General features: G+C 52.8%; 62 protein-coding genes, 3 tRNA genes, 1 rRNA gene, 2 pseudogenes and 2 riboswitches (1 of these 70 cut by a window edge). Of the genes and pseudogenes, 60 read left to right on the forward strand and 8 right to left on the reverse strand.

The window, feature by feature from the left end; translation table 11 throughout:
* Positions 1-44: 44 nt before the first annotated feature.
* The 14 genes and pseudogenes from rrf (at position 45) to JMF85_RS04715 (ending at position 10799) form a co-directional block, all read left to right on the forward strand.
* A 5S ribosomal RNA gene (rrf, locus tag JMF85_RS04650) occupies positions 45-161 on the forward strand.
* A 171-nt stretch (positions 162-332) separates the two neighbouring features.
* Positions 333-1790 carry an IMP dehydrogenase gene (gene guaB, locus JMF85_RS04655; RefSeq protein ID WP_054800301.1) on the forward strand — a complete coding sequence of 486 codons (1458 nt, stop codon included), beginning with the start codon at positions 333-335 and terminating at the stop codon, positions 1788-1790.
* Between the two features lie 147 nt (positions 1791-1937).
* A complete protein-coding gene (locus tag JMF85_RS04660; protein ID WP_127609139.1) occupies positions 1938-3233 on the forward strand; it encodes a D-alanyl-D-alanine carboxypeptidase family protein in 1296 nt (431 codons plus the stop codon).
* 117 nt (positions 3234-3350) lie between these two features.
* Positions 3351-4232, forward strand: coding sequence for a pyridoxal 5'-phosphate synthase lyase subunit PdxS (gene pdxS / locus JMF85_RS04665; RefSeq protein ID WP_141336655.1), 882 nt, complete (start codon positions 3351-3353; stop codon positions 4230-4232).
* 39 nt (positions 4233-4271) lie between these two features.
* A complete protein-coding gene (pdxT, locus tag JMF85_RS04670) occupies positions 4272-4844 on the forward strand; it encodes a pyridoxal 5'-phosphate synthase glutaminase subunit PdxT (RefSeq protein ID WP_141336654.1) in 573 nt (190 codons plus the stop codon).
* 11 nt (positions 4845-4855) lie between these two features.
* On the forward strand, positions 4856-6136 hold the full coding sequence (serS, locus tag JMF85_RS04675; RefSeq protein ID WP_201317833.1) for a serine--tRNA ligase: 1281 nt from the start codon (positions 4856-4858) through the stop codon (positions 6134-6136).
* A gap of 46 nt (positions 6137-6182) precedes the next feature.
* Positions 6183-6272 (forward strand) — tRNA-Ser (locus JMF85_RS04680).
* Positions 6273-6404: 132 nt separating this feature from the next.
* Positions 6405-6683 carry a hypothetical protein gene (locus JMF85_RS04685; RefSeq protein WP_201317834.1) on the forward strand — a complete coding sequence of 93 codons (279 nt, stop codon included), beginning with the start codon at positions 6405-6407 and terminating at the stop codon, positions 6681-6683.
* A gap of 184 nt (positions 6684-6867) precedes the next feature.
* Positions 6868-7128: pseudogene (locus JMF85_RS28560) on the forward strand (recombinase family protein); the annotation flags it as partial.
* Positions 7129-7295: 167 nt separating this feature from the next.
* The gene (locus JMF85_RS04695; protein WP_201317835.1) at positions 7296-8276 is read left to right on the forward strand and encodes an NERD domain-containing protein; all 981 of its coding nucleotides are present in this window, start codon (positions 7296-7298) and stop codon (positions 8274-8276) included.
* Positions 8277-8379: 103 nt separating this feature from the next.
* Positions 8380-9453: a type I restriction endonuclease gene (locus tag JMF85_RS04700; RefSeq protein WP_201317836.1), complete on the forward strand. Its 1074-nt coding sequence runs from the start codon at positions 8380-8382 to the stop codon at positions 9451-9453.
* 629 nt (positions 9454-10082) lie between these two features.
* Entirely contained in the window at positions 10083-10430 is a 348-nt protein-coding gene (locus JMF85_RS04705) for a hypothetical protein (RefSeq protein ID WP_054798165.1), read from the forward strand.
* A 17-nt stretch (positions 10431-10447) separates the two neighbouring features.
* The gene (locus JMF85_RS04710; RefSeq protein WP_127609126.1) at positions 10448-10633 is read left to right on the forward strand and encodes a hypothetical protein; all 186 of its coding nucleotides are present in this window, start codon (positions 10448-10450) and stop codon (positions 10631-10633) included.
* Between the two features lie 22 nt (positions 10634-10655).
* On the forward strand, positions 10656-10799 hold the full coding sequence (locus JMF85_RS04715) for a small acid-soluble spore protein P (RefSeq protein ID WP_201317837.1): 144 nt from the start codon (positions 10656-10658) through the stop codon (positions 10797-10799).
* 120 nt (positions 10800-10919) lie between these two features.
* On the opposite strand, the gene JMF85_RS04720 is transcribed toward JMF85_RS04715, so the two are convergent.
* On the reverse strand, positions 10920-11099 hold the full coding sequence (locus tag JMF85_RS04720) for a hypothetical protein (RefSeq protein WP_127609125.1): 180 nt from the start codon (positions 11097-11099) through the stop codon (positions 10920-10922).
* Between the two features lie 198 nt (positions 11100-11297).
* Here JMF85_RS04720 and map point away from each other — a divergent pair, with 198 nt between their 5' ends.
* Complete coding sequence (gene map, locus JMF85_RS04725; RefSeq protein ID WP_054798166.1) at positions 11298-12041, forward strand: type I methionyl aminopeptidase; 744 nt, start codon at positions 11298-11300, stop codon at positions 12039-12041.
* Between the two features lie 76 nt (positions 12042-12117).
* Here the strand turns inward: map and JMF85_RS04730 are convergent, their stop codons facing one another.
* Both JMF85_RS04730 and JMF85_RS04735 read right to left on the reverse strand, forming a co-directional pair.
* Positions 12118-12288, reverse strand: coding sequence for a hypothetical protein (locus JMF85_RS04730; protein ID WP_155615177.1), 171 nt, complete (start codon positions 12286-12288; stop codon positions 12118-12120).
* Between the two features lie 67 nt (positions 12289-12355).
* A tRNA-Arg gene (locus JMF85_RS04735) sits at positions 12356-12428 on the reverse strand.
* A gap of 174 nt (positions 12429-12602) precedes the next feature.
* Between JMF85_RS04735 and JMF85_RS04740 the strand changes: the two genes are divergently transcribed.
* Genes JMF85_RS04740 through JMF85_RS04755 form a run of 4 tightly spaced genes read left to right on the forward strand, consistent with a single transcriptional unit; the run spans position 12603 to position 15507 of the window.
* Entirely contained in the window at positions 12603-13127 is a 525-nt protein-coding gene (locus tag JMF85_RS04740) for an RNA polymerase sigma factor (protein ID WP_127609124.1), read from the forward strand.
* The gene (locus JMF85_RS04745) at positions 13124-13636 is read left to right on the forward strand and encodes a zf-HC2 domain-containing protein (RefSeq protein ID WP_164751916.1); all 513 of its coding nucleotides are present in this window, start codon (positions 13124-13126) and stop codon (positions 13634-13636) included. The genes JMF85_RS04740 and JMF85_RS04745 overlap by 4 nt, the downstream gene beginning before the upstream one ends.
* Complete coding sequence (locus JMF85_RS04750; protein ID WP_127609122.1) at positions 13629-14843, forward strand: hypothetical protein; 1215 nt, start codon at positions 13629-13631, stop codon at positions 14841-14843. The genes JMF85_RS04745 and JMF85_RS04750 overlap by 8 nt, the downstream gene beginning before the upstream one ends.
* Position 14844: 1 nt before the next feature.
* A complete protein-coding gene (locus JMF85_RS04755) occupies positions 14845-15507 on the forward strand; it encodes a LiaI-LiaF-like domain-containing protein (protein WP_127609121.1) in 663 nt (220 codons plus the stop codon).
* 85 nt (positions 15508-15592) lie between these two features.
* Here the strand turns inward: JMF85_RS04755 and JMF85_RS04760 are convergent.
* From JMF85_RS04760 to tadA, 3 genes and pseudogenes are all read right to left on the reverse strand, one after another.
* Positions 15593-15766, reverse strand: a pseudogene (locus tag JMF85_RS04760) (amidase family protein); the annotation flags it as partial.
* A 110-nt stretch (positions 15767-15876) separates the two neighbouring features.
* A tRNA-Pro gene (locus JMF85_RS04765) sits at positions 15877-15953 on the reverse strand.
* A 58-nt stretch (positions 15954-16011) separates the two neighbouring features.
* Positions 16012-16479 carry a tRNA adenosine(34) deaminase TadA gene (tadA, locus tag JMF85_RS04770; RefSeq protein ID WP_269058707.1) on the reverse strand — a complete coding sequence of 156 codons (468 nt, stop codon included), beginning with the start codon at positions 16477-16479 and terminating at the stop codon, positions 16012-16014.
* Between the two features lie 345 nt (positions 16480-16824).
* Positions 16825-16917: riboswitch (cyclic di-GMP riboswitch) on the forward strand.
* Positions 16918-17010: 93 nt separating this feature from the next.
* Here tadA and JMF85_RS04775 point away from each other — a divergent pair.
* The 12 genes from JMF85_RS04775 to glyA all read left to right on the forward strand — a co-directional run bounded on the left by JMF85_RS04775 (position 17011) and on the right by glyA (position 28029).
* Positions 17011-17718, forward strand: a complete 708-nt coding sequence (locus JMF85_RS04775) for a PilZ domain-containing protein (RefSeq protein ID WP_127609143.1) — start codon at positions 17011-17013, stop codon at positions 17716-17718.
* Positions 17719-17860: 142 nt separating this feature from the next.
* Positions 17861-18577 carry a peptidoglycan recognition protein family protein gene (locus tag JMF85_RS04780; protein ID WP_230876230.1) on the forward strand — a complete coding sequence of 239 codons (717 nt, stop codon included), beginning with the start codon at positions 17861-17863 and terminating at the stop codon, positions 18575-18577.
* 136 nt (positions 18578-18713) lie between these two features.
* Positions 18714-19814 (forward strand): redox-regulated ATPase YchF, encoded by a 1101-nt coding sequence (gene ychF, locus JMF85_RS04785; RefSeq protein ID WP_127609120.1) that lies wholly within the window; start codon positions 18714-18716, stop codon positions 19812-19814.
* A 166-nt stretch (positions 19815-19980) separates the two neighbouring features.
* Positions 19981-21060, forward strand: coding sequence for a peptide chain release factor 1 (prfA, locus tag JMF85_RS04790; RefSeq protein ID WP_054798171.1), 1080 nt, complete (start codon positions 19981-19983; stop codon positions 21058-21060).
* Positions 21053-22003: a peptide chain release factor N(5)-glutamine methyltransferase gene (gene prmC, locus JMF85_RS04795; RefSeq protein WP_201317838.1), complete on the forward strand. Its 951-nt coding sequence runs from the start codon at positions 21053-21055 to the stop codon at positions 22001-22003. Before prfA ends, prmC begins: the two co-directional genes overlap by 8 nt.
* A 124-nt stretch (positions 22004-22127) precedes the next feature.
* Positions 22128-22934: a stage II sporulation protein R gene (gene spoIIR, locus JMF85_RS04800; protein ID WP_127609118.1), complete on the forward strand. Its 807-nt coding sequence runs from the start codon at positions 22128-22130 to the stop codon at positions 22932-22934.
* Positions 22935-22973: 39 nt separating this feature from the next.
* Positions 22974-24032: an L-threonylcarbamoyladenylate synthase gene (locus tag JMF85_RS04805; protein WP_127609141.1), complete on the forward strand. Its 1059-nt coding sequence runs from the start codon at positions 22974-22976 to the stop codon at positions 24030-24032.
* A gap of 84 nt (positions 24033-24116) precedes the next feature.
* Positions 24117-24680, forward strand: coding sequence for a manganese efflux pump MntP (locus JMF85_RS04810; RefSeq protein ID WP_127609117.1), 564 nt, complete (start codon positions 24117-24119; stop codon positions 24678-24680).
* A gap of 93 nt (positions 24681-24773) precedes the next feature.
* On the forward strand, positions 24774-25358 hold the full coding sequence (locus tag JMF85_RS04815) for a low molecular weight protein arginine phosphatase (RefSeq protein ID WP_054796267.1): 585 nt from the start codon (positions 24774-24776) through the stop codon (positions 25356-25358).
* An 85-nt stretch (positions 25359-25443) separates the two neighbouring features.
* A riboswitch (ZMP/ZTP riboswitch) is annotated at positions 25444-25524 on the forward strand.
* Positions 25525-25629: 105 nt separating this feature from the next.
* Positions 25630-26088 (forward strand): ribose 5-phosphate isomerase B, encoded by a 459-nt coding sequence (gene rpiB, locus JMF85_RS04820; RefSeq protein WP_054796268.1) that lies wholly within the window; start codon positions 25630-25632, stop codon positions 26086-26088.
* A gap of 19 nt (positions 26089-26107) precedes the next feature.
* Positions 26108-26728 carry a TIGR01440 family protein gene (locus JMF85_RS04825; RefSeq protein WP_127609116.1) on the forward strand — a complete coding sequence of 207 codons (621 nt, stop codon included), beginning with the start codon at positions 26108-26110 and terminating at the stop codon, positions 26726-26728.
* Positions 26729-26781: 53 nt separating this feature from the next.
* Entirely contained in the window at positions 26782-28029 is a 1248-nt protein-coding gene (glyA, locus tag JMF85_RS04830; protein ID WP_054796270.1) for a serine hydroxymethyltransferase, read from the forward strand.
* A 182-nt stretch (positions 28030-28211) separates the two neighbouring features.
* Here glyA and JMF85_RS04835 read toward each other — a convergent pair whose 3' ends face one another.
* Positions 28212-28976: a TrmB family transcriptional regulator gene (locus JMF85_RS04835; protein WP_054796271.1), complete on the reverse strand. Its 765-nt coding sequence runs from the start codon at positions 28974-28976 to the stop codon at positions 28212-28214.
* Between the two features lie 246 nt (positions 28977-29222).
* Here JMF85_RS04835 and upp point away from each other — a divergent pair, with 246 nt between their 5' ends.
* The 23 genes from upp to JMF85_RS04950 all read left to right on the forward strand — a co-directional run bounded on the left by upp (position 29223) and on the right by JMF85_RS04950 (position 49390).
* Positions 29223-29852: a uracil phosphoribosyltransferase gene (gene upp / locus JMF85_RS04840; protein ID WP_054796272.1), complete on the forward strand. Its 630-nt coding sequence runs from the start codon at positions 29223-29225 to the stop codon at positions 29850-29852.
* A 30-nt stretch (positions 29853-29882) separates the two neighbouring features.
* Entirely contained in the window at positions 29883-31025 is a 1143-nt protein-coding gene (gene wecB / locus JMF85_RS04845) for a non-hydrolyzing UDP-N-acetylglucosamine 2-epimerase (RefSeq protein WP_054799355.1), read from the forward strand.
* Between the two features lie 280 nt (positions 31026-31305).
* Entirely contained in the window at positions 31306-31536 is a 231-nt protein-coding gene (locus JMF85_RS04850) for an AtpZ/AtpI family protein (RefSeq protein WP_127609115.1), read from the forward strand.
* A gap of 4 nt (positions 31537-31540) precedes the next feature.
* Positions 31541-31900 (forward strand): ATP synthase subunit I, encoded by a 360-nt coding sequence (locus tag JMF85_RS04855; RefSeq protein ID WP_127609114.1) that lies wholly within the window; start codon positions 31541-31543, stop codon positions 31898-31900.
* Positions 31901-31933: 33 nt separating this feature from the next.
* Positions 31934-32716: a F0F1 ATP synthase subunit A gene (atpB, locus tag JMF85_RS04860; protein ID WP_054796274.1), complete on the forward strand. Its 783-nt coding sequence runs from the start codon at positions 31934-31936 to the stop codon at positions 32714-32716.
* Positions 32717-32757: 41 nt separating this feature from the next.
* Complete coding sequence (gene atpE / locus JMF85_RS04865) at positions 32758-32973, forward strand: F0F1 ATP synthase subunit C (protein ID WP_054796275.1); 216 nt, start codon at positions 32758-32760, stop codon at positions 32971-32973.
* Between the two features lie 84 nt (positions 32974-33057).
* Positions 33058-33543, forward strand: a complete 486-nt coding sequence (gene atpF / locus JMF85_RS04870; protein WP_127609113.1) for a F0F1 ATP synthase subunit B — start codon at positions 33058-33060, stop codon at positions 33541-33543.
* Positions 33540-34091, forward strand: coding sequence for a F0F1 ATP synthase subunit delta (locus JMF85_RS04875; RefSeq protein WP_054796276.1), 552 nt, complete (start codon positions 33540-33542; stop codon positions 34089-34091). Before atpF ends, JMF85_RS04875 begins: the two co-directional genes overlap by 4 nt.
* 16 nt (positions 34092-34107) lie before the next feature.
* A complete protein-coding gene (gene atpA, locus JMF85_RS04880; protein ID WP_127609112.1) occupies positions 34108-35622 on the forward strand; it encodes a F0F1 ATP synthase subunit alpha in 1515 nt (504 codons plus the stop codon).
* Between the two features lie 132 nt (positions 35623-35754).
* Positions 35755-36612: an ATP synthase F1 subunit gamma gene (gene atpG / locus JMF85_RS04885; protein ID WP_127609111.1), complete on the forward strand. Its 858-nt coding sequence runs from the start codon at positions 35755-35757 to the stop codon at positions 36610-36612.
* A gap of 145 nt (positions 36613-36757) precedes the next feature.
* Positions 36758-38164: a F0F1 ATP synthase subunit beta gene (gene atpD, locus JMF85_RS04890; protein ID WP_127609110.1), complete on the forward strand. Its 1407-nt coding sequence runs from the start codon at positions 36758-36760 to the stop codon at positions 38162-38164.
* Positions 38165-38307: 143 nt separating this feature from the next.
* Positions 38308-38715: a F0F1 ATP synthase subunit epsilon gene (locus tag JMF85_RS04895; RefSeq protein ID WP_127609109.1), complete on the forward strand. Its 408-nt coding sequence runs from the start codon at positions 38308-38310 to the stop codon at positions 38713-38715.
* 390 nt (positions 38716-39105) lie between these two features.
* Complete coding sequence (locus tag JMF85_RS04900) at positions 39106-39471, forward strand: NADH-quinone oxidoreductase subunit A (protein WP_127609108.1); 366 nt, start codon at positions 39106-39108, stop codon at positions 39469-39471.
* Positions 39456-39974, forward strand: coding sequence for a NuoB/complex I 20 kDa subunit family protein (locus tag JMF85_RS04905; protein WP_127609107.1), 519 nt, complete (start codon positions 39456-39458; stop codon positions 39972-39974). Before JMF85_RS04900 ends, JMF85_RS04905 begins: the two co-directional genes overlap by 16 nt.
* Positions 39971-40864 (forward strand): NADH-quinone oxidoreductase subunit C, encoded by an 894-nt coding sequence (locus tag JMF85_RS04910; protein WP_127609106.1) that lies wholly within the window; start codon positions 39971-39973, stop codon positions 40862-40864. Before JMF85_RS04905 ends, JMF85_RS04910 begins: the two co-directional genes overlap by 4 nt.
* 6 nt (positions 40865-40870) lie before the next feature.
* Positions 40871-41974: an NADH-quinone oxidoreductase subunit D gene (locus JMF85_RS04915; RefSeq protein WP_127609105.1), complete on the forward strand. Its 1104-nt coding sequence runs from the start codon at positions 40871-40873 to the stop codon at positions 41972-41974.
* On the forward strand, positions 41974-42981 hold the full coding sequence (gene nuoH / locus JMF85_RS04920) for an NADH-quinone oxidoreductase subunit NuoH (RefSeq protein WP_054799360.1): 1008 nt from the start codon (positions 41974-41976) through the stop codon (positions 42979-42981). The genes JMF85_RS04915 and nuoH overlap by 1 nt, the downstream gene beginning before the upstream one ends.
* Before the next feature lie 43 nt (positions 42982-43024).
* Positions 43025-43468, forward strand: coding sequence for an NADH-quinone oxidoreductase subunit NuoI (nuoI, locus tag JMF85_RS04925; RefSeq protein ID WP_127609104.1), 444 nt, complete (start codon positions 43025-43027; stop codon positions 43466-43468).
* Positions 43469-43993 (forward strand): NADH-quinone oxidoreductase subunit J, encoded by a 525-nt coding sequence (locus tag JMF85_RS04930; protein WP_127609103.1) that lies wholly within the window; start codon positions 43469-43471, stop codon positions 43991-43993.
* A gap of 2 nt (positions 43994-43995) precedes the next feature.
* A complete protein-coding gene (gene nuoK, locus JMF85_RS04935; RefSeq protein ID WP_054796279.1) occupies positions 43996-44313 on the forward strand; it encodes an NADH-quinone oxidoreductase subunit NuoK in 318 nt (105 codons plus the stop codon).
* A 44-nt stretch (positions 44314-44357) separates the two neighbouring features.
* Positions 44358-46250 (forward strand): NADH-quinone oxidoreductase subunit L, encoded by a 1893-nt coding sequence (gene nuoL, locus JMF85_RS04940; RefSeq protein ID WP_054796280.1) that lies wholly within the window; start codon positions 44358-44360, stop codon positions 46248-46250.
* A complete protein-coding gene (locus JMF85_RS04945; RefSeq protein ID WP_141335936.1) occupies positions 46243-47868 on the forward strand; it encodes a complex I subunit 4 family protein in 1626 nt (541 codons plus the stop codon). The genes nuoL and JMF85_RS04945 overlap by 8 nt, the downstream gene beginning before the upstream one ends.
* Positions 47869-47872: 4 nt before the next feature.
* Positions 47873-49390: an NADH-quinone oxidoreductase subunit N gene (locus JMF85_RS04950; protein WP_127609100.1), complete on the forward strand. Its 1518-nt coding sequence runs from the start codon at positions 47873-47875 to the stop codon at positions 49388-49390.
* Positions 49391-49516: 126 nt separating this feature from the next.
* On the opposite strand, the gene JMF85_RS28615 is transcribed toward JMF85_RS04950, so the two are convergent.
* Positions 49517-49738 (reverse strand): zinc-ribbon domain-containing protein, encoded by a 222-nt coding sequence (locus JMF85_RS28615; RefSeq protein WP_372813644.1) that lies wholly within the window; start codon positions 49736-49738, stop codon positions 49517-49519.
* 199 nt (positions 49739-49937) lie between these two features.
* Between JMF85_RS28615 and JMF85_RS04955 the strand changes: the two genes are divergently transcribed.
* The 6 genes from JMF85_RS04955 to spoIIID form a co-directional block, all read left to right on the forward strand.
* Positions 49938-52454, forward strand: coding sequence for a S8 family peptidase (locus tag JMF85_RS04955; protein WP_155615187.1), 2517 nt, complete (start codon positions 49938-49940; stop codon positions 52452-52454).
* Positions 52455-52600: 146 nt separating this feature from the next.
* A complete protein-coding gene (locus JMF85_RS04960; RefSeq protein ID WP_054796281.1) occupies positions 52601-52852 on the forward strand; it encodes a DUF1146 family protein in 252 nt (83 codons plus the stop codon).
* A 136-nt stretch (positions 52853-52988) separates the two neighbouring features.
* Entirely contained in the window at positions 52989-54323 is a 1335-nt protein-coding gene (gene murA / locus JMF85_RS04965) for a UDP-N-acetylglucosamine 1-carboxyvinyltransferase (RefSeq protein WP_127609029.1), read from the forward strand.
* A 222-nt stretch (positions 54324-54545) separates the two neighbouring features.
* Positions 54546-55607, forward strand: a complete 1062-nt coding sequence (gene spoIID, locus JMF85_RS04970; RefSeq protein WP_155615189.1) for a stage II sporulation protein D — start codon at positions 54546-54548, stop codon at positions 55605-55607.
* 66 nt (positions 55608-55673) lie between these two features.
* A complete protein-coding gene (locus tag JMF85_RS04975) occupies positions 55674-56405 on the forward strand; it encodes a M23 family metallopeptidase (protein WP_155615190.1) in 732 nt (243 codons plus the stop codon).
* A 180-nt stretch (positions 56406-56585) separates the two neighbouring features.
* Positions 56586-56620, forward strand: the start of a protein-coding gene (gene spoIIID / locus JMF85_RS04980) for a sporulation transcriptional regulator SpoIIID (protein ID WP_054796282.1). The gene runs 253 nt beyond the window's last position; 35 of the gene's 288 nt are visible here — the first part of the coding sequence; its start codon is at positions 56586-56588; its stop codon lies beyond the right edge, outside the window.

Raw genomic sequence — 56620 nt, forward strand, 5'->3', positions numbered from 1 at the left:
GAATGGCAAGATCTGATGTTTCGCGGCAGAAGCATCAACATCCGTTTGGTGATGATGGCGGAAGGGAACCACGCGTACCCATCCCGAACACGAACGTTAAGCCTTCCAGCGTCGATGGTACTTGGACCGCAGGGTCCTGGGAGAGTAGAACGTCGCCAAGCGGATTAAGAGTCTTTTTGGGTAGAATACTATCCAGGAGGGCTCTTTTATTTTATTTCAAATTGAAAATGGTTTGAAAATGGACACAGCTTTTTGCTTGACACCAAAAATGAGCTTTTGGTAAGATTGCAATAATATATTTCGGCAAGTATTCAATAAGGAGGATTTATTACGTGTGGGAGTCTAAGTTTGAAAAAGAAGGATTAACGTTTGATGACGTGTTGCTCGTACCGCGAAAGTCGAATGTTTTCGGTAAAGAGATTGATATCAGCACAGAACTGACAAGCAAGATTAAGCTCAATATCCCCTTCATCAGCTCTGCGATGGATACCGTTACGGAATCGAAGCTCGCAATAGCAATAGCTAGAGAAGGCGGAGTCGGGATCATTCACAAAAATATGCCGATCGCGCAGCAAGCGGAAGAAGTCGATCGTGTTAAGCGTTCGGAGAGCGGCGTAATTACAAATCCTTTTTATTTGACTCCAGAACATCATGTGTATGACGCGGAAGAGTTGATGGCCAAGTACCGCATCTCAGGCGTACCTGTTTGTGATGACAATAAAAGATTGGTCGGTATCCTGACCAACCGCGATCTTCGTTTTGTTCATGATTATTCCATCAAAATCAAAGATGTCATGACAAAGGACAACCTGGTCACGGCTCCGGTAGGCACTACGCTTCAGCAAGCGGAAGGCATCCTCCAAAGACATAAGATCGAGAAACTTCCTTTAGTCGATGATCAAATGATCCTTAAAGGTCTGATTACGATCAAAGACATCGAGAAAGCGATCCAGTTTCCGAATTCGGCTAAAGACGAGCATGGACGGTTACTCGTAGGTGCTGCAGTCGGCGTATCCAAAGACGTGTTAGAACGTACGGCGGCCTTGGTTGAAGCCGGTGCCGACTTAATCGTCGTGGACTCTGCACACGGCCATCACATTAATATCCTCAACACGGTGAGAGCCATTCGGGAGCAATACCCGGAGTTGACGATTATGGCAGGTAACGTAGCAACGGGTGATGGCACCCGGGATTTGATTGAAGCCGGGGCTAGTATCGTGAAGGTAGGTATCGGACCGGGCTCGATCTGTACGACGCGTGTCATTGCCGGTATCGGCGTACCGCAAATTACGGCCATCTACGATTGCGCCAGTGTAGCGCGCAGTTACAACGTACCAATTATCGCTGACGGCGGCATCAAGTACTCCGGCGACGTAACAAAAGCGATTGCCGCGGGCGCAAGTGCTGTGATGATCGGAAGTCTTTTTGCAGGAACGGAAGAAAGTCCGGGTGAATCGGAGATTTATCAGGGTCGCCGGTTTAAAGTATACCGCGGAATGGGCTCGCTCGGCGCGATGAAGGAAGGAAGTAAGGACCGGTATTTTCAAGAGAACGAAAGCAAGCTGGTTCCGGAAGGTATCGAAGGTCGGGTCGCTTATAAAGGACCGCTCGCAGACACATTGTATCAGCTAGTCGGCGGACTTCGTTCCGGAATGGGTTATTGCGGTTCCCCGAACATCCTTTCGTTGATCAATGATACGTCTTTCATTCGAATTACAGGCGCAGGGCTGCGCGAAAGCCACCCGCATGATGTGCATATTACGAAAGAAGCGCCTAACTATTCGTTATAAGAATTATATAGCCTATCAAAGGGACGGAAGCTGCGGCTTCCGTTTCTGTTTTTATTGGAAGGAACAAGCTTTTTTTACCTTATAAGTGGCTTGTGGTACAATTAAACTTGTTTTCTTATTTATTATTAAATCATAGGAGTGAGATGATTGTTTGTAAACGTAAAACGAATTTGTTCGGTTGTTGCTGTAGCCCTTTTCTTGAACACATCCCTTGCTCTCGTGCAGCCTCCTCAAGCGAGCGCCGCCGATACGAATACGGCCGACTTGCAGCTGAATGCGTCCTCGGCCATATTGATGGAGGCTAGTACGGGGCAAATCTTATATGAATATAATGCCGATAAGGCGCTGCCTCCTGCAAGTATGGCCAAGATGATGACCGAATACTTGGTAATGGATGCGATAGAAAGCGGTAAAATCAAAACGACGGATATGGTGAATACGACGCCTGCCGCGGCTGACGCGATCGGCTCGGGTCAGTTGCTCGCGTTGAACGAACAAGCGACCGTCGACAATATGTTTGCAGCCATGTCGATCTACTCCTCCAACGATGCCACGGTTGCTCTGGCTGAAGCGATTGCCGGTTCGGAAGAAAGCTTCGCGAAAATGATGAACGAGAAGGCGAAGGAGTTCGGATTGTCACCGGATGCGCATTTTATTAATTCGACGGGGTTGTCGCGCGCCGATATGGGCAAGTATGCTCCCAAAGAACTGCAGGGTGAGACGCTTCTAAGCGCCAAAGATGCCGCCCTGATTGCTTACCATCTTATCAACGACCACAAGAACCTGCTGGAATACACGAAGACGCCGGCTCGCAAATTCCGTGAGACGGACAAATCGCCTATGATCAACTGGAACTGGATGCTGGCGGATAATAAAAGCAATAAAAACTTTGCTAAATATGCGTATGAAGGTTTGGACGGGTTGAAAACGGGTCATACCGATGAGGCCGGCTACTGCTTCACCGGCACGGCCGAACGTAACGGCATGCGGTTGATCAGTGTGGTGATGGGCACAGGCCCGAAAGAAGAGGCGCGGTTTATCGAAACCCGTAAAGTGCTGGACTACGGTTTTAATAATTTTGCCCCGAAACAAGTACTAACGGCAAAAGCTGAAATAGATTCGTTGAAAACGGTCAATATTAAAAAAGGCGTGCAATTGGAAGTTCCTGTGGTGACGCAAACCGGACTCACGCTCATCGCGAAAAAAGGGACGCCGGACGATCAATTCAAAGTCACCGCCCAGGCCCTGGACGAATCGAAATTAACAGCGCCGATTGAGAAAGGCCAAGTGGTAGGTACGGCTAAAGTGACTTATGAAGGCAAAGAATACAACGTAAATTTAATCACCACGGAAGAGGTGGAGAAAGCCGGCTGGTTCCGGTTATTTTTCCGGGCGATTAAACAATTTTTCATCGATACGCTCTCCGGTGCCAAGAACGGTTAAAATCCGAGCGTATGGGTTGTACATTTAGAACAGTTCATGTAAAATATTTCTTTAGTTAGTTTGTCCTAAGTAAAGGAACGTGCCAACATAAAAGCAGAGTCTCGGGAGGAGTCGGACATGGAAACTGGAACATCTCGCGTTAAAAAAGGTATGGCCGAAATGCAAAAAGGCGGCGTCATCATGGACGTCATGAATGCAGAGCAAGCACGTATTGCAGAGGCGGCAGGCGCTTCAGCCGTTATGGCTTTGGAACGGGTGCCTTCGGATATTCGTGCAGCAGGCGGCGTTGCTCGTATGGCGGACCCGACGATCGTAGAAGAAGTTATGAAAGTTGTATCTATTCCCGTAATGGCCAAAGCGCGTATTGGGCATTTTGTCGAGGCGAAAGTGTTGGAATCGATGGGCGTCGACTATATCGACGAGAGCGAAGTGCTGACACCTGCTGACGAAGTGTTCCACATTAATAAAAAAGAATTTACCGTACCGTTCGTATGCGGCGCAAGAGATCTTGGCGAGGCGCTCCGTCGGATCGGCGAAGGAGCTTCCATGCTTCGTACGAAGGGCGAGCCGGGGACAGGAAACATTGTGGAAGCCGTTCGTCATATGCGCATGATTACGGGTCAAATTCGCAAAGTGCAGAGCTTGTCCAAAGACGAGCTGATGGCGGAAGCAAAAAACTTGGGCGCTCCTTACGAGCTGCTGCTGCAAGTACATGAAACCGGTCGTTTGCCGGTTGTAAACTTTGCCGCAGGCGGCGTGGCGACACCGGCCGATGCCGCATTGATGATGCACCTCGGTTCGGACGGCGTATTTGTCGGCTCCGGTATCTTCAAATCGGATAACCCGGAGAAGTTCGCGAAAGCGATTGTCGAAGCGACGACGCATTATACCGATTATGAGCTAATTGCCAACATTTCGAAAAACTTGGGTACGCCGATGAAAGGCATCGAAATTTCGAAGCTGCACGTGTCGGAACGTATGCAGGATCGCGGCTGGTAAACCGAGTATAACAGCCGCGGAAGGAAGAGGTTGAGCGACATGAAGATAGGTGTTTTGGCGTTGCAGGGCGCCGTCGCCGAGCATATTCGGTTAATCGAGAAGGCCGGCGGCGAAGGCGTTATTGTGAAACGGACGGAGCAGCTTGACGACATCCAGGGGATCGTGATCCCCGGAGGCGAAAGCACTACGATCGGCAAGCTGATGCGCACATATCAATTTATCGAGGCCCTACGCGAATTTTCGCGGCAGGGCAAACCGATTTTCGGCACTTGTGCCGGTTTGATCGTGCTTGCGAATGATATTGTCGGGCAGGACGAGACTCATCTCGGGCTGATGGATATCCGGGTGGCTCGGAACGCTTTCGGTCGTCAGCGTGAGAGCTTCGAAACCGATTTGGATGTAAAAGGCATTGCTAAAGACGTACGCGCCGTATTCATCCGCGCCCCGTTAATTGAGCAAGTCGGGGATGGAGTGGAAGTTCTGGCTACCTATCAAGGTTCCATCGTAGCCGCAAGACAAGGACATCTGCTGGCCGCTTCGTTTCATCCGGAATTGACCGATGATGAACGCATGCATGGCTATTTTCTAGATATGGTACGTGAGACGAGGTAGGAGGGATCTCCTTGTTGGATGTTAAATTGCTGCGAAGCGATCTGGATCAAGTGAAGCAAGCGATGGCGAACCGGGGGAAAAACTTCGAGGAGCTTGATCGTTTCACAGCGCTCGATACGAAGCGCAGAGAGCTTTTGCAAGAAACGGAGCAATTGAAAAATCGCCGGAATGTTGTGTCTCAAGAAGTGGCGCAACTGAAGAAGGCGAAGGAAAACGCGGACCATCTGATCGAGGAGATGAAGGTCGTCGGAGACCGGATCAAATCACTGGATGAAGAAATTCGTGAGCTTGAAACGCAACTGGACGCGATCTTACTATCTATTCCGAATATTCCACAGAGCGACGTACCGATCGGCTTCAGCGAAGAGGAGAACGTGGAGATTCGCCGTATAGGCGAGGTGCCTGCATTCTCTTATGAACCGAAGCCGCATTGGGAAGTAGCGCAGCAGCTGGGCATTCTAGATTTTGAAGCTGCGGCGAAAGTGACCGGCTCGCGCTTCGTGTTCTACAAGGGCTTAGGCGCCCGTCTAGAGCGCGCATTGTTTAACTTCATGATGGATCTGCATGCGGACAAGCATGGCTATCAGGAAGTGCTGCCGCCGCAAATCGTGAATCGCGATAGTTTGACGGGAACCGGACAGCTTCCGAAGTTTGCGGAGGACGTGTTCAAGCTCGAGGGGATGGATTATTACCTGATCCCAACCGCGGAAGTGCCGGTGACGAACTATCACCGTGACGATATTTTGTCGGTGGAAGAGCTGCCGAAATATTATGTGGCTTTGAGCGCTTGCTTCCGATCTGAGGCAGGTTCGGCCGGACGGGATACCCGCGGCTTGATTCGTCAGCATCAGTTCAACAAAGTGGAGCTGGTTAAGCTGACGACGCCGGAGAGTTCAAATGAGGAGCTCGAGAAGATGACGGCGGATGCCGAGAAGGTGCTGCAGCTGCTGCAGCTGCCATACCGCGTTCTCGTGCTTTGTACGGGCGATATCGGCTTTTCATCGACGAAGACGTACGATCTCGAAGTTTGGCTGCCTAGCAGCAATACGTACCGCGAGATTTCATCGTGCAGCAACATTCAGGATTTCCAGGCGCGTCGCGCTAATATTCGGTTCCGCCGCGAAGCAAAAGCAAAGCCGGAGTTCGTGCATACGCTGAACGGCTCGGGGCTTGCGGTAGGACGAACGGTAGCGGCTATTCTGGAGAACTACCAGCAGGAGGACGGCAGCGTGCTCATCCCTGAGGTGTTAAGGCCTTATATGGGCGGCGTCGAACGCATCAGTAAAATTTAGCGCTTGAATCCGGTTTGGCAGTTGTGATACAATGCATCTGTCACCCGGAGAGGTGGTCGAGTGGTTTAAGGCAGCGGTCTTGAAAACCGCCGTGTTCGTGAGGGCACCGTGGGTTCGAATCCCACCCTCTCCGCCATTAACAAATTTGCCCGATACATAAGCATTTTGGGCTTAAATGACTGAAACGCACTGACCGTTGAACAAACGGTCTAGTGCGTTTTTTTGCGTTCGTGACCGTTGGACTAGAATCCAACAGGAGGAATGCCAAGTGAGCGAAAACACAGTAAAAACACCGCGTAAACGCGGGCAAAGAAGAAATAACTTGGAGATACCACAACGGCTTTTAAACCGCCTGACTCCATCGGTCTTAGAAACGCCACCATCTGTACCGCAAGAAGCCCAAAAACCTTCACAGGAGGTTTGGACACTTGATAAGCTGTTCAACCGATATTATTCGGCTAGGCAAGCGTCTGGGGCGGCTGTGCGTACATTGGAGGACTACAGCAAACATATGAACTGGTTTCGCCGTTTCTTGGCTGGGCGGTAGTGTACCTAGCCGAGACGGTTCAATTGATCGTATTCTCACTGTAAACTATGCCCCGCCGCATAATTCCTTAATGTCCCCGCTCCCGCTGTATTGGAAACTCCTTATTTTCATTGCGAAAAGTACACATTTTGACATAGTTCAAAGTCCTTCGAAAACATTGTTTCAAAAAGTGTATATTAAATTCCTTAGTATGCTGTCTTATGTTGCCGAACAGGAACGGAAGAAAACAAAGCAACGTCAGGCAGAAGGCATTGAAGTCGCCCAAAAGAAAGGTGTTAAATTTGGACGACCTAAGAGGGAGATCACGAAAGATTTCGTATCAGTTTATGATGAATGGAAATCTGGTGTAATTACAGCGGTTCAAGCTATGCAGAAGGTTGGGATGAAACCAAACACCTTTTATCGTAGGGTCAGTGAATATGAGAATGTCAAAGCATCCAGTTAGACTAGTATGCTTTTTTCCAATAGGGCATAGTGAGCAACGAGCAGGAAATACCTTTAAAAGAAATTGTAATCCAATTTTATGGGGCGTATGGTATAATCTTACCATCTATATAAGTCGTAACTCCTACTAACGATCTACCGACTAACAAAATTCAAGGAGAATTGCGTATGTCCATCTTCAACAAACTATTCGGTCAAAAGCGCACCATTCAAAGTCCAACATTCGTAAAGGACTTCTCTAAGGATAATAATCAACTATCTGAACTCAATGAACTGCTAGATAAGGTCGTTGATGGTGAAAAGAAGGATAGCATTGAAAGAGACATAAAGTTTCTTAAATATGGGTTAGATGGCGAGAATAACGTCTATTTTGAACTGAAAAATTCGTTCCTTCCAATACTATGTTTGCACGATGTGAGACTGGCATACGAAGATTATGTAGCGCAACTTGATTTCGTTGTCATTTCAAATAAGTTTACATGCATCTTGGAAACCAAGAAACTAAGCGGGAATATCTCTATTGACCAAGACGGTAACTTTGTACGGACAATGAAAAATCGCTATGGTAAAGAGTACAAGGAAGGTATCTACAGTCCGATTACGCAAAATAAAAGGCATGTTGATATACTTAAACATGTGCTTTCAAAAGAGTTGAAGATCAATAACATGCCTATCCTGTCACTTGTCGTAATGGCGAACCCGAAAACGATTATCAAGAAGTACAAATGTCCCGCAGAAATTGAGAAAACGCTTATAAAGTATGACCAAATCAAGGCTACCCTAGAGAAGTATCAGAATGACAAAGCCAATCAGTATGACCTTGCAGAGAAAGATATGTTTGACATTGCTAATCTGCTCGTCAGATTGAATACTCCTATAGATATGGACTTCGAAGCCAAGTATCAACTTTCTAGTGAAGAATATCAACGGAAAGATGAAGCACAACTTCGTGAAGAACTGACAGCCTATAGACTTCAAACTTCAAGAGCGGAGAACATTAAGGCTTACTACGTCTTCAACAATGCAGAGATGGAGGATTTGATTGCGAAGTATCCACGAACAGAAGAAGAATTGTTGGAGGTAAAGGGTTTTGGGAAGGCGAAATTGGAGAAGTACGGCATTGCAATTTTGAACATATTTAATGGGTAGAGGTTCAGAAAAATGCTGAAATTATAATTGCCACATTGATGGATGAAGCTGTAAAATTATTGTTAGAATCAGCAATTAAACTCGAAAAAGGTGCGTGGAACTGTTGGATAACTTCCCAGAACTAATCAAATCGCTTTCTAAAAGAGTAGAGAAAATCAAGGATAGCATTTTGACCGAAGAAGCTACAAAGACGTCAATTATCATGCCGTTTTTCCAAGCACTTAACTATGATGTATTCAATCCAGAAGAGTTCCTCCCTGAGTTCGTTGCTGATGTTGGGATTAAAAAAGGCGAAAAGGTTGACTTTGCTATTATCCAAAATGGTGTTCCGATCATTTTAATTGAAGCTAAGTCAATCAATGAACAACTTCAAAAGCATGATTCGCAATTGTTCAGATACTTTGGCACGACTAAAGCTAAGTTTGCGATTTTAACAAATGGAATTGTATATAGATTCTATACTGACCTAGAAGAACAGAACAAGATGGATACATTGCCATTCTTTGAGTTCAACTTGTTAGATGTACGTGATAACCAAATAGCCGAACTATACAAATTCAGAAAAGAAAACTTCAATATTGACAGCATATTCAATACTGCTTCTGAATTGAAGTATACAAACGAAATCAAGCAATTCCTTACAAAACAGTGGGAAAATCCGTCCGATGAATTTATTGCATTCATCCTCTCAGAAGTCTATCAAGGTAAAAAGACAAAGCAAGTTATTGAGAAATTTGCTGGGGTAGTTAAAAAATCACTCAAACAGTTTGTCAACGATACTTTAAACGATACATTAAAGGTCGCAATCGCTAACACGAATGCCGAAATAAAACCAGTAACAAATGAAGTAGCTGTTACCTCCGCTGTAGAAGATGAACAAGAAAAACCCCAAATTGTTACAACAGAAGAGGAAATCGAAGGGTACGTTACTATTAAGCTATTGCTTTCAGATACGATTGACCCATCACGAGTGTTCTACAGAGATAATTTAAGCTATCTTAACGTACTGATTGATGACAACATTCGGAAGTGGATTTGTCGTCTTGGGTTTAACAGCAGTAATAACAAATACATACAACTTAATGATGAGAATAAGACGATTTTCAATATAAGCAAGGTATCCGATATTTTGCAGTACAAACAACAAATTATCGAAACAGCGAAAAAGTTTGAGTAGCGAGGGTTGAACTAAGGTGGTGAATTGCGATTAAGCCAAGTCTTAACTCTAATGAAGTGTACAGAGGGGCATATGTTTTTGTTGAGACAGAGGGTAATTTGGAAGCAGACTTTTTTAAACAAGGCAGAAAATACAATGTTGCATTAAATGTTATAACAAGTTAATCATGCCCAATAGAGGTTGTATTTATCATACCAAAATAATATAATTACATTTAAGTCAACGGTCACTCATGAAAAATAACGTAATTAGTAAGACCGCCGTAGCGGTTCATCAGTAAATTGCGATAAATACAGTCGTGGCAAGGGGTTGCGGTGTTTTTAAGTGATAATCGGTCTTGAAAACCGCCGTGTTCGTGAGGGCACCGTGGGTTCGAATCCTACCCTCTCCGCCATCATTATAAATAACAGGTATCTACGTGCCTACATAGATAGCAACAAGGTCACCGACTTCGTCGGTGGCCTTTTTAGTATGTCTGGCGCTGCCAGGCACAGCGACCAGGAGTAGTTGTCGTCGAGTCGAGCGCCGAGCCCGATTAATCGTGGCGGTTCCTAATTTTTCAACGCCGGGTGAAGTATAGAGAGGTTGGAGAATCCGCATTTTATAAGTATGGAGGTGTTAATGACATCATGGCGAAATCGGATCAATTGCGGATCGATCAACAGGAGCTGGTTCAGGCATGGTCGCGGACGCTGCCAACCGTATTAAATGCTTCCGACCGGGCAGAAGTGTTCGCCGATGAAGCTGATTCCAATGTGCTGCGCGTTCATATCACAACGGCAGGGCGAAACGACTACAGCTTCGACTTTAAGTGTACGTATGTCGATTCGCGGGAAGTAAAGGTCGATCTGGTCGATGTGGAACGCGATGGCAACAATGTGGACGAGCGCACGGACGTGATCCAGACGTTAGTGGACGACTACGTAAGACACATCCATGAATGCGCGCAGCAGCTTCATGCGCTGACGACGCGTTAAGAGGGAGGCATTGAACGATGACGAAAAATAAAAGCAACGTAGATAAAAATTTGCAGAACGTGGTTAAAGACCTCGAGCATATTGCCGTTACGAGTCATCAAGCGCAGCAGGTACAGCAGCAAACGAATGACCATCGCCATCAGGATGCGCTTAACCACGACAAGAAGCACGCCCATGCATCCGGTATCTCGGATATTCAATAAATCTAGAGGGGGCTGAATGATTATGCCTAAAGACATTCCGCAACCGGTAAACCCGCCGAGCGGCCAGGAGAATCAGAACGAACATCGTCAACGGACCGGACCAAAACCGGGCTCGAAGCGAATCAAAAACGAAAACCACAGCCGTCAAAATAACGGCGAAGGCTAAAAAAATCAGCCTCTTACCAACTAAGGCGCGGCCGCATCAAAGATATTCGATGCAAGCTGACGCTTTAGAGAGTAGGAGGCTGTTTTATTTGTGTGTGAGGGGCTTAGTTGTGAGAGAGCGTTAATTGTTTTTTTCGACGATTTGAAAGCATTCGTTGAGTAAAATTTGCGCCATGGCCTCATTATCCGTATACCCGTATAACAAAGCGCCGCCGGCGATGGCTTCGCAAACATCATCCATTAACGTGCAAATGGAAATCGAAAACTCATCATAAACGATGTAGAAAGTGTTTGCCGGCATCTCCATATCCACCTCGGGTTTATTTTTTCGAGATTTATCCCTTATTTTACCACGAGGTAATTAAAAAGAGAACAAGCAACCTTGAATTCTAATGTTTTTTTTAGCATATTTACGTAAAATATAATGATTTTTGCGAGAGGAGCATTTTATTCTAAAAAAGCGTAAAATAAATCATGTAAATTTGAAGGAGGATAGCGGATGATTATCTTGAAAACGAAGGAAGAGATGCTGAAAATGCGTAAAGCGGGTGCCATTCTATCAGCATGTCATAAAGAGATCGCAAAAATGATTCGTCCGGGAATAACAACACTCGCGATTAACGATTTTGCCGAGAAGTTCATTACGGATCATGGAGCGGAACAAGTGACGAAGGGGTTCAAAGGGTATCCCTTCGCTACCTGCGCTTCGGTTAATGACGTTATTGCGCACGGATTTCCGAATACAGAACCTCTTCAGGAAGGCGATATTGTCAAAATGGACATCGTCTGCCGTTACGACGGGTGGTGTGCCGATACGTGCCAAACGTACGCCGTCGGGAACCTTTCGCCGCAAGCGGCACGGCTGGTGCAGGTCACGCGGGAATGCCTGGAGCTCGCCATTCCTCAAGCCGTCGTCGGCAACAGGATCGGGGATGTAGTTCATGTCATTCAACAGCATGCGGAACGAGCAGGCTACTCGATTGTCCGCGATCTGGTCGCCCATGGGATCGGACGGTCGATGCACGAGGAGCCTTCCTTTCCGCATGCGGGGAAGCCGGGACGCGGCTTTCGACTGCAAGAAGGCATGGTGTTCACCATCGAACCGATGGTGAACGCCGGTAAGCTGGAAATGTTCATTGATTTCGACGGGTGGACGGCACGTACGGTGGACGGCAGTTTATCGGCGCAATTCGAGCATACGGTTGCCATTACGAAAGACGGACCATGGGTGTTAACGGAGTAAGGAGAATGTAGAAAATTCGGAACTAAAAGAGCCCGCCGGCACGATCCAATCGCAGCTGCGGGCCCTTCTTCGTTTGTTAGGACGATGGGGAACAGTTATCCTTACGACGTTCGTTTGTCACTTCGTCGTTGTCATTTGTGGCTACACCGGTTGTCGTTACGGTTGCCGTCGCATCGGTCTTCACATCATTAATGCCTTCGTTGTTGTAAAGGTAAATTTCTTCCGTTTGATCCTGCTCATTGGCCATCCGTATCACCTCCGCACTAGTGTTCCGCGGGGGGACGAGTCTTATGCGCCGGATGTAATGGACTTTACGTCCCCGAGAGGACTCGAACCTCTATCGGTCCTTTAGGAGAGGACTGCTCTATCCTGTTGAGCTACGGGGACTTGAAACAAAGTTATTATAACATACCGAAGGGCATGGAGGGAATCCAGACAAAGACAGCCGCATGAAAAAAATATAAACCATGCGCTTGCAGGGTTTTGTAAAGCTCGATTCGTCTAAGTAAACAGGAGAGGAGGGGGAGAACAATTACGGAAGAAGCTTGGATTGCGCGCTTGATGGCGGGCGACCGGGAAGCGTTCCGCGAGCTTGTCGACCGTTACGGCCGTTATTTGTTTCAAGCGGTGTACGGCGTGCTCCATTCGGTGAAAGACGCCGAAGACGTGACGCAGGAAGCGCTGATCAACATCTTTGCGGCTCTCCCCCAATACCGGCATCAAGGATTTAAATCATGGATTACACGCATAGCGGTCAATAAGGCGATCGATTATAAGCGATCGAAGGAACGCAAGAAGGAGCAGCTAACCTCCGATTGGGAGGAGCTTGAGCCGGTTGCGGCCAGAGTGGGCCCGAATACCGTCGAAGATACGTTACTCGAACGGGAGAAGCGGGAGAGGGTGCGCAATTATGTGGACCAGCTGCCGGAGCATTACCGGGACGTCGTGTACGCCTTTTATATTGAGGAAAAATCGTATCAACAAATTGCACAGGAACAGCAGATTGCGTTAAAAACCGTAGAATCGAAGCTGTACCGGGCCAAACAATATTTGCGCAAAGCATGGAAGGAGGAGGATCGGGGATGATCCACATTTCGGAGGAAGCATGGCTGCTCTATATCAACGATGAGCTGTCAGCCGATGAGCGGGACCGCTGCGAGGATCATATGAAGGTATGCGACCACTGTTTGGAGCTTTATATGACCTGCCTGGACAAGGCCGCCGAGCGTCTGCCTCAGCCGGATATGCACACCCTGACGGAAATAACGATGCTGCGGTGGGACGAGCATCTTGAGCAGCAGGCGGATCGTTCACATGGACACGACGCTCATTTGCATCATAGCGCATACCGGCGAGCATGGACGCGGCACCCGATCTTCCATTATGCGGTGGCCGCGGCGGTTACGCTCTTATTGATGGGCTCGGGGGTGTTTCAAATTTTCACCCAGCAGGTGAATGCGCTGGATCCGAAATCGCATGCGGAGGCGGATTCCGTAACGTACCGTTCATTCAGCGACCAGCTGATGGACAAAACGATCGGGATGCTCGATGCCATTCAACCGAAACAAGAAGAGAGAGGGAAACGTGATGAATAGACATAAAAACCCTACTGTAGCATTCATGTTGTCTCTGATTCCGGGTCTAGGTCACTTGTACATGGGCCGCGCATTGAAAGGCGTTCTACTCGGTGGGGCCTTCTTGGGATCGTTGGTCATGACTTTATTCCTGCTATCGGAAAATATAGAAGAAGTGGCAGTCGCCACGCTGATCATTGCCTTTCTGATTTGGTTCGGCAGCCTCTTCGATATTGTGCGTACGATTGCTGCAGGACCGCCCTACCCGGCTCATGCCGAATGGGGATCCCCTAATCATGCCGGCAGCCGTTCCTATGGCCCTGAGCAAGCTTCTGAGCGGCCCTATGGGCCTGAAGCTATGCCGCGACACATGGAGCGGGAGCGGCCTTCGGAAGGGGAACCACCGCGATATGGCAGCGTGCCGCCGCAATATCCGTCCGGCAGCGTAAGCGATCGTCACTTTACGATACTTCTATCCTTCCTTCCGGGACTCGGACACTTCCAGCTCGGGCTGATGCAGCGCGGTCTCGCGTTCCTGGCGTTGTTCTTCGGTCTGGGGGTTGTAACGGTTTTTTTAACCGCGATGACGAATCAGGATGATTTCCTGGTCCTGCTGGGCGGGCTGCCGATTATTTGGCTCTATGGGTTATTCGACTGCGTCCAGCAGTTACACCGGAAGCAGCGGGGCGAGACGCTGGTTGATCGGACGATATTCGAAGATTTTCAGGACGGCCGCGAATCGGGCAAGAAAAACAAAACGATTGCGATGCTGCTGTCCATGTTTCCGGGAGCGGGACATATGTACCTGGGCCTGCAAAAACGGGGATTGCAGCTGATGGCGGCTTTTCTGTTCAGCGTTTATTTTATGGATGCGCTCCGGTTGTCGTTATTTTTGTTCTTGATTCCGATTCTATGGTTTTACAGCTTCTTCGACGCGCTGCAGCAGATCTCGAAATCCGGCAGGGAGCCGTTGACGGATGCACCCATCGTGGATTGGCTCGTCCACCGGCAGCGTTGGATCGGAATCGGATTGCTTGGTCTGGGTTTGTATTATTTGCTGGATCAGGTGCTGTTGAATATGCTTGATCTTTGGCTGCCGAGAGAAGTACGGTCGCGGGTGTTGAACTGGTACCATACCTATTTTCAAACCTTTATCGTTTCGGTACTGCTGATCGGCGGGGGGATACGCCTATTATGGGGCGGCAAGAAAGGGAAGCGGGGGGAGTAGATTGAGAAAATGGCGCGTAGGCACGTTGTCGATGGGGCTCACGCTGATCGGCTTCGGAGTCCTCCTGTTCTTATCGCAATGGCAGGGACTTGGCGCATTCACCAGCTTCATCCGCTGGTGGCCGATTGTCCTTGTGCTGCTTGGCCTGGAGATCCTCGCGTATGTGTTCATCGCCAAGAAAGAGAGCGAGGTCATCCGGTATGATTGGATGAGCGTCCTGTTCGTCGGGGTGTTGTTCGCCGGCTGTTTCATGTTTACGATGCTGACCGGTCTCGGGGTGACGGATGAAGTACGCAAACTCGTAGGCGAAGTCGAGGTCACGGCGGATTTGCCCGAACTGCAGGAACCGGTAAATCCGGCCATCCAAAAGCTGGTCGTGCAAACATCCGGCGAACCGGTTCGCATCGACAAAACGGCGGAGCGTTCCATGCACCTGTTCGGCACTTACCGAACCCGCGTACAGGAAGGAGACCGTCCGACGGTCGACAAGGAGCAATTCTACACGGTGCGAACGGTTGGCGACACGATGTATGTGCAGGTGAAGCGTCCTCCGGTCTACCGCGGCCTGAATTCGGTCTACCCGGAGATGTCTGTTACGTTAGTGCTACCGCAGGACGTGCAGGTTGAAGTGCAGGGCCCAAATAACGAATCGAACCCTGGCTAAGAGTCGAAAATATCGAATAATCCCCTTCGGGCTGCTATGTATGAAATAGAGCGGCACGAAGGGGATTTTGTTTAGGACCCTGGCCTTAAGGAACCAGAACGGGAGGCTTCCGGTGATGGGTGCCCTGTTCATAAGCGTAAGCCAGTTTAATCAAGGTTGCTTCATCGAAGGCGCGGCCCAAAAATTCGATGCCGACCCCCAAGCCATCCGTCGTATAACCGGCCGGTACAGTGATAGCCGGGAAGCCGGAGAACGGGCTAACAAAATAGACTGAAGGGAGAGAGGGAAAACAACGGGAGAAGAGAGGGATATCGGAATTTGGGCATAAAAAAATTGCGGTTTACGCCGCAATTCGTAGTTCATATAGGATGGTCGAGACGACAGGATTTGAACCTGCGACCTCTTGGTCCCGAACCAAGCGCTCTACCAAGCTGAGCCACGTCTCGAACTTCTGAAACGATTATATTTTAGCATGGGTAAATAGGCGTTGTAAAGGGAATTAGGTTACGTCTTCCCCCTTAATCTACGGAAAAATTGGGTGAGCATGGAACTGCATTCTTCCTGCAGAACGCCTTGAATCACGTCGACGCGATGGTTAAATCTATCTTCCTGCAGCAGGTTCATCAGCGTCCCCGCGCAGCCGGCCTTTGGGTCCGGGGATGCGTAAATCACTTGCGGAATTCGCGCCTGGACGATCGCTCCGGCGCACATCGGACACGGCTCAAGGGTCACATAAAGCCGGCATTCCAGCAACCGCCAGGCGTCCAGCTGTTCGCTCGCTTGTTTAATCGCGATCAGTTCGGCGTGGGCAAGCGGATCTTTGGCCGTTTCCCGAACGTTATGACCGCGGCCGATAATGTCGCTGCCGCGAACAATGACCGCTCCGATCGGAACTTCGCGGATCGCTTCGGCTTTCCGCGCTTCTTCGATTGCCGCCCGCATAAAATACTCGTGTTCTTCTATGGCTATCAATCGTTACACCTCATTCATCATTAGTCATTCGTCGATTGCGGGTAAGAAAACGAACAAGTATTCTTACTCACATGCTGTGGATAAGTATGTGGATAAAGAGGATTAATTTCTTATCCCCATTGTAGGTAAATCGCGCTTTTAGGGCAAGTCCGGGTGTGGATATATAAGTTATCCACAGAACGGTTAACATGTGAATAATTTTTTTACGGAAAAGCGCTGTTAATTTTTTGTGAAAAGTGTGAATATTCTTGAAGGGGATTTAGGAAACACCTATAATGAGATCAAGATGTGGGCATATGTACCCAAGTTCGGTGATGTGAAGTTTAGTTAAATAGTCGTTATCATTCGTTTTTTTGACAAACTTGTCGAAAGGCAAGGACGCAAAGCTTAGGGTCTAAGATCTTCTTTATTGAGGATGACGACAGCCTGGCCGCCGATTGGGCGCACCGGTGAACAGACTGTAGTCTCGCATGTTGAGATGCAGCTTATTTTTTACCGAAGACATGAGAGCGAAAGGTGGTAACGAAGGTGATGAAGTCCGTTACGAGTGAAAAAATATCCTACGAGTTTACCCACGAAACGTATAGAAGCCCAAGCGGAATACTGCTGAACAGCCGGGTGGCGGTGGAGAAGCGGGATTTCGTTTCGACCGGCATTTTGACTTATGCCGAGGGTGATATTCTTGAAGTTGAGATTTCGGAATACAAGGCGTTCGAACTTGGGGATACGGTTAAATTAACGGTCTATTCACCCGGCGGAATCTATACGTTCCAATCGACGGTCGTGGCTAAAGATCAAGGAGCGCTGATGGTTATCAACCCCCCTCAGAATCGGAGCCGATTCGCCGAGAAGCGGGAGAACCCGCGGGTCGACGTCAAACATGACGGACACCTGCTCTCGATCCGCGAACCGAATGCGGAGCTCCAATTGTTGAAGGAGCATGTCGCGCTGGAGGTTCGAAATATTAGCATCAGCGGGCTCGGGTTTATTTTGCCGAGCGATATTGAGTTAAGCAAGCATGCTATGGCCGACGTTCGGCTGGACCTGGGCTTCGAGATGCCGTGCCAAGTCGAGATCATACGGTTGGATCCGGGAGAAACCGTAATCTATTACGGAGCGCGTTACATCGACATGCCGACGGACAAAGCCAATGCGCTGCGGGCGTTTGTGTTGAAAAAGCAAGTGGAAAACCATTTCAGTTCGAAACGGGACGATTTTAACAAACGTATATTCAAATAGAGGCCGGCAATGCCACGGACTTCTTGCAGGGCGCTCGCATATGCTGATCGTAAGGCAAGGATTCTCGTCGGATCGGCTGGGGCCCCCAGCGCCCGAGACCTTCCGAAATATCCGCAGGGTGGTGAGCACGGTGGCTTTTGTTATGAAATATGAGATCATTCCACGCTATTTGACGGGGCCGAGCCAGCGGCGTCCGAAGACGGCGTTAGCCCGCTGCCGGTTTATGGTGGCCCACGATACGGGAAATCCGGGGTCAACGGCCGCAGCGAATGTGTCTTATTTTGAAAATACCCGCAATGAAATGTCATCTTCCGCGCATCTGTTTGTGGACGATAAACAGATCATCGAGTGCATACCGTTCCTGACCGGACCGGCTGAGATTGCCTATCACGTCGTGTACAACGTAACGACCGATAACGCGCGTTACGGCGACGACGCCAACGACGCGGCGGGCGCGGTGGAGCTTTGTTACGGAGGCAGGATCAGCTTGACGGAATCTTACAAGCGGTACGTATGGGTGCTTGCGTATGCTTGTTACCGGTACGGACTAAACCCGGCTACCGATATCGTCGGGCACTATATGCTGGATCCGGCAAGGAGAAGCGATCCGCAGGAGCCGCTGCGGCTGCTCGGCAAGACGTTCCAGAGCTTCGTTCAGGACGTTGTGAACGAGTACCGGGCCAGCCTTGTGACGGAACCCGCGCCGGAACCGCAGACACGAATTAGCGCGGAGGATGCGAACAAGATCATCGGCTTTCTATCAGCCTCCTATTTCACAGCGGAAGATCAGGCGGCCAAGGCGGAGTTCCACAGGCTGGCCAATGAGCTTCGCCGTATTTCGGGGCAGCCGCCGCAGTAACGCGCCCGTCACCATGCCCTCTTTCCGAATGGAAGGAGGGTTTTTCCCATAGGGAGATGACACGGGGCCTACTTTTGGGATATAATATAATGTCAGGATTTGAAATTCCGTTCAGAGCATAAGGAGCTGTTTATATATGAGTCTTTCTTGTGGAATCGTCGGTTTGCCGAATGTCGGTAAATCTACGTTGTTTAACGCCATTACACAGGCCGGTGCGGAGTCGGCTAACTATCCGTTCTGCACGATCGATCCGAATGTCGGCGTAGTGGAGGTGCCGGATGAGCGCTTGACCCGCTTGGCGGAAATCGTCGTGCCGAATCGCATCGTGCCTACGGCGTTCGAATTCGTCGATATTGCCGGATTGGTCAAGGGCGCAAGCCAAGGCGAGGGACTCGGCAATAAGTTCCTTGCCCACATCCGCGAGGTGGACGCCATCGTGCATGTCGTACGCTGTTTCCAAGACGAGAACATTACGCACGTTTCCGGAACGGTCGACCCGATCAGCGATATCGAGACGATCAACCTGGAACTGATTTTGGCGGACGTGGATTCGGTGGACAAAAGAATCGATCGCTCCCGGAAGAACATGAAGGGCGGCGACAAGAAATATGCGCAGGAAGTCGAGTGTCTGGAACGCATTAAGGAGGCGCTCTACAACGATAAGCCGGCGCGCAGCGTCGAGCTGAGCGATGAGGAGCGCTTGCTGATCCGCGACCTGCACCTGCTGACGATGAAGCCGGTGTTGTATGCGGCGAATGTCAGCGAGGCGGAGGTTGCGGACACGGACGGCAATCCGTATGTGCAGAAAGTGCGCGAATACGCGGCGCTCGAAGGCGCGGAAGTGGTTCCGATCAGCGCGAAGGTGGAATCGGAGATCGCTGAGCTGGAAGGCGAGGACAAGCAGATGTTTCTGGAGGAGCTGGGCCTTGCCGAATCCGGGTTGAACCGGTTGATCCGTGCCGCTTACAGGCTGCTCGGGCTGTACACGTATTTTACGGCAGGGGTACAGGAAGTTCGCGCATGGACGATCCGCAAAGGAATGAAAGCGCCGCAGGCGGCAGGCGTAATCCATACCGATTTCGAACGCGGCTTTATCCGCGCTGAGGTTGTCGGCTACGATGATCTGATCGGTTCGGGCTCGATGAATGCTGCAAAGGAAAAAGGTTTGCTGCGCCTCGAGGGCAAAGAATATGTCGTTCAAGACGGCGACGTCATGCACTTCCGTTTCAACGTTTAGCTAGGCTAAGAGACGGTCCAAGTGCCTGCAGCCTTGGCGCGAGGAAGCGGGAAGATCAGCGGTGGTCGGCATGAAGAAGACGCCTGCTCGGAGCAATGGGTGTTGAAGGACAGGATGGTCGCTTAGTAAGGAAAAACGGGTTACGGAAAGAAAGGATGGATGACGAATGCTGGATCGGTTACAAGCTTTGGCTGACCGTTACGATAAGTTAAGCGAGTTGTTGTGCGACCCGGATGTCGCGTCGGATTCCAAGAAGCTTCGCGAGTATTCCAAGGAGCAGTCGGATCTGCAAGAGACGTATGAAGCTTATACAGAGTATAAGAGCGTTATGGAACAATATGAGGCGGCGCGGGCGATGCAGAACGAGAAGCTCGACGACGAGATGAAAGAGCTCGTCAAGATGGAGCTGGAAGAGCTGTCCGCGCGCAAGGACGAGCTGGAAGAGCGGATCAAGGTGTTGATGATGCCGAAGGATCCGAACGACGATAAGAACGTAATCGTAGAAATCCGCGGCGCGGCCGGCGGCGATGAAGCGGCTTTGTTCGCAGCCGATTTGTATCGGATGTATACCAAATTCGCGGACGCGCAAGGCTGGCGGACGGAAGTGCTGGATGTGAACATGAACGATCTCGGCGGGTTCAAAGAGATTATTTTCCTCGTGAACGGGAAGGGCGCTTACAGCAAACTGAAGTTCGAGAGCGGCGCACACCGGGTACAGCGCATACCGGCAACAGAGTCCGGTGGACGCATTCATACGTCGACGTCGACGGTTGCGGTGATGCCGGAGATGGAAGATTTCGACATCGAGATTCACGATAACGACATTCGCGTCGATACGTTCTGTTCGAGCGGAGCGGGCGGACAATCCGTCAATACGACGAAGTCGGCCGTTCGCGTCACGCATATCCCTACGGGCATCGTAGCGACCTGCCAGGACGGCAAGTCGCAAAACTCGAACAAAGAGAAGGCGCTGCAAGTGCTGCGCGCCCGTATCTATGACAAGATGCAGCAGGAAGAGATGGAGAAGTACGGCGCGGAGCGGAAAAGCAAGGTCGGCACCGGCGACCGTTCGGAGCGGATTCGCACGTACAACTTCCCGCAAAGCCGCGTGACCGATCATCGGATCGGCTTGACGCTGCACCGGCTGGACGCCGTATTGAACGGCGATATGGAAGAGATCGTTTCGGCGCTTACGATTGCGGCGCAAACGGATCAGATGGAAAAAGGAGAGTACGCCGGTGCTTGAGGAACGGCGTTTGACGATACGTGAAGCCTACTCGGAGGCTTCTTCTTTTTTGCGGCGGCACGGGGTGCGGGATCCGGAAGCGAACGCTGAACGTCTGCTTGAGCATGTGCTCGGGGAAAGCCGCAGCGGTATGCTGCTCCGATGGGGAGAAAAGTTCCCCGTGGAACAATTAGGAAATTGGAAGGCGCTTCTGGAGCGGAAAGCGGCCGGCGAACCGGTGCAATATATAATCGGGGAGCAGGAGTTTTATGGGCATGCTTTCGAAGTAACGCCTGCGGTGCTCATTCCGCGACCGGAGACGGAACTGCTCGTCGAGGAGGTGCTGCGTCTCGGACGGTTGCTTTGGAGTGCGGAGGCCGTGGATAGCGGGACAGGCTTGTTGAGGCATGCAGACGGGGCAGAGGAGCGAGAGGCCGTCCGCCACCGACCGACTGTATGCGATATCGGGACGGGAAGCGGAGCCATTGCCTTGACTTTAGCCGCAGCTTGCGCCGAATGGCGTGTGCTGGCATCCGATCTGTCGCCGGAGGCGCTTGCCGTTGCCCGGAGCAATGCGCTTCGTCTCGGCGTCGGCGAAAGAGTTACGTTCGCCGAAGGAGATCTATTGCGTCCGTGGATCGAGCGCCGTGAACGGATCGACATTCTCGTGTCCAATCCGCCGTACATTCCGGAAGCAGACGAACCGGGTCTGCAGCCGGAAGTCAGGCTGTACGAACCTCGAACCGCGCTGTACGGCGGGGAGGACGGTCTCGTGCTGTACAGGCGGATGACGGCCCAGCTGGCCGAGCTCGTTGCCTTGCCGCGGCTGGTCGGCTTTGAAGTCGGCTTCGGGCAAGCGCAAGCGGTCCGGGGGCTGCTCGAACAGGCCGGCGATTGGGACGACTTGTATGTCGTTCCCGACTTGGCCGGCATTGAACGGCACGTCATCGCGTATCGGAAGTAACGATAAAATATAACGGATCGCCACGTTTAGACTCTCTTAAAGCCGGAAACACTAGAAACTAGATTCGATAGATTCGAAGTTGCTAGCGGTTCAGGCTTGGAGTATGAGAGAGGCGGCGATCGAAATGGTCAAACGGTTTGCGTGGAAACGGTATGCGTATGTGGGGTTCGCTTTGTTGATGCTTCTGATGTGCTGGGAGTCGAGCCGCGCGAATGCGATGCTCTTCACGGCGTCTAAAGCTGATGAAGCGGGCGCAAGCGTCATCCCGGCGGAGTCGATCCGCCTGCGCATCCTGGCCAATTCCGATGCGCCTGCCGACCAATGGATCAAACGCGAGGTCCGTGACGCCGTTATTGCGGAGATGTCCGGCTGGGTTCAACAACCCGACGGCCTGGAGGCGGCGCGCGAAACCATTCGCAAGCACTTGCCGGAGCTGGGAGCGGTAGTCCGTGAGACGCTGCAGCAGAACGGCTTTGACTATACGTATCAGGTGGAGCTTGGGCTCGTCCCGTTCCCGACGAAAATGTACGGCAATCAAGTATATCCGGCCGGCGATTACGAGGCGCTGCGCATATCGATCGGCGCCGCCGCCGGGCAAAATTGGTGGTGCGTGCTGTTCCCGCCGCTTTGCTTCGTCGATTCGGAGATGGTCGTCAAGAAACAAAATAAAGCCCATGCGGCAGCGTTTGACGACGAACCGGAACAGAAGGACAAGATGAGCGCGAGCAAGTCCGAAGCCGCCGGTGCGGAAAAAGGGAAAAGCGCAGGGAAAGAAGCCGCGAAAGCTTCCAAAACGGATGCTGCTGCAAAGCAGAACGCGGACGCGACTCAGCAAGCGGCGGAAACCGCGGAAACCACAGAAAGCGCTAAGCCGGAAGTCCGATTTTTCCTCTGGGATATGATGAAGAAAGTCGCGTCGCTGTTTGCTTAATACGGGGTGCAGGTTACATCGGGAGGATGGAATTCGATGATGGAGACGAAGATATGGAAGACGGATGCGGCGCAGCCGGCCGCGCAGGCGCTGCAGGAAGCGGCGTCCTGGCTGCGGACCGGGCGAACGGTGGCGTTTCCGACGGAAACGGTCTACGGGCTCGGTGCGGATGCGCGCAATACGGAGGCCGTGTCCGCTATCTTTGCCGCCAAGGGCCGACCGTCTGACAATCCGCTGATTGTGCATATCGCCGACAGGTCTCAACTGGCCGAGCTGACCGCTCCGCCGGAGGAGGCCGTTTTGCGGTTGATGGACGCGTTCTGGCCGGGGCCGCTCACGATCGTGCTGCCGGCACGCCCGGGCGTGCTGTCGCCGCTCGTCACCGCCGGGCTGTCCAGCGTGGGCGTGCGCATGCCCGACCATCCGGTCGCGCTTGCGCTCATCGCCGCCGCCGGCTGCCCGGTCGCCGCGCCGAGCGCGAACCGCTCCGGGCGCCCGAGTCCGACGCAAGCGGCGCACGTGCTGCGCGACTTGGACGGGCGCATCGACGGCGTCGTGGACGGCGGCACCGCAGGCGTCGGCCTTGAGTCCACCGTCGTCGAGCTGGCGGGCGACGCGCTGCACGTACTGCGTCCGGGCGGCGTCACCGCCGGCGAGCTTCGCCGCGCGCTGCCTGCGGGCGTGCGCCTCGTGGAGGCGGTGGAGGCGCCCACCGCCCAAGAGACGCCGCGGGCGCCGGGCATGAAATATGCCCACTACGCGCCGCGTGGACAGCTCACGATCGTGCAGGGCGCCGATCGGCAGCAGGTGCTCGCGCGCATGCGGCGCGAGCTGGAGGCGGCGCGCGCTCGCGGCGAACGCACGGGCGCGCTCGTCTTCGCCGAGCACGCGGATGCCGTGCAGGCCGACCATGCGGCCGTGTGCGGCCGCCTCTCCGACCTGGCGTCGGTCGGGCGGGAGCTGTACGCGGCGCTCCGTTCGTTCGACGAGGCGGACGCCACGTTCATCGTGGCGGAGGCTTGTCCCGAGGAAGGGATTGGCGCCGCAGTCATGAACCGCCTGCGTAAAGCCGCAAGCGGCCGCATTTTACAAGTGTAAGGATCATGATGCTTCCTGCAGGAAGACATGTTTCCCCCTTGTCCCGCATAGGTTGGTTAGGAGTGGGACAGGGAGGTAGAAGGCATGGATTTGGCAGCACCGCTGTATTGGGGACAACTCGTGTCCACCGGCTTACTGGCGCTGGCCCTCGGATTGGATGCGCTATCGCTTGGCCTCGGCATTGGGATGAGAGGCATCCGCAAGCTGGATGTATTGAAAATCAGTGTCGTGACCGCGCTCTTTCATATGGTCATGCCGCTGGCCGGCATGTGGACAGGCGGTTACTTGAGCGTGCTGCTCGGGAAAGTGGCGACGGTAGGCGGCGGTCTCCTGCTGGTGCTCCTTGGCGCACATATGGTGTACAGCGCGCTGCAGTCGAATGAAACGCGGGGCCACAACCACCGGAACTTTTGGGGATTGATGCTGTTCGCCTTCAGCGTTAGCATCGATTCGTTCTCCGTGGGCGTGTCGCTGGGGATGTTTGCCGGAGACGTGATGATGACGGTGCTGATGTTCGGCGCCGCCGGCGGTCTCATGTCGATCGCCGGATTGCTGCTCGGCCGGCGCGTAGGCGAGTGGACAGGCGAATACGGCGAGGCGCTGGGCGGCGTCATCTTGCTCGCCTTTGGCATTCATTTTTTGTTCTAAGCGCCTAGTTATCCATAATTGGGCGATTTTGAGGTAAACTAAGAAAGGCAGGACCATTCTTATCATAATGGATGAAGAAAGCGGGGAGAGAAGATGAACCGGATTTTGTTCGTATGTACAGGCAATACGTGCCGCAGTCCGATGGCGGAGGGGATCATGCGCAGCATATTGGCGGAAGCGGGGTTGTCCGACATCGAGGTTCGCTCGGCCGGCGTGTCGGCGTACCCGGGAACGCCGATCTCCGATCATGCCGCATCCGTGCTTTCCATGAAGGGCAGCAGCGGGCCGTCGGAATCGACGCTTCTGTCACAATCGCTGGTCGATTGGGCCGATTTGGTGTTAACGATGACCTCCAGCCATAAAAGACATACGATCCAGCTGTACCCGGAAGCGGTCGATAAGGTGTATACGCTGAAAGAATATGTGCAGGATGACGCGGGAGCAGCGGTCAAAATCGCGGAAATCGAAACGCTGCTGACAGAGGTTCAGCTGAAGCAGGCGTTGTCCGAGCCGGTGACCGACGAGGAGCGCCGCCGTATCGAGGAACTGCAGCAAGAGGTGCCTTCGCACGACATCGCTGACCCGTATGGCGGCTCGCTTCGGATGTATCAGAGCGCAGCCCAAGAGATAGAGGAATGCTTAATCAAGCTGGCGGCGAAGCTGCGGGCGAACCGCTAACCGCCGGTCCGCTCTACGATTCGAAGCCGTAACAAGTTAGGCTTTACAGCCATCGCGGAATGGGCTATGATAATTGTAACAACATCAGACCCGGTGTAACTGGCGACAAGTGGATTCAACCACGGTGGAGCATCGGGATATACGGCCGGTCGCCTGGGCAAAGAGCAGCATCACGCGGGATATCTCGCGTTGTGTCATGCTCTTTTTTCGTTTTTTTGCCGTCGCGTTTTGAGTTATAATGAAATGGACAATAGCGAGGAGGGCGAGAGAGATGAAAATTGCAATGGGTGCGGATCACGGCGGGTATCGGTTGAAGGATGTGATCAAGCCGTTCATTGAACAATTGGGTCACGAGGTCATCGACTACGGCTGCGATTGTTCCGATTCTGTCGATTATCCCGATTATGCGATTCCGGTCTGCGACGACGTGGTGTCGGGGAAAGCGGACAGAGGGATTCTGATCTGCGGCACCGGCATCGGGATGACCATTGCGGCGAATAAGGTGCCCGGCATCCGCTGTGCGCTTGTACATGATTTGTTCTCGGCGAAAGCGACGCGGGAGCATAACGATTCCAACGTGTTAGCAATGGGCGAACGCGTGATCGGCCCGGGGGTTGCCCTAGAGATTGTGAAAATTTGGCTGGAAACCGAATTTTCCAATGGAGAACGTCATAAGAACCGCGTCGGCAAAGTGAAGGCGCTTGAAGATAAATACGCGCTGCATCCGTAACCGGAGAGAGGGGCGCGACATGAACATTCCCAATATCGGACAAGATGCTTCCGCGGTTGCTCCGGATCTGACGATGGTCCGCTCGCAAGCGGAGACGATCCTGCGCGAGCTTGCCGCGGCAGGACACCTCGAGCCCGGACGGCTCTTGGTTATCGGGACAAGCACGAGCGAGGTGCTCGGACGGCATATCGGAACGTCGGGGAGCGAAGCGGTGGCCCGACAGTTGTACGAGGCGGTGGAAGCCGTGCGGGCGGACGCCGGGTTTTATCCGGTGTATCAGTGCTGCGAGCATTTGAACCGGGCGCTCGTCTTGGAGCGCGAGGCGATGGAGCGGTACGGCTTCGAGCAGGTAAGCGTCGTGCCGGTGCCGAAAGCCGGCGGGTCGATGGCTGCTTATGCTTATCGGCATTTACGGTCTGCCGTGGTCGTCGAGACGGTGCAGGCGCACGCGGGCCTCGATATCGGCGGGACATTGATCGGGATGCACCTGAAGCGGGTGGCGGTTCCGTTCAAGCCGTCGGTGCGGCGGATCGGCGAAGCGTTCGTGCAGGCGGCGTTCACCCGTCCGAAGCTGATCGGGGGCGCCAGAGCGGTGTATGCGGCGGATATGCAGCAGCCTGCGAATGAAACCTGCGAATAAAGTTGAGAAACGACTCTGAATTTATATCTGACATCAACGGGAGGAACCTTATCATGGACTTTTTACGTAAACAAGATCCGAAAATCGTCGAAGCAATGAATCTGGAGCTCGGCCGTCAGCGCGATAAAATCGAGCTGATCGCTTCCGAGAACTTCGTGAGCCAAGCGGTGCTGGAAGCGATGGGTACCGTATTGACGAACAAATATGCGGAAGGCTACCCGAACAAGCGGTACTACGGCGGCTGCGAGTACGTCGATATCGTTGAAGATATCGCCCGCGACCGCGCGAAAGAGCTGTTCGGCGCCGAGCACGCTAACGTCCAGCCGCACTCCGGCGCGCAAGCCAACATGGCCGTATACCTGGCGGCTCTTCAACCCGGCGACACGGTTCTCGGCATGAACCTTGCGCATGGCGGTCACTTGACGCACGGCAGCCCGGTGAATGCCTCCGGCATTTTGTATAACTTCGTGGCGTATGGCGTTTCGGAGAAAGATTCCCGCATTGACTACGACGACGTCCGCAAAGCGGCGTTCAAACATAAGCCTCGTCTGATCGTAGCGGGCGCCAGCGCGTATCCGCGTACGATCGACTTTGAAGTGCTTGCGCAAATCGCGAACGATGTAGGCGCGCTGTTCATGGTTGACATGGCGCACATTGCCGGTCTCGTGGCGGCAGGCCTGCACCCGAATCCGGTGCCGCATGCGCACTTCGTGACGACGACGACGCACAAGACGCTCCGCGGTCCTCGGGGCGGCTTGATTCTGTGCCGCAAGCCGTGGGCGGCGGCGATCGATAAGGCTGTGTTCCCGGGCACGCAAGGCGGTCCTTTGATGCACGTCATCGCGTCGAAAGCGGTAGCGCTCGGCGAAGCGCTGCAGCCGGAATTCACGACTTACGCGCAGAACGTCGTGAACAACGCCAAAGTGTTGTCTGAAGGCTTGCTTGCCGAAGGCATCAACCTCGTGTCCGGCGGTACGGACAATCACTTGATGCTGATCGACCTGCGCAGCTTGAACATCTCGGGTAAAGACGCCGAGCACCTGCTCGACGAAGTCGGCGTGACATGCAACAAGAACGCGATTCCGTTCGACCCGACCAGCCCGTTCGTCACCAGCGGTATCCGCATCGGTACGCCGGCGGCGACTTCCCGCGGCATGGATCAAGAAGCGATGAAGACGATCGCGAAGATTATCGCATTGACTTTGAAAAACCCAACCGACGCCGCCGTACACGACCGAGTTCGCGGCATGGTGAAGGATTTGACAGCCCAATTCCCGCTGTATCCGGGCTTGAGCTACTAAGCGAATACGCACGGGGCCGTTATCCGGCCTGCCCAATAAAGACCGATTCTCGTCTGTCCGCGAGCGTCGGTCTTTATTTTTTGCCATTTATGCCGCAGCGGGAATCGGATGCCTGCTCTGGCGTAGTTCTCGGCTTCTCCCGGCAACCAGAGGAACTATGCGCACACTTGCAGCGCCTCTCTTTACGAACCGGCCTCCAGCTTCTTATAATTGTCGCCGTATTTGGCTGCAAGCTGAGGACCGAAGTCGGCCTCGATTCTCAGCATCAGCACGTTGTGGTGATAGGCGTTCGTCAGCGTTTCAACGACGGCGGGGTGATCGGTCTCAAGCGCACTCGGCTTCATCGGTCCTCCGAAGCTTCCGAGCAGCGCGTACCGATGGTCGAACAACATGGTAAATTTACGAGGCTGCTCGGATGCAGGCTCATCGAACCGCCTATGGACGAGCACATGCTTCAGGCGGGTATTCACCTCGCCGAACGACATCAAGATGACGCGAACGCCTTTGTTCTCGGCGTAGACGAGCGCATCTTCCAGGCGCGGCAAGTCTTCGGACCCGATTTCGACGATGACGGAGGCCCGGGCGTTGGCCGTCATTCTTCGCGCCGCTTGCTCCAGCGCGTCTCCGCCTTCCCAATTGTAGAAGGACGGGGCCGTTCTCGGCGGAGTCCGCAGCTGATGAACCAAGCTGTCTGCCGCTTGCTCGAACTCCAGCCGCAGATGACCGACCAGCTGCTGGATCGGTACGGCGTCGTACCGGACCGGATCCCCTTCGATCATGCGGCATGCCCCTTTGTCAATTAAAGAACGCAAAGCCGCATACACGTTCGTACGGGAGACCGACACGCGTTTCGCCACTTCATAGCCGGATAGCTTCGATTGTTCATGAAGCGTCAAATAGCAGCGGGATTCCAAATCGGACAAGCCGATCTTTTTCAATAATTCCATAGGGACACCTGCTTCCTAATACTTGGGTGGTATGTCATAATACTGCCTATTCGGGAAGCTGTCGTCAAGCGGGCAAACCAACACGTACAACTGTTCCACGTGGATCAAATTCGGGGCAAATGTATATTTTTTACGACAGTTGGGATAAGTTCATGCACTTGTGGTATAATAGACGAGATTTGGCGAAAAAAGCTTATAAAAAGCGGTTTGTCGCGCATTTTTAGCGTTTTAGGGGGAAGCTTAGGCATGGGAAAAGTATTCGTTTGCGATCATCCGCTCATTCAGCACAAATTAACGTATATTCGGGATGAGAACACAACGACGAAAGATTTTCGAGAGCTTGTAGACGAAGTGGCGACTTTGATGGCTTATGAGATAACGAGAGATATTCCGCTTGAAAAGGTTGAGGTGCGTACGCCAGTGACTACGGCAGAGGGCCGTGTCATCTCCGGGCGGATGCTGGGATTGATTCCTATCCTGCGTGCCGGACTCGGCATGGTGGATGGTATCCTGAAGCTTGTGCCGGCTGCGAAAGTCGGGCATATCGGTTTGTATCGCGACCCGGATACACTCGAGCCGGTCGAATATTACGCGAAGCTGCCGACCGACGTTCAGGAGCGGGAGCTTATCGTGATCGACCCGATGCTCGCTACGGGGGGATCGGCCAATGCGGCGCTGACGGCGCTCAAGAACCGGGGCTGCACCCAGATAAAGCTGATGTGCCTGATTGCCGCGCCGGAGGGCGTTCAAGCCGTGCAGCAAGCGCATCCCGATGTCGACCTCTATGTGGCGGCCATTGACGATTATTTGAATGATCACGGGTATATCGTGCCCGGTTTAGGGGATGCCGGGGACCGTTTATTCGGCACGAAATAATTTTCGGTGGGGAAAGGGGAAGCCGTATCCATGAAAAAGACGAAAATCATTACGATTTTCGGGACTAGACCCGAAGCGATTAAGATGGCTCCGCTGGTGAAGGAGCTGGAGAAGCATTCGGAGCAGATCGAGTCGCTTGTTTGCGTAACAGCGCAGCATCGGCAAATGCTTGACCAGGTGCTCGACATTTTCAATATTAAACCGAACTACGATCTGGATGTCATGAAGGATCGTCAGACATTGAACGAGATTACAATCCGGGTGCTGCAAGGGCTTGATCCGGTGTTCAAGCAAGAGAAGCCCGATATGATTCTCGTTCACGGCGATACGCTGACCACCTTCCTTGCGAGTTATGCGGCGTTCCTGCATCAAATTCAAGTCGGCCACGTGGAAGCAGGTCTGCGTACCTGGAACAAGCTGTCTCCTTATCCGGAGGAAATGAACCGGCAGTTGACCGGCGTGCTGGCCGATCTGCACTTTGCGCCGACCGGCTGGTCTGCGGGCAACTTGCGGAAGGAGAACAAGCCGGAGGATCGGATTCATATTACCGGAAACACGGTGACGGACGTGTTCCAATACACGGTGCGGGAACAATTTGCGCATCCTGTGCTCGATTGGGCGGCCGGCAAGCGTCTTGTGCTGATGACGGCGCATCGCCGGGAATCGCAGGGAGAGCCGCACCGTCAGGTATTCCGCGCAATAAGGCGCATCGCCGACGAGTTCGACGACATCGCGATCGTATATCCGGTGCATCCGAGCCCGGCCGTGAAGGAACCGGCCTACGAGCTGCTCAGCGGTCATGACCGGATCAAACTGATTGAACCGCTCGACGTGTTCGAGTTCCACAATTTTTATCCGCACGCGCATCTGATCTTGACGGACTCCGGCGGCTTACAGGAAGAAGCGCCTTCTTTCGGCGTGCCTGTCCTTGTGCTGCGGGAGACGACCGAGCGTCCGGAGGGCATCGAGGCGGGAACGCTCGAGCTGGTCGGTACGGATGAGACGAACGTGTACGAACGGACTAAAGCACTGCTGAGCAATGCGGACCTGTACGATCGCATGAGCCGTTCGGCGAATCCGTATGGCGACGGCAAAGCGTCCGGACGCATCGTCGAAGCGATTTTATATCACTTCGGACAGCGCTCTGAAAGGCCGCAAACTTTCCAACCGTGACAATCTGATGACAAACGATACAGCATACAGTTGCACTGTTTGGTTTGAAATGCCGAAAACCCTTGTTCTATCGGGCTTTTTGTGATTTATGTCATAGATGATAAGCAAACTTGTCCAATTGACAAAGATCACTTTACTTAGATAAAATAAACTAGGATTTGGGTTAGAGTTACGAGTCGATCGACCAACCGGCTCAGTGTGTAGCTGTGTGAACGGTTGCAATCCTATGGGACGGCCGCAGGCAGGAGTCTTTTCCGGCGCACGTCCAAAAGGAAGGGTTATGAAACGGCAAAATTCCAATGACAATCCATGGCGTGCCGCTGCGCTCGTCAGCGCTCTGGGAGTTGATGTTGTTTTTTGTACGGCAGCCGGTTATTGGGTTGGGAGCTGGACCGGAACACATCTAGGCAGTCTGAAAGCTTGGGTTATCGGCGGGGTGCTGGTCGGGTTCGCGGTTGGAATCCTGACGTCCATACTGGTTGTGAAAAAGTTTCTGGAGGATAAGCCGTAGAGACATGAAGGACCAGTTGAAAGTAATCGCCCGCATCGCCTTATTCATGATTTCCGCCCTGCTGCTTGTCTGGGCCTTTTTGCCTGCGTACCGGACGTACGCTTCCGGATTCATCCTCGGAACATTGGCCAGCCTGACTAACGCCTGGCTGCTGATCCTGAAGATCGAAACGTTGTCCAAGCTCACCCAGCAGGAAGGAAGAAAGCGCGTGAACCTCGGGACGCTTTCCCGGATGTGCGTAGCTCTTCTGGCCGTCATGATCGCCGTGAAATACCCGCAGTTCAATCTCGTATTCACCATCGCTGGATTATTTTCGGTCCAATTGGCAACACTCCTGATGGGTTATCTTTTTATTAAAAAATAATCATGAAATTCTTGGAAAGGAGGAAAATATCAGATGCATCATTTTCCGGTGTGGCAAATTGGCGGGTTAAATATCGACCTCTCCACGTTTCTGGGGATTATCGTCTCCTGCTTGATTGTGTTCATCTTGGCGCGTTTGTCTGTGAGAAATTTATCCGTAACAAATCCGTCCAAAATGCAAAATTTCATGGAATGGGTCATTGAATTCGTGCATGGCATTATAGCGAGCACGATGCCTTTAAACCGAGTGAAGCCTTACGTTGCGCTTGGGATGACGATCATTATGTTCATATTTGTATCCAACCTGCTTGGACTGCCGTTCGGTCTTGTTTTCTCTTATACGGAGCCATTATCTTTTCTAGGCTATCCGATCATTACAGAGGAAATGATTCATAATGCGCATGGCGGGCACGGATACGAACTGGCTTGGTGGAAGTCACCTACAGCGGATGTCTCCGTTACCTTCGGCTTGGCGATCATCGTGTTCTTCCTGATTCATTATTTGGGATTGAAACAGAACACCAAGCATTACCTGAAACACTATTTCGAGCCGTTCTGGTTCTTCTTCCCGCTTAACGTTATCAAAGAGATTTCCAAGCCCCTTACGCTCGGTTTGCGTTTGTACGCGAACATTTTTGCGGGCGAGGTGTTGATTGCCACGATTTTGATGGCAGGTATTGCCGGAACGCCGCTCTTGATGGCATGGCAAGGCTTCAGTATTTTCGTCGGAGCCATTCAAGCGTTCCTGTTCACTATTCTCACCATGGTTTACATTTCGCAGGCTACCGTTCACGACGAGAGTCACGATAGCCACTAGCATGAAACTATAAAAACAAAATTATTGAGGAGGATTTTAAAATGGAATTTTTGGCAGCAGCATTAGCAATCGGTTTGGGTGCACTTGGCGCAGGTATCGGTAACGGTATGATCGTAAGCAAAACAGTTGAAGGGATCTCCCGTCAGCCTGAATTGCGCGGTACGTTGCAAACAACGATGTTTATCGGGGTCGGTATCGTAGAGGTTGTTCCGATCATCGGCGTCGTACTCGGATTCCTGATCTTCTTCGGTGCTTAATTCCATGACGATTAGGTTTGGCGCGGAAGGCCTGAGCCATCCACGCCTTCGTTTTGCCTAAAATGACTGAAAGGAGTGGCATAGATGAGTTGGCATTGGGAATCGTTCGTGTTTGCGATCATAGCATTTGTGGTGCTCTACTGGCTCCTCAATAAGTACGCCTTCGGACCTTTGTTCGGGATTATGGAAGAGCGCAGACGCATCGTCGCTGAGCAAATTTCGAAAACGGAGCAAGACCGCAAAGCGGCCGAAAGCTTGCTTGCGGAGCAAAAAGAAGCTATGCAGAACGTGCGTAAGGAAGCCCAGACTATTCTGGAGCAAGCCCGCGCGATGAGCAATAAACAAAGTCAGGACATTATCGATCAAGCGAAAGAGGAAGCGGTTCGTTTGAAAGAAGAGGCTGTCCGTGATATCGAGACGGAGAAAAATAAAGCTGTTGCTTCTTTGAGAAATGAAGTCAGCGCGATGTCCGTTCTCATCGCTTCCAAAATTATTGAGAAGCAAATCGATGAGAAATCGCAAGAAGAGCTGGTTGAACACTATCTGAAAGAAGTAGGGGGCAAGCAATGAGCAAGGATACTGTTGTAGCCAAAAGGTATGCAAAGGCCTTGTTCGAAATCGCCCGCGACCAAAATCGCATCAGTCCAATTGAAGAAGAGCTGCAGGCTGTTGTTTCGGCTCTGCGCAGCAATGAAGACTTCTACAAGCTGATCGTTCATCCGGGGCTTGCCGCTTCGGCCAAGAACGAGATCCTTCAACAAGTATTCGGCGCTCAATTGTCGGAGACGGTTTTGAACACGCTTATGCTTCTTGTCGACAAAGGCCGTGAGGAGCTGCTCGAAGCCTTGGTCGATTATTATTCGGCCATTGCGAATGAATCGCTGGGACAAGCGCGCGCGATCGTTTATACGCCGGTTGCTTTATCCGAGCAGGAACTTCAGCAAGTAGCCAGCACATTTTCCACATTGACAAGCAAACAAATCCGCGTGGAATCGGTTATTGATAAAAGCTTGCTAGGCGGCCTTCAAATCCGCGTCGGCGACCGTCTGTACGACGGCAGCTTGTCCGGCAAGCTCAAGCGTTTGGAAAGAACCTTGAATCAATCTCAAGCACTGTAGATAGGGGTGAGGATCGTTGAGTATCAAACCTGAAGAAATCAGCACATTGATTAAACAACAGATTGAGAACTATAAATCGGAAATTCAAGTCGTTGACGTTGGTACAGTCATTCAGGTCGGTGACGGTATCGCCCGCGCACACGGCTTGGAGAACGTCATGGCAGGTGAGCTGCTCGAGTTTTCCAACGGGGTTCTGGGCTATGCCTTTAACCTTGAGGAAAGCAACGTCGGTATCGTTATTCTCGGACCTTACACGGATATCCGTGAAGGCGATCCGGTGAAACGTACCGGCAGGATCATGGAGGTTCCGGTAGGCGAGGCGCTTCTCGGCCGCGTCGTGAACGCACTTGGTCAACCGGTTGACGGCAGAGGTCCAATCGAAACGACGACTTTCCGTCCGGTTGAATCTCCGGCACCAGGCGTTATGGCCCGTAAATCGGTTCATGAGCCTATGCAAACCGGTATTAAAGCTATCGACGCGATGATTCCTGTCGGCCGCGGTCAGCGCGAGTTGATCATCGGGGACCGTCAAACCGGTAAAACGTCGATCGCGATCGATACGATCATCAACCAAAAAGGCAACGGCGTGAAATGTATCTACGTTGCTATCGGTCAAAAACAATCGACGGTTGTCGGCGTTGTCGAGCAATTGCGTAAAGCAGGCGCTCTCGATTACACGATCGTCGTTACGGCTTCGGCTTCCGAGCCATCCCCGATGCTGTGGCTTGCTCCTTATGCGGGCTGCGCGATGGGTGAATACTTCATGTACAAAGGCGAGCACGTCCTGATCGTATACGACGACTTGACTAAACAAGCGGCTGCCTACCGTGAGCTGTCCTTGCTGCTTCGCCGTCCTCCGGGCCGGGAAGCATATCCAGGCGACGTGTTCTACTTGCACTCCCGTTTGCTGGAGCGCGCTGCGAAATTGAGCGACGAGCTGGGCGGAGGTTCCTTGACCGCGCTGCCGTTCATCGAAACGCAAGCGGGCGACGTCTCCGCTTACATTCCGACGAACGTGATCTCGATCACGGACGGACAGATCTTCCTTGAATCCGACTTGTTCTACTCCGGCCAACGTCCGGCGGTTAACGTCGGTATCTCGGTTTCCCGGGTAGGGGGTTCCGCTCAAACGAAAGCGATGAAAAAAGTTGCCGGTACACTCCGTGTCGACTTGGCTCAATACCGTGAGCTCGCGGCGTTCGCTCAGTTCGGATCGGACCTCGATAAAGCGACGCAAACTCGCTTGAACCGTGGTGTTCGTACGCTGGAAATTTTGAAACAAGGCGTAAACCAACCGTTGACGCTCGAAAGACAAGTAGCGTCCTTATACACGGTTGTTAAAGGCCACCTGGACGATATTCCGGTTCAAGACGTACGTCGTTTCGAAGAAGAATTCCTTTCTTTCCTCGATTCCAGCCGTGCGGAAATTTTGAACAGCATCCGCGACACGAAAGACTTGACTGCGGATAATGAAAAAGCATTGTCGGAAGCGATCCAACAATTCAAAAAAGGATTTGCTCCTTCGGCATAAACGATAGTACGGCAAGCTTGGAATCAATCTTTTCTACAGCAGGCTTCTCCTCCCGGTGAATGACCATCCAAGGCGACAACGCCAGGTGCCTCTTCCTCGCCGGGAAGGGCCTCGAAAGAGAGGTGAGCAAGTATGGCAAAAGGAATGCGCGAGATTAAGCGTCAAATCAAATCCACACAAAATACGAAGCAAATCACCCGGGCGATGGAAATGGTGGCGGCTGCGAACTTGAGAAGAGCGCAGCAATCGGCCGAATCCGCACGACCTTACGCGGATAAGCTGAAGGAAGTGGTCGGAAGCATCGCTGCAGGCACCAAGGGTGTGAAGCACCCGATGCTGCAAACCCGTGAAGTGAAAAAGACCGGCTATCTGGTCATCACATCGGACCGCGGGCTTGCCGGTGGTTATAATGCGAACGTATTGCGTAAAGTGGCCTCCGAAATTCGCGAGAACCACAAGTCGACGGACGAATACACCATTTTCGTCATCGGCCGTAAAGGTCGCGACTTCTTCAAGAAACGGAATATGCCGATCACGGATGAAGTCACCGGAGTTCCGGATTTGCCGAGCTTCGCGGACATTAAGTCGATCGCATACGCAGCCGTTGCGAAATTCGAGCAGGGTGAATACGACCAGTTGTTCCTGGTGTATAACCAGTTCAAGAACGCAATGACCCAAATTCCGACGATTAAGCGTCTCCTGCCTTTGGATGACGTGTCCGGAACGACGACGGCCAGTTACGAGTATGAACCGTCGCCGGAAGGCGTACTGGAAGTTCTGCTTCCTAAGTATGCTGAAACGCTTATTTACAGTGCGGTTCTGGAAGGAAAAGCAAGTGAGTTCGGTGCGCGGATGTCGGCTATGAACAGCGCGACCAAAAACGCAACGAAGATGATCAGCACGTACACGCTTGCTTACAACCGGGCGCGTCAAGCTTCGATCACGCAGGAGATTTCCGAGATCGTCGCAGGCGCGAACGCAAGCAGTTAAGCGGTGTAAATAAGACGAAGGCTTTGCTGGGCAAAGCTTGAAATAGGTTCAAGAAATGCTTACGAAGTCGTTTTGCTGAGGCAAAACAGAGTTAATGCTTACGATGCGGTTTTTGCTTACAGCAAAAACCTGGAGGAGGGAAAACATGAGCAAGGGGCGCGTTGTGAATATCACAGGGCCGGTCGTCGACATCGAGTTCGAGCGTGGGCACCTCCCTGAGATTCTTAATGCAATTCGAATTGAAACAAAAGCGCAAGACAACGGCGGGCAAGACATTAGCCTGACGGTTGAAGCGGCTGTTCACCTTGGCGACAACATGGTTCGCTGCGTTGCGATGTCTTCCACGGACGGATTGGTTCGCGGTGCGGAAGCTGTCGATACCGGCGCTGCGATTTCCGTACCTGTAGGGCCGGCTACGCTCGGCCGCGTGTTTAATGTACTGGGTGAGCCGATCGACGGAAATGCTACCGTAGACCGTACACTGACGAGCCCGATCCACAAATCGGCTCCTGCATTCGACAATTTGTCGACGAAAGCCGAAATCCTGGAAACGGGGATTAAAGTTATCGACCTGATGGCTCCTTATGCCAAGGGTGGTAAAATCGGTCTCTTCGGTGGTGCCGGTGTAGGTAAAACCGTAACAATGCAAGAGTTGATTCATAACATCGCGCAAGAGCACGGCGGTATCTCCGTATTCGCCGGCGTAGGCGAGAGAACTCGTGAAGGTAATGACCTTTACCACGAGATGAAGGAATCCGGCGTTATTTCGAAAACGGCGATGGTATTCGGCCAAATGAACGAGCCGCCGGGTGCGCGTCTTCGCGTAGCCTTGTCCGGCTTGACCATGGCGGAGTATTTCCGTGACGAGGAAGGCCGTGACGTTCTTCTGTTTATCGACAACATCTTCCGCTTTACTCAAGCGGGTTCCGAGGTTTCGGCCTTGCTGGGCCGTATGCCATCCGCGGTAGGTTACCAGCCGACGCTGGCAACCGAGATGGGTCAATTGCAAGAGCGGATCACCTCGACCAAAAAAGGTTCTGTTACTTCCATCCAAGCGATCTACGTTCCGGCGGACGACTATACCGACCCGGCTCCGGCAACGGCATTTGCCCACTTGGATGCAACGACGAACTTGGAGCGCAGCATCGCGGCAGCGGGTATTTTCCCAGCCGTTGACCCGCTGGCTTCTTCTTCCCGTATCTTGACGCCGGAAATTCTTGGCGAAGAGCACTACGCGGTATCGCAAGGCGTAAAACAAATTTTGCAGCGCTATAAAGAGCTTCTCGATATCATCGCGATCTTGGGTATGGACGAGTTGTCCGATGAGGACAAATTGGTCGTACACCGCGCTCGTCGCTTGCGCCTGTTCTTGTCTCAGCCGCTTCACGTGGCCGAGGCGTTTAACGGGATCCCGGGCTTATACGTTCCGGTTAAAGACACGATCCGCAGCTTCCGTGCAATCTTGGACGGCCAATACGACCATCTTCCGGAGCCGGCGTTCCATAACGTCGGTACGATCGAAGACGCGGTCGAAAAAGCAAAAACACTGTAATTGAAACATCGTGCCTATGCCCACTCCCGTCTGGGGGCGGGCATAGGTATACATGAGGCTTACGAGGTGACATTCTGCCGAATGTCCTTAGTTATTGCTTACGAAGCGGTTTTCTGACGAAAACCCTTAGGAGGGGAATCCAAGTGAGCACATTCCTGCTGGAAATCGTAACTCCTGAGCGTAAAGTGTACGCCGAAGAGGTGAACATGATTATCGTAAAGGGAGTCGAAGGAGAGCTTGGTATTCTGCCGAATCACATTCCGCTGGTCACTCCGCTCAAAATCGCACCGATTACCGTAAAGAAGCAAGGGTCGAAAGACGAAATCCTCGCGGTGAACGGCGGTTTTATGGAAGTGCGCAAGGATAAGGTGGTTATACTGGCGGAAAGCGCCGAGCTGCCGGGACAAATCGACGTCGACCGGGCGAAAGCCGCTAAGGAACGCGCCGAGAAGCGTTTGAAAGACGCCAAGCAAGAAAATCTCGATTTCAAACGCGCCGAGCTGGCTTTACAGCGAGCTGTTAACCGGCTGGACGTTTCCGGAAAAAAATAAAAATGTGAGCTAAGCGGGGGAACGACAGTTCCCTCGCTTTTTCACTTTAATCCGAAAATAGGGATGATGGAATACTACCCGGTGTGTAAGAAACGAAGGCTTCGCATTTTTTTATAACGAATCTTAGATTGCGGGAATAACATATGTTGTGTGTCTAAACGGTTTGAGAACCGTTGGAATTGCTCAAAAATGTTAGACACCCCAAAAGCCATTTGATATAATTGGAAAGGCACATATTAACAATTTTTGTGGAAATAATAAGAAAGCTTTTGATCGAAGCCCTTGCGATGAGAAGACAGTCGTCATCGGCTGTAGCGCGGAAGTTCGACGCCGGGTTTCCGCAGAGCCGGATAAGGGCATAATGATACATAGGGAGGCGGTTCGTTCACGATGTACATGAACAATTACGTGGTCGTAGCGATTTTTCTCTTCTTAGGCGTGTTGCTTCCGATTGCAGCGCTTACAATTGGTCGATTATTAAGGCCGCACAAGCCGGTTGAAGAAAAATACACAACGTATGAAAGCGGTAACGAACCGGTAGGAGAAGGGCAAGTTCGCTTTAACATCCGCTACTATTTGTTTGCTCTGATGTTCGTCATTTTTGATGTGGAAACTGCATTTCTTTATCCTTGGGCCGTTGCATATAAGCAATTAGGCTTGTTTGCGCTTGTGGAGATGTGTATATTCGTTGCGCTGCTCATCATAGGTTTACTTTACGCCTGGAAGAAGAAGGTGCTGCAATGGACTTCAATTTAGAAAAAATTACTCCGGAAGAGCGTCAAGAAATGGAACGCACGGTGTTCATGACCACTTTGGAACAGGTCAAGGGCTGGGCGAGAAGCAACTCGCTGTGGCCGCTTACCTTTGGGCTCGCCTGTTGTGCGATAGAGATGATGGGCACAGGCGGCTCGCATTATGATTTGGACCGATTCGGCGTTATTTTCCGGACGTCTCCGCGGCAATCGGATGTGATGATCGTTGCCGGTACGGTAACGAAGAAGATGGCGCCGCTGCTGCGCCGGTTATACGAGCAAATGCCTGAGCCGAAATGGGTGATCGCGATGGGTTCCTGTGCGACGGCGGGCGGTCCGTACGTCAAATCGTATGCTGTGGTAAAGGGCGTCGACCAGATCGTTCCGGTAGACGTCTATATCCCTGGCTGTCCGCCGAATCCGGCCGCGCTGATCTACGGGATCAACAAGCTGCAGGAGAAAATACGCTATGAGGCGAAAACCGGTAAGCAGGTGACCAATCGATGAGTGAGGACCAAAAGCGCGATCGACCCGAAGCAGCCGGCACCGGTATGAGCGGTGAACCGCAAAAGGTAGAGGGCGCCGAAATCACCAAAACGGGCGGAGCGGGCGAGCCGCCGGGCGGGTACGCGGGTGCGAATCCACCTGCAGCGGAACAAGCCGAGGCGGAGAAGGCGGCCTCGACCGATGCGGATAAAGAGGCGAAGATCAAAGCGGCTGCAGAAGCCAGAGCCGCTAGAGCGGCTGAACGGGCGGCCAAAGCTGCCGAAGCAGGGGACGCCCCGGAGGCGGAGAAGGCAGCCCCGACGGATGAGGAGAAGGAAGCCAAGGCTAAGGCGGCTGCGGAGGCTAGAGCGGCTAGAGCCCGCGAACGGGCGGCTAAGACGGAAGCCGCGGCTCCGGATGCTCCCAAAGAACCGTCGCCGAATCAGCCGCTGCTCGATCGTTTCGTAGCGATCCTGAAAGAGAATTTCGGTGAAGTGGTCGAGGAAGCTTTCATTAATGAAAAGGGCGGTCATCTCCCTTATGTGGTGCTCAAAGGCGAGGTTTGGCCGGAAGCCGCGCATCTGTTGAAAAATCATATGGAATTAAAATTAAATTATTTGCGCAACCTGTCCGGCGTTGATATGGAAACTCATATGGAAGTAGCGTATCATCTGATCTCGCTGGAAACGAAGCGGGAGTACTGCGTGAAGATCAAGACGAATCGGGAGACGCCATCGATTCCGTCCGTGACACCCGTTTGGCCGACGGCGAATTGGAATGAGCGCGAAGCCTACGATTTATTCGGAATCGATTTCCCGGGTCATCCCGACCTGCGACGTATCATGATGGCCGACGACTGGGTTGGCTATCCGCTGCGCAAAGATTATGAGCCGCTCGACCCGGAGGTGTAATGAAGCTTGGCCATTAGAACCGAAGAAATTTTATTGAATGTTGGGCCTCAGCATCCGAGTACGCACGGCGTTTTCCGAATTATCGTCAAGCTGGACGGCGAGATGATTACGGAAGCGATTCCGGTCATGGGCTATTTGCACCGTGGTACGGAGAAGCTGGCCGAGAACCTGACGTATACGCAAATCATTCCTTACACCGACCGAATGGATTACGTTTCCGCCATGACGAACAATTATGTACTCGTCAATGCGGTGGAGCGATTGATGGGGCTTGAAATCCCGGAGCGCGCCGAGTTTCTAAGGCTGATTGTGATGGAGCTTCAGCGTATCGCCAGCCATTTGGTCTGGTGGGGAACGTACTTGCTCGATATCGGGGCCATGAGCCCTTTCCTGTACGCGTTCCGCGATCGGGAAATTATCATCAACCTATTTAACGAGCTTTGCGGCGCCCGCTTAACCTATAACTATATGCGCGTAGGCGGAGTGAAATGGGATGCACCGGAAGGCTGGATTCAGAAGGTGCGGGAATTCATTCCCTATATGCGTGATAAACTGAATGAGTATCATAATCTCGTGACCGGGAACGAGATTTTCTTGGCCCGGATTAAAGGAGTCGGCAAGTATGATGCCGAGACGGCGATCGCTTACGGGCTAAGCGGCGCGAATTTGCGCTGCACCGGGGTGAAGTGGGACTTACGGAAGGATCAGCCTTACAGCATCTATGATCGCTTCGAGTTCGACATACCGGTATCGACCAACGGCGATTGCTTCGATCGTTATAACCTGCGAATGGAGGAAGTCGTCCAGTCGCTCCGCATTTTGGAACAGGCGGTCGAGCAATTTCCGGAGGACGGTGAGATCATGGGCAAAGTGCCTCGTGTCCTGCGTCCGGCCGAAGGGGAAATTTACTCGGCGATCGAATCGCCCCGCGGCGAGATCGGCTGTTACATTATTTCCAAGGGCAAAGATAAGCCATACCGCTTAAAATTCCGCAGACCGTCGTTTGTCAATCTGCAAATTTTGCCTAAGCTGCTTGTCGGGGAAACGATGACGAATTTGATTACGATCCTCGGAGGCATTGATATCGTCGTCGGGGAGGTCGATTGTTAATGCCGGATTTATTGCAGCAGCCTTTAACATGGACGAACGCGGCCATTTTCTTTGCATGGGTCGTCGTGCTGCTTCTCGTCATTCTCGGCTTCGTGACCTACGCCATCTACTTTGAACGCAAAATCCTCGGATGGATGCAGCTGCGGATCGGACCGAACCGTACGGGCCCGCTCGGTCTGTTGCAAACGGTGGCGGACGTGTTCAAGCTGTTGATTAAAGAGGACACGATTCCGAGGAAGGCCGACCGCGAGTTGTTCATCCTTGCGCCGATCATTACGTTTATTCCGGCCTTTGTCGTCACGGCAGTCATCCCTTATTCGAGCACCCTGATCAGCAGCGATCTCAACGTCGGCGTCCTGTATTACGTGGCGCTGTCGGGAATCTCCACGATCGGCATCGTGCTTGGGGGCTGGGCGTCGAACAACAAATATGCGCTGCTTGGCGGCATGCGTTCCGCCGCGCAGATGATCAGCTACGAAATTCCGCTCGTCATCTCCGTCGTCGGCGTGATCATGATGACCGGCAGCATGAACTTGAATCGAATCGTAGAAGGCCAAGCCGGCGGCTTCTGGCATTGGAACTTCCTGCCGCAAATTGTCGGGTTCGCCGTATTCGTTGTGGCAGCCGTCTCCGAGTTAAACCGGACGCCTTTTGACTTGCCTGAGGCCGAATCTGAGCTTGTTGCGGGTTACCATGTTGAGTACAGCGGGTTCCGGTTCGCCTTTTTCATGCTGGCGGAGTATGTATATGTGTTTGCGATTTCCGGACTGACGACGACGCTCTTTCTGGGCGGATGGCATGCGCCGTTCACGTTCCTCGATTTTATTCCGGGAATCGTCTGGTTCTTGCTGAAGTTTTCACTCATCGTATTCGTACTCATCTGGATCCGGGGCACGCTGCCGCGGGTTCGGGTGGATCAACTGATGGGTCTCGGATGGCGGGTGCTGCTGCCGCTGGCGCTGCTGAACATTTTTGTGACGGCAATTTACATGGCGATTGCGATGTGACGAAACCGGCAGCCGTATTGATTGACGAAAGGGTGAATGTGAAATGAAAGGCATTGTAAAAGGCCTGGGCGTAACGTTGAAGAGCTTGACGCAGAAGAAAATCACGTACGCCTATCCGGACGTCCCGCTCGAAATGCCGGACCGGTTTCGAGGCATCCAGCACTTCGATCCGGAGAAATGTATCGTCTGCAATCAATGTGCGCGCATTTGTCCGACCGAGTGCATCAATCTGGTAGGTAAACCGAATCCCGACCCCGAGAAAAAAGGCAAGGTCATCGACACCTACGATATTAATTTTGAAATTTGCATCCTGTGCGATCTGTGTACCGAGGTTTGTCCGACGGAAGCGATCGTCATGACGAACAACTTCGAGCTGAGCACATACAGCCGCGACGATTTGTTCAAAAACCTGGAGTGGTTGAACGATAACAATTCGAACATACGTAAAGAAAATAACTCCGCGATGCCGAAGGGCGGTGCGAAGTAAATGCTATCCAACGTCGTGACTTTTTTATCCAGCGGTGAAAACCTGGTGTTCTTCGTGTGTGCGCTGCTGGCCATCGGCGGAGCGATCTTCATGCTCAGCTACACGAAAGTGGTGCACATGGTATTGGCGCTCGCGTTAACCTTCGTTAGCTTGGCCGGCTTGTACGTCGTGCTGCAGGCGGAATTTGTGGCCGTGGTCCAAATTCTTATCTACGCCGGGGCCATCTCGATTTTGATGATCTTCGGAATTATGATGACCAAGCACCACAACGAAGAAGAGGAGCCGAAGCGCCCTTGGCATAACGGGCTGTTGTTCATCGGGGCTGCGGGGTTGTTCGGGATCATCTTCTACGTCATCCAACGGACGGAGCTGCCGACCGGCGAGTTCCCGAAGGTGGAAGACAATACGATGGAAATCGGGAAGCTGCTCTTTAACCTTCACGTTCTGCCGTTTGAATTGATGTCGCTGCTGCTGACGGTAGCCTTCATCGGTGCGATCATCGTGGCGAAGAGGGAGGAGGATTAAGCATGGGAGCCAGCGGCTTAGCCACCCCTTATTTAACGCTTGCGGCCATCTTGTTTTGCATCGGGCTTTACGGAGCGTTGTCCAAGAAAAATGCCGTCATCGTCTTGCTGTCCATCGAGCTGATGCTTAATGCGGTCAACTTGAATTTGGTCGCATTTTCCAAGTTCGGGGCTCAGCCAAGTTTGACCGGTCAAATTTTCTCGCTGTTCAACATTACCGTTGCCGCAGCCGAAGCGGCCGTCGGCATCGCAATTTTGATTGCGCTCTACCGCAATAAGGGAACAACGGATGTTGGGGATATGGATTCGCTGAAGCGATAGCGCAGGTTTGCCGTCGGCAAACGCGTAGAGGAGGATTTAAGCTCATGATATCGGCTTACTCGCAATACGCCTGGCTCATCCCGTTGTTTCCGCTGCTGTCGTTTTTGATCTTAACGGCGGCAGGACGCTCGCTGCGGGAAGTAGGCGCCTATATTAGCATTGTAGCCGTGTTCGCTTCGTTCGTGTTGTCCGTGCTGGTCTTCATGGAACGGATCGGGGGACACCTTGAAGGTTACACGTGGAACAAGCTGCAATGGATTAAGCTCGGCGACGTCGTCTTGACGATGGGCTTCGAGGTGACGAATCTCAATTCGCTCATGCTCGTGATCGTGACGCTTGTCAGCTTACTCGTCAATATTTATTCCAAAGGCTACATGCACGACGACGAACGGATCAACGTGTTCTTCGCCTATATCGCGTTATTTACGTTTTCGATGCTGGGACTCGTCATTTCCGAGAATCTCGTACAGCTCTACATATTTTGGGAACTCGTCGGTGTTTGTTCCTTCCTGCTTGTCGGCTTCTGGTATTTCAAGCCGGAAGCGCGCGCAGCGGCGAAGAAGGCGTTCATCGTTACCCGCGTCGGCGATGTCGGATTATTCATTGGCATTCTGCTGCTGTTCTGGGCGATGCCGGATCATGCGCTCGATTTCACTTCGATCAGCAACGCCTTCTCAAGCGGAAAAATTTCCGAGGAAATAGCGACGTGGATTGCCATTCTGATTTTTATCGGTGCGATGGGGAAATCGGGGCAGTTCCCGCTGCATACGTGGCTGCCGGACGCGATGGAAGGTCCTACGCCGATCAGTGCGCTCATTCACGCCGCGACGATGGTAGCGGCCGGCGTTTACTTGGTGGCGCGTACTTTCGATATTTTCACGGCAGCGCCTGCGGCTCTTACCGTCGTAGCGGTGGTCGGGGCGTTTACGGCGATTTTCGCGGCGACGATCGGCACCGCGCAGAACGATATAAAACGTATTCTCGCTTACTCGACGGTCAGTCAGCTCGGGTACATGATGATGGCGCTTGGGATCGGAACGGCGGCGGCTTACACGGCGGGGATTTTCCACTTGTTCACGCATGCTTTCTTCAAAGCGCTGCTGTTCCTCGGAGCGGGCAGCGTCATCCATGCCGTGCATACGCAGGACATTCACGAGATGGGCGGCGTAGGCCGCAAAATGAAAATCACGGCTTGGACATTCGCCATCGGCGCTTTGGCGCTTAGCGGCATCGTGCCCTTGTCCGGCTTCTGGTCGAAGGACGCGATCTTGACGGAGGCGTATAACACCGGACATTACGGATTGCTGATTGTCGGGCTGGCGGCTGCCTTCTTCACGGCATTCTATATGTCGAGATTGTTCTTCCTGGTGTTTTTCGGCAAATCGAGAAACCCGCACCGTCATGACGTTCACGAATCGCCGGGGACGATGACATTCCCGCTGATCGTACTCGCCGTATTAGCCGTCGCAGCGGGCTTCGTGTTCACACCGTTTAACCCGTGGTTAGGCGGGTGGCTGACCGGTCATGAAGCAGAAGAGCATGCATCCGCGCTCGTTATGATTTTATCTAACGTCGTCGGCTTGTTGGGCATCGGCTTCGGTTACCTGGTGTTCGTGAAACGATCGATTTCTTCAGCGTCGTTCGTGTCCTCGGCGCCTTGGCTGTATAGGCTGCTGAACCGCAAATATTACATTGACGAACTGTATCAAGCCGTATGGGTACGTCCGCTGGGGGCGATCGGACAGGTGCTGAATCTGTTCGACGTATACGTGGTGGATGGGGTCGTGCGCTTATCGACTTATGCCGTAACGGGTCTTGGCCGCCTCGGTTCCCGCTTGCAGAACGGGCAAGTGCAAACGTACGGTCTTGCGACGTTGCTCGGTTTGCTCGTCCTGATGCTTGTGATCGCGGGAAGGAGGTTCATCAACTTTGGATAATTTCCCGATTTTGTCGTTGATTACGTTCTCGCCGCTCATCGGTGTGCTGATCCTGCTGTTCATGCCTAAGACGCAGGGCCAATGGATCAAAATTACGGCTATTGCCGTCACGCTTATTCCATTGATTTTGTCCGCATGGCTCTATGTGAAATTCAATTCGAATGTGGGCGGCATGCAGTTTAAAGAAGATCTGCCGTGGATTTCAATCCCGCTGGATAGAGAGACGCAGGGCTTAAGCCAAATGTCGGCCTACTTCCTGGAGTTCAAGTTCACGCTCGCGGTCGACGGGCTGTCGCTGCCGCTCGTGTTCCTGACGGCGCTTGTCTCCACGATGGCCGCTCTGGCTTCCGTGTACATCAAGAAGCGGTGGAAGTCGTACTTCATCTGGTTTCTGCTGCTCGAGATGGGGATGTTCGGCGTATTCATGGCGCAAGACCTGTTCTTGTTTTTCGCTTTCTTCGAATTGACGCTGGTGCCGATGTTCTTCCTGATCGGAATTTGGGGATACATGGACCGCGAACGGGCGGCCAACAAGTTCCTCATCTATAACGGCCTCGGCTCGGCGATTATGATCATCGCCTTTCTCATCTTGGTCAGTACGGCTGGCTTCACGCAAACGGCGGTGGAGAACGGCGTTACGATTCACTACTCCGGCGATCTCAACGTAATCACGGAAAACTTGTTTCAAAATGCCGACTCTTATGTCAATCAGAGCGATCTGGAAGGCAACGTATTTTTCTTAAGCGATACGATGAAATGGGCGCTGTTCCTCATGCTGCTCGTGGCGTTCGGCATCAAGCTGCCGCTCTTCCCGTTCCATACCTGGATGCTCAAGGTACATACGGAGGCGCCTCCGTCGATCGTCATGATTCACTCCGGCCTCTTGCTGAAAATGGGGGCGTACGGTTTAATCCGCTTCGGCATCCTGCTGTTCCCGGATCAAGCGGTGGCCTGGGGAACCGTGCTCGCCGTGCTGGGAATCGTCAATATTTTGTACGGCGCGGTGCTCGCCTTCGTGCAGAAGGAATTCAAGCTTGTGTTGGCCTACTCGAGTATTAGCCATATGGGCATCGTGCTTCTCGGGATTGCCGCATTCAACACGATCGGCATGGAAGGCGCGATCTTCCAGCTCGTTTCGCACGGCTTGATCTCGGCGTTGATGTTCCTGATCGTCGGCAGCATCTATGAGCGCACCCGTACAACGAAGCTGGATGAGCTCGGCGGACTGGCGAAGTCGGTGCCGTTCATCTCCGGCATCCTGCTTGTATCGGGTATGGCGTCGCTCGGGCTGCCGGGGCTGTCCGGCTTTATCAGCGAGTTTCTTGCTTTTGTAGGGCTGTTTGAATCGCACCCCATCTTGACGGCTGTCGGAGCGCTCGGCATCATTCTGGCCGCCGTGTACGTGCTGCGCGGGGTGCTCGGCATCACCTACGGTCCGTCCCGGACCGAGCTGCCTGCGATGCGGGACGCACGTTTCATCGAGGCGATTCCAATGATTACGCTCGTGGCGTTTATTGTAGTGCTCGGGATTTACCCGAGCGTACTGAGCGAGCCGCTGCATCAAACCGTCGTCGGTTTCGATCAATTCATTCGCAGCGTAACGAAGATGGGGGGTTAGACCGGTGGAACCAATACGTCTTCAACTCCAAGATCTCGGTCTGCTGGCACCGGAGCTGACGCTTGTCGTCGCTGCCGTCATTCTGTCGCTGCTCGATTTGCTGCTGCCTCGTCAAGCCGGCCGAACGTGGCTCGGTTGGTTGTCGCTGATCAGCATTGCGATATCGGCCGTATTCGTCGTCCTGTATCAGTTGAATCCGGCGGAACCGAAGCAGCTGCTTCTCTACAGCTACCGGATCGATGATTTTGCCAGCATCATCAAGCTGGTGCTGCTTGTGGGCGCCGGACTTGTAACGTTCATGAGCATCGGCTCGGTTCGGGAAGAGGAAGTGCCGCATGTCGGCGAATACTATTACTTGCTGCTGCCGGCCACGATCGGCGGTATGATCATGGCTTCGTCCGGCGAATTGATTACGCTGTTCGTCGGCCTTGAGCTGCTTAGCATCACATCCTACATCCTGGTCGCGATGCGGAAGAAAAATTGGCTGACTAACGAAGCCGCCTTTAAATATATCGTGCTGGGCGGCATTTCGTCCGCGGTCATCTTGTACGGCATGTCGTTCCTCTATGGAATGACCGGTTCGACGGTGATCCCGCAGATTAGCAGCGTGCTGGAGCGGAGCGGAGAGACGCTGCAGCCGATGATTTACTTGAGCTTCTTCCTGCTGCTGGCGGGCTTCGGCTTTAAAGCAGCGGCAGCGCCGTTCCATATGTGGGCGCCGGACGTGTATCAGGGGTCTTTCACCCCGGTAACCGCATTCCTGGCCGTCGTCTCGAAAGCGGCCGCATTCGCGATCTTGTTCCGCGTCATGTATACTGTCTTCGCCTCGCCGGGCATCATGGGGACGCCGATTCACAGCGACTTTCTGCTGGGGATGATGGTGGTGGCGGCTGCGGCGATGATCGTCGGCAACTTCGTCGCGCTTCGCCAAACGAACTTGAAGCGCCTGCTCGCCTATTCAGGCATCGCTAACTCGGGCTACCTGCTTGTGCCGATCGCGGTTCAATTCTCGATCGTGCATTTCTCGAATTTTGCCGAATTTGTTTACTACCTGATCGCGTATCTGTTCATGAACATCGGGATGTTCGCCGTGTTGATGATCATCGAGCGCTCGACCGGAGAAGAAGATCTTAAAGGGTTCGCCGGCCTGTACTATCGCGCTCCGGGTATGGCGGTCGCCACCGTGCTGCTCGTCTTGTCCCTCGCGGGACTGCCGGTCTCGGCCGGCTTCTTCGGGAAGCTGTTCATCCTGCTGGGCGCGATGCAGACGCAGCATTACTGGCTGGGCGCGATCCTGATTGCGACGAGCGTCATTTCGTTCTACTACTATTTCGGCCTCATCCGCCAAATGTTCATGCGCAGCGACGACGCATCCGCACCGATTCGGCCGGCGCTTCCGCTGAGCATCACCATGTGGCTCTGCGCGGCTGCCAGCGTACTGCTCGGTCTGTTCCCGCAAGGCGTGCTGGCCTACATCGAGCAGATTTTCACGCTCACGCAAGATTTGTTTATGTTTAGTTAATAGCCGAGGGCTAAGCCCGCACTTCCGGAACGATCGTATCGATCCCGGGAATGCGGGCTTTTTCACGTGCGTTTGAAGGGAGGAATGCGGGATGAAAAAGGAGCAGCGGAGGCTGCCCCAAATCGGTTAGCTGTATAGGAAGAAGAGTAGGACGAGGATGACGATCGCGATGAGGAGAATGTACACGTACCTGCCTTTGCGGGACGTTGTCGTATCATCGCTGTGGGGCCGAGAAGCTTCTGCCGCTTCGTTTGCCAGAGCTCCGCAGTACTTGCAGACCAGAGAACCTTCTTGCAGCTTTTCATTACAATGCGAACAAAAGGACACCGCCATCTGCATCACTCGCATTCATATGATTTATGGATTGCATAGCTAGCGTATGAAGGAACGGCCCCGGTAAATTCATATGTAAACTCGAACGGACAACCGGCCACGCATCTGAGGAACACGCGAAAAAAAATATCCAGTTGCACCCTCTAGCCATAACGCTTAGAATGGGATAATGAAGTGTGGCAGGTGAAAATCAGTACAAAGGATTTTGATGACGATGAACCCCAAAACGTTCAAACAAACCATGATCGCATCGTTCACAGGCCTTGCGATTTTCCTGACGTGCAGCGGGACGGTTTTTGCCGCTCAAGCGGACGACCCGTTCTTGACGAAGCAATCGAACCTGCAGCAAATTCATATGAGCGAAGCCTGGGACGTAACGCAAGAAAATACAGGCATGACGATTGCCATCGTCGATACAGGCGTCCAGTTGTCGCACGCGGATCTGAAGCCGAACCTGGTAAAAGGCGTCAATCTGATTCAGCCGTCGCTGCCGCCGGAAGACGACAACGGGCATGGGACGAACGTCGCCGGTATTATCGGCGCAGTCGGCAATAACGACCGCGGAGTCGCAGGCATGCTGTGGAAAACCCGCATGATGCCGATTAAGGCGCTCGAGGCGGATGGCTCGGGAGACGAGCAGAAGCTGGGTGAAGGAATCCGCTATGCCGTTGATCACGGGGCCAAAATCGTCGTGCTTTCCTTAGGGCTGAATAAATATTCGGCTTATTTAAGCGATATCGTCAAGTATGCGGAGGAGCGGGATGTGCTGCTGGTAGCCGCAACCGGAAACGAAGGTAACCGGGTTAAATATCCGGCTGCTTATCCGACAGTGCTCGCCGTAGGGGGAGTGACCGAGAACGGACAGATCGACCCCCGATCGAATACCGGTCTCGAAATCGACGTTGTGGCGCCGTGGAACGTATTTACGACGGGGCTCGGCGGCTCTTATGAGAACAAAGACGGCACCTCCATGGCTGCGCCGCAGGTGGCGGCAGCGGCAGCGCTTATCTGGGGGCGGAATCCGGAGATGAAGGCTTACCAAATTCGGCAGTGGATTCGTCAAACCGCCGATGATTTGGACGCCAGCGGGTGGGATTCCTCGACCGGGTACGGCAGTTTGCGCGTCGATCGGTTGTTGACCGAACCATTTTCCCTCGACATGTACGAACCGAATCAACGCAAGGATCAGGCGAAATCGATCTCTATCAGCAAAAAGACGGCTGCCGCCTTCGCCGGAGGATCGGATACCGATTGGTATTATATGGACGCGCCCTATGACGGGACGGTTAATGTTACCTTTGATATCGATCCGGGGCAGACGGTTAACATCCAGCACACGGACGCTTCCGGCGTCCTTACGAGCAAGTCGGCGCAGAACGGACAGACCGTTCCTTTTAAGGTGACGAAAGGACGCAGTTACATACAGCTTCAATTGAAAGATCGCAGTTTCAGTTCCATGGTTCCGTACCAATGGACCACTTCCTTCGAAACGTACCGCGATCCTTTTGAAGATAACGATAAACAGTATAAAGCCTATGTGCTCCCGGCCCGAAGTCAAACGATCAAAGGCACGTTCCATCAGTACCACGATGCCGATTGGTTTGAAATTCCGGTCGAGCAGTCCGGCTCTATTCGAGTGACGTTGTCGACCGATACGGCGCGGATCGACCCGGTCTTATTGGTGCAGAGACAAGGCGAGAGGTCGGTGACGGTAGATTCGGGCGACGACGGCGTGACGGAAAGCTACGAATTGTCGGAGGTGTTCCCGGGCAGCTACTATATCCGCGTAACGAACGTGAAGGAATACGAAAATCCGATCGTAGGCGAGTATACGCTGAAAATCGAGTACAATGCGAAGCTGATCGATCCGAATGAGCCGAATAACCGTTCCTATCAGGCGACGGCTGTTTCGCTCGGTATGCCATACAACGGCTTGCTCGATAAATCGAACGATATCGATTGGTATCAGTTCCGCATCGAAGAGGACAGCTATGTGCAGATCGTCGTCAGCGAAATTCCGTCGCAGGTCCAAATCTACATGACTTTATTCGACGGTACGTTGAAATCAATGGCCGGCTCGATGAACGACTTTGCGGATAACCAGAAATTATCCGGGCGCTTTGATCCCGGCACTTACTACGTGAAGCTCACTTCGAATCAACCGTTCGACAATCGGATGTATCAGCTGCTGGTCGATAGCAAGCCGCTCACTGGCGGGTATAGCGATATTCGCGGACATTGGGGGCAAGAGGCGATTGTCCGATTAACAAACCGCCAAATCATTAACGGTTATGATAATTACACGTTTCAACCGGATCGCCCGATTACACGAGCGGAAGCGACGGCCGTGCTGTCACGCGCGTTTCAACTGAATAAACTGCGGAGCATTGCGTATTCGGACTTAAGCAGCACGCATTGGGCTTACACTTATATCGCCCAAGCGGCGCAGGCCGGCGTGATCGAAGGCTACCCCGACCGTACGTTCGGGCCGGATCAACCCGTTACCCGGATGGAGATGACGGCGATGCTTGCGCGCAGCCTGAACAAGAGCGGCAAGCTCCGGGGACAGGCGCCTTTTTCCGATATCGAAGAAAATTATTGGGGCGCAGGTCTGTTGAAGCAGATGAAGGCGGAAGGTCTGGTCGGCGGCTACGACGATGGTACATTCCGGCCCGATCAACAAGCGACGCGAGCCGAATTCGTTCAGTTGCTTGCAGGGGCATTGCCGTAAGAGCGGGACGGCCCGGTTAACATGTGGTTCCAAAGACCGATTAATCCTGCAAGCTCCGGGGTAAACATGCAAGTAGAGACTCACTGTCAACCGATGAAGCAAATACGGGATGGTGAAGAGAACGAGAAAGCGAGCGTGGATTTCCAATGGACTATGTAGATCAAATGAACGCCTCCATCGGTATGAAGGGCATGCTGAATATTGTGCTTGTGCTTGTGTTAATCGGCGTTTCCTGGTGGTCACTGCAGGAATTGAAGCTTGATAGCTTGTTTAAGCGGCCTCGAAGCATGCAGGCCAAATTGCTGCAAATTTTGCTCTCCGTCGCGCTCGGTTATCAGGTTGCGCAGTTCGTGATCGATTACTTGGCCTGGTCGACGTGGTTCTCCGGAATCTTTTGAAATCCCGGGTATTCGAATAACCAAGGAGAATCTTGTCAACAATGGATAGTACAACCGTATTAAAATCAACCTTCGTCACGAATGCTATCGTGATCGATAAACGAAAACGTACAATGATACGCGGAGGGGGATCCAGATGAGCAAAATTATCGTCCGCGGCGGCAAGAAATTATCAGGCAGAGTGCGAATTCACGGCGCCAAGAATGCCGTGCTGCCGATTATCGCAGCCTCTTTACTGGGAATGGAAGGGGAGAGCGTCATCCATGATGCGCCTCCTTTGGATGACGTCTTGGTGATCAATAAGGTGCTTGAGAGTTTGGGCGTTGAAGTTGAATATAAACAGGAATCCATTCGCATCAATGCCGTCCGTCTTCAAACGTGTGAAGCTTCATATGAACTGGTGCGTAAAATGCGCGCTTCCTTCCTCGTCATGGGGCCGCTGCTGGCGCGGATGGGCCAAGCAAGAATTTCGCTGCCCGGCGGCTGCGCGATCGGAACCAGGCCGATCGATCAGCATCTGAAAGGATTCGAGGCCATGGGTGCGGAGATCGAGCTCGGCCAAGGGTACATTGAAGCGCGGATTAACGGCAGACTGAAGGGCGCCAAAATTTACTTGGACGTTGCGAGCGTTGGGGCGACCGAGAACATCATGATGGCGGCCACGCTTGCCGAAGGCACGACGCTGATCGAGAATGCGGCCAAGGAGCCTGAAATTGTAGACCTCGCCAATTATTTGAACGCCATGGGGGCCACGATTCGGGGAGCCGGAACGGGAACCATTCGCATCGACGGCGTTGAACGGCTGAGAGGTGCTGTTCATACGGTCATTCCGGATCGGATCGAAGCAGGTACATATATGATTGCTGCCGCAATCACGAACAGCGACTTATACATTGAAGGCGCGATTGGCGATCATCTGCGCCCGGTTATCTCCAAGATGCAGGAAATGGGCGTTCAAATCGATGAAGACGAGAACGGGCTGCGCGTGTACACCACCGATCGGCCGCTTCGTGCAGTGGACGTGAAGACGCTGCCGTACCCGGGATTCCCGACCGACATGCAGTCGCAAATGATGGCGCTATTGTTAACCGCAGACGGTACCAGCCTCGTAACGGAAACGGTGTTCGAAAACCGCTTCATGCACGTGGAGCAGATGACGAACATGAACGCGCAGATTAAGGTAGAGGGCCGGACTGCCGTCGTTAGCGGCGGTGTGAAACTGCAGGGCGCGAAAGTATGCGCCACCGACCTGCGCGCCGGAGCGGCATTGATACTGGCGGCGCTGGCCGCCGAAGGCGATACCGAGATTACAGGCATTCACCATATCGACCGCGGGTATGTCGAGATTGCGGAGAAGCTCTCCCGGCTCGGGGCGGATATTAAACGGATGCCTATCGAATTGCCGGAAACGGAAAAGCAAAGGGAGCCTGATACCCTGCCGTTGTTTGTGGTGCAGCCGACTTTGGCTTGACCTATATTCATGACTGACGCGTGAACCGATTCTTTCAGGAAGAATCGGTTTTTTGCTGTGTCTGGGGGCGCTGTGCCGGCAGCTTTCCGGCCTTGAATCTTTCAATTCGCATGTGCGGAGGCGTCTCTTTCTTTAGGGTTCTATTCTATCTTTTGGCCTCATAAAATGAAAATACCTGCAGCACGGTTTAAGATGCAACAGAGGACGGAGGAGCGCGAGCCGATGATGAAGTACAAGCTTTCACGCACGCAGTCGAAATGGGCCCGCTGGTTCGCTTTGTGGTTGGCAGGTTTTTTATCTGTCATCGTGATCGTTCCTTGGCTGTTTGTACATACGCCCGGGGGAAAGCATGAATCGTCCCAAGCGGTCCGCCATGAAGGGAGCCCGCCCTCAGCTGAAGAAGCGGCCTCGATGCGGATTCCCGTCTACGTCAGCAGCAAACAAATGACCGATCGCATCGCGCTGGAAACTTACGTGCTTGGAGTTGTTGCCGCCGAGATGCCTGTCGAGTTCGAGCTGGAAGCGCTGAAGGCGCAGGCGATGGCTGCGCGCACGTATATCGTCCGCAGGGTGTTGAGCGGAGACAGGATCGAGGTCCCCGGCTCGGAGGCGGTGGTTACCGATACGACGGCGCATCAGGCCTATGTAAACGACGAGGAGCTAAGGCGCCGATGGGAGCCGGAGCTATATGCGACGAATATGGCCAAGCTGAGGCGGTCGGTCGAGGAGACGAAGGATATCGTGCTTACGTATGAGGGCCAGCCGATCGATGCGAGCTTCTTCTCTACCAGCAACGGGTACACGGAAAACTCGGAGGATTATTGGAACTTGAAATTGCCTTACCTGCGCAGCGTGGCGAGTCCTTGGGATGCGCAGCTATCGCCGCGCTACAAGGAAACCGTGACGTTCACGGACCGCGAGCTGCAGCGCAAGCTGGGACTTCCGGCAGCCGTACCGGTAACCGCCGGCGCGAAGACAGGGCTGAAAGTGATGGAGCGTAGCGCTGGTCATCGGATCAAGCGCCTGACTGTGGGCGGCAAATCTTTCACTGGCCGCGAGTTTCGCGAGAAACTAGGCTTGAACTCCAGCCAGTTCCAATGGAGCTATGCGAACGGGACATGGACATTTGTTACGTTCGGTTACGGTCACGGGGTCGGCATGAGCCAGTGGGGCGCCAACGGCATGGCGCGAGAAGGGCGGAAAGCGGAGGAGATCGTGAAGTATTTCTATACCGGCATCGACTTCGGCAAGGCCTCTACCTTATTGAAAGGAAAAAGTTTGTAAAAAGCTAGGTTTAGCCGCGTATAAATCTCGCAAATCCGGCAAGACTGGTTAGCGAGGTGATAATAGATGAATGATCAAAAGAAAGATGTACAAAAACAAGAAGCTCCTAAAAATATCGAAGGAGCGCAAGGCGGCAATACCTCATCCTGGAAAAGATTGCTCGGCAAAAAGTGGGTGTTTCCAGCAACGTACATGGCAGCAGCGGCAATCATCTTAACGTTAATGTGGGTGTACCAGGGTGCGGGCACGTTTAACTCCGACACCACGGTAGGGACTGACCCCGCAAAGACCGGGACCGTTACGGATAACGTATCCGGTTCTGACGCTGTCGCTACATCCGCAAAGCAAGAAACGTTGCAATGGCCGTTTAAAGACCGCAATGAGCTGGAAGTGATTCTCCCGTTCTTCGACAACAAAGCTTCGAACGAAGTGAGACAAGCGGCGATGGTGGAATACGGCGATACGTTCACTCCGCACATGGGAATGGATTTTGCCAAACATGACAACACAGCGTTTGACGTCATGGCCGTGATGAGCGGCAAGGTAACCGCGGTGCAGAAAGATCCGATCGTCGGCAACCTCATTGAGATTACGCACAGCAACGGTCTCGTATCGGTGTACCAAAGCCTGGCGGACGTGAAGGTCGCGAAAGACACGGAAGTGAAGAAAGGCGATGTCATCGCGATGGCGGGACGCAACGAACTTGAGAAAGAGCAAGGCGTACATCTTCACTTTGAGCTTCGCCAAGGTCAAGGCGGTCCGGCCTTGAATCCGGAGCAGCATATCGTTCAACCATAAGGAATGCAGGGGGACTTGAACCCCCTGCTTTTTTTTTCGGAACGCTTGTCCGGGGGCTTCGCCGGCTCGTCCTTGAAAATAATTGTACATTCTAAGCTTGTCACAACCGTGAAACAAAGAATATAAGCGAACACCCCTCATATAATGTACCAAACTAACTCGAGTAGGGAGGCGAGGGGAGTGCACGATTACATCAAGGAGCGAACCATTAAGAT

Origin of the sequence: Paenibacillus sp. EPM92, from assembly GCF_016586185.1 — a bacterium.
Lineage (GTDB): Bacteria > Bacillota > Bacilli > Paenibacillales > NBRC-103111 > Paenibacillus_G > Paenibacillus_G validus.

Coding starts and splice junctions, on each gene's coding strand:
- pdxS (WP_141336655.1), top strand. CDS start 3,351: ATGGAAACTGGAACATCTCGCGTTAAAAAAGGTATGGCCGAAATGCAA.
- pdxT (WP_141336654.1), top strand. CDS start 4,272: ATGAAGATAGGTGTTTTGGCGTTGCAGGGCGCCGTCGCCGAGCATATT.
- JMF85_RS04695 (WP_201317835.1), top strand. CDS start 7,296: ATGTCCATCTTCAACAAACTATTCGGTCAAAAGCGCACCATTCAAAGT.
- JMF85_RS04705 (WP_054798165.1), top strand. CDS start 10,083: ATGGCGAAATCGGATCAATTGCGGATCGATCAACAGGAGCTGGTTCAG.
- JMF85_RS04710 (WP_127609126.1), top strand. CDS start 10,448: ATGACGAAAAATAAAAGCAACGTAGATAAAAATTTGCAGAACGTGGTT.
- JMF85_RS04715 (WP_201317837.1), top strand. CDS start 10,656: ATGCCTAAAGACATTCCGCAACCGGTAAACCCGCCGAGCGGCCAGGAG.
- JMF85_RS04720 (WP_127609125.1), bottom strand. CDS start 11,099: ATGCCGGCAAACACTTTCTACATCGTTTATGATGAGTTTTCGATTTCC.
- map (WP_054798166.1), top strand. CDS start 11,298: ATGATTATCTTGAAAACGAAGGAAGAGATGCTGAAAATGCGTAAAGCG.
- JMF85_RS04730 (WP_155615177.1), bottom strand. CDS start 12,288: ATGGCCAATGAGCAGGATCAAACGGAAGAAATTTACCTTTACAACAAC.
- JMF85_RS04740 (WP_127609124.1), top strand. CDS start 12,603: ATGGCGGGCGACCGGGAAGCGTTCCGCGAGCTTGTCGACCGTTACGGC.
- JMF85_RS04745 (WP_164751916.1), top strand. CDS start 13,124: ATGATCCACATTTCGGAGGAAGCATGGCTGCTCTATATCAACGATGAG.
- JMF85_RS04750 (WP_127609122.1), top strand. CDS start 13,629: ATGAATAGACATAAAAACCCTACTGTAGCATTCATGTTGTCTCTGATT.
- JMF85_RS04775 (WP_127609143.1), top strand. CDS start 17,011: ATGAAGTCCGTTACGAGTGAAAAAATATCCTACGAGTTTACCCACGAA.
- JMF85_RS04780 (WP_230876230.1), top strand. CDS start 17,861: ATGAAATATGAGATCATTCCACGCTATTTGACGGGGCCGAGCCAGCGG.
- ychF (WP_127609120.1), top strand. CDS start 18,714: ATGAGTCTTTCTTGTGGAATCGTCGGTTTGCCGAATGTCGGTAAATCT.
- prfA (WP_054798171.1), top strand. CDS start 19,981: ATGCTGGATCGGTTACAAGCTTTGGCTGACCGTTACGATAAGTTAAGC.
- spoIIR (WP_127609118.1), top strand. CDS start 22,128: ATGGTCAAACGGTTTGCGTGGAAACGGTATGCGTATGTGGGGTTCGCT.
- JMF85_RS04805 (WP_127609141.1), top strand. CDS start 22,974: ATGGAGACGAAGATATGGAAGACGGATGCGGCGCAGCCGGCCGCGCAG.
- JMF85_RS04810 (WP_127609117.1), top strand. CDS start 24,117: ATGGATTTGGCAGCACCGCTGTATTGGGGACAACTCGTGTCCACCGGC.
- JMF85_RS04815 (WP_054796267.1), top strand. CDS start 24,774: ATGAACCGGATTTTGTTCGTATGTACAGGCAATACGTGCCGCAGTCCG.
- rpiB (WP_054796268.1), top strand. CDS start 25,630: ATGAAAATTGCAATGGGTGCGGATCACGGCGGGTATCGGTTGAAGGAT.
- JMF85_RS04825 (WP_127609116.1), top strand. CDS start 26,108: ATGAACATTCCCAATATCGGACAAGATGCTTCCGCGGTTGCTCCGGAT.
- glyA (WP_054796270.1), top strand. CDS start 26,782: ATGGACTTTTTACGTAAACAAGATCCGAAAATCGTCGAAGCAATGAAT.
- JMF85_RS04835 (WP_054796271.1), bottom strand. CDS start 28,976: ATGGAATTATTGAAAAAGATCGGCTTGTCCGATTTGGAATCCCGCTGC.
- upp (WP_054796272.1), top strand. CDS start 29,223: ATGGGAAAAGTATTCGTTTGCGATCATCCGCTCATTCAGCACAAATTA.
- wecB (WP_054799355.1), top strand. CDS start 29,883: ATGAAAAAGACGAAAATCATTACGATTTTCGGGACTAGACCCGAAGCG.
- JMF85_RS04850 (WP_127609115.1), top strand. CDS start 31,306: ATGAAACGGCAAAATTCCAATGACAATCCATGGCGTGCCGCTGCGCTC.
- JMF85_RS04855 (WP_127609114.1), top strand. CDS start 31,541: ATGAAGGACCAGTTGAAAGTAATCGCCCGCATCGCCTTATTCATGATT.
- atpB (WP_054796274.1), top strand. CDS start 31,934: ATGCATCATTTTCCGGTGTGGCAAATTGGCGGGTTAAATATCGACCTC.
- atpE (WP_054796275.1), top strand. CDS start 32,758: ATGGAATTTTTGGCAGCAGCATTAGCAATCGGTTTGGGTGCACTTGGC.
- atpF (WP_127609113.1), top strand. CDS start 33,058: ATGAGTTGGCATTGGGAATCGTTCGTGTTTGCGATCATAGCATTTGTG.
- JMF85_RS04875 (WP_054796276.1), top strand. CDS start 33,540: ATGAGCAAGGATACTGTTGTAGCCAAAAGGTATGCAAAGGCCTTGTTC.
- atpG (WP_127609111.1), top strand. CDS start 35,755: ATGGCAAAAGGAATGCGCGAGATTAAGCGTCAAATCAAATCCACACAA.
- atpD (WP_127609110.1), top strand. CDS start 36,758: ATGAGCAAGGGGCGCGTTGTGAATATCACAGGGCCGGTCGTCGACATC.
- JMF85_RS04900 (WP_127609108.1), top strand. CDS start 39,106: ATGTACATGAACAATTACGTGGTCGTAGCGATTTTTCTCTTCTTAGGC.
- JMF85_RS04905 (WP_127609107.1), top strand. CDS start 39,456: ATGGACTTCAATTTAGAAAAAATTACTCCGGAAGAGCGTCAAGAAATG.
- JMF85_RS04910 (WP_127609106.1), top strand. CDS start 39,971: ATGAGTGAGGACCAAAAGCGCGATCGACCCGAAGCAGCCGGCACCGGT.
- nuoH (WP_054799360.1), top strand. CDS start 41,974: ATGCCGGATTTATTGCAGCAGCCTTTAACATGGACGAACGCGGCCATT.
- nuoI (WP_127609104.1), top strand. CDS start 43,025: ATGAAAGGCATTGTAAAAGGCCTGGGCGTAACGTTGAAGAGCTTGACG.
- JMF85_RS04930 (WP_127609103.1), top strand. CDS start 43,469: ATGCTATCCAACGTCGTGACTTTTTTATCCAGCGGTGAAAACCTGGTG.
- nuoK (WP_054796279.1), top strand. CDS start 43,996: ATGGGAGCCAGCGGCTTAGCCACCCCTTATTTAACGCTTGCGGCCATC.
- nuoL (WP_054796280.1), top strand. CDS start 44,358: ATGATATCGGCTTACTCGCAATACGCCTGGCTCATCCCGTTGTTTCCG.
- JMF85_RS28615 (WP_372813644.1), bottom strand. CDS start 49,738: ATGCGAGTGATGCAGATGGCGGTGTCCTTTTGTTCGCATTGTAATGAA.
- JMF85_RS04955 (WP_155615187.1), top strand. CDS start 49,938: ATGAACCCCAAAACGTTCAAACAAACCATGATCGCATCGTTCACAGGC.
- JMF85_RS04960 (WP_054796281.1), top strand. CDS start 52,601: ATGGACTATGTAGATCAAATGAACGCCTCCATCGGTATGAAGGGCATG.
- murA (WP_127609029.1), top strand. CDS start 52,989: ATGAGCAAAATTATCGTCCGCGGCGGCAAGAAATTATCAGGCAGAGTG.
- spoIID (WP_155615189.1), top strand. CDS start 54,546: ATGATGAAGTACAAGCTTTCACGCACGCAGTCGAAATGGGCCCGCTGG.
- JMF85_RS04975 (WP_155615190.1), top strand. CDS start 55,674: ATGAATGATCAAAAGAAAGATGTACAAAAACAAGAAGCTCCTAAAAAT.